At 70.9% G+C, this 54,535-nt stretch carries 57 protein-coding genes (1 of these 57 only partly in view); 23 read left to right on the top strand and 34 right to left on the bottom strand.

Going from position 1 to position 54,535, the window contains the following annotated elements:
- Positions 1–140: 140 nt before the first annotated feature.
- From ACFY8O_RS12645 to ACFY8O_RS12655, 3 genes are all read right to left on the bottom strand, one after another.
- Positions 141–482, bottom strand: a complete 342-nt coding sequence (locus ACFY8O_RS12645) for a hypothetical protein (RefSeq protein WP_387901196.1) — start codon at positions 480–482, stop codon at positions 141–143.
- Between the two features lie 36 nt (positions 483–518).
- Positions 519–2,249, bottom strand: coding sequence for an aa3-type cytochrome oxidase subunit I (ctaD, locus tag ACFY8O_RS12650; protein ID WP_145804909.1), 1,731 nt, complete (start codon positions 2,247–2,249; stop codon positions 519–521).
- Positions 2,250–2,411: 162 nt separating this feature from the next.
- The gene (locus ACFY8O_RS12655) at positions 2,412–2,963 is read right to left on the bottom strand and encodes a glycoside hydrolase family 25 protein (RefSeq protein ID WP_145806049.1); all 552 of its coding nucleotides are present in this window, start codon (positions 2,961–2,963) and stop codon (positions 2,412–2,414) included.
- Between the two features lie 185 nt (positions 2,964–3,148).
- Here ACFY8O_RS12655 and ACFY8O_RS12660 point away from each other — a divergent pair, with 185 nt between their 5' ends.
- Entirely contained in the window at positions 3,149–3,805 is a 657-nt protein-coding gene (locus ACFY8O_RS12660) for an NADPH-dependent F420 reductase (protein WP_145804911.1), read from the top strand.
- A 67-nt stretch (positions 3,806–3,872) separates the two neighbouring features.
- Here ACFY8O_RS12660 and ACFY8O_RS12665 read toward each other — a convergent pair whose 3' ends face one another.
- Positions 3,873–5,225 carry a radical SAM protein gene (locus ACFY8O_RS12665; RefSeq protein ID WP_145804913.1) on the bottom strand — a complete coding sequence of 451 codons (1,353 nt, stop codon included), beginning with the start codon at positions 5,223–5,225 and terminating at the stop codon, positions 3,873–3,875.
- A gap of 143 nt (positions 5,226–5,368) precedes the next feature.
- Here ACFY8O_RS12665 and ACFY8O_RS12670 point away from each other — a divergent pair, with 143 nt between their 5' ends.
- Both ACFY8O_RS12670 and ACFY8O_RS12675 read left to right on the top strand, forming a co-directional pair.
- Positions 5,369–5,914, top strand: a complete 546-nt coding sequence (locus ACFY8O_RS12670) for an SRPBCC family protein (protein ID WP_145804915.1) — start codon at positions 5,369–5,371, stop codon at positions 5,912–5,914.
- The gene (locus ACFY8O_RS12675; protein ID WP_387901200.1) at positions 5,907–6,443 is read left to right on the top strand and encodes a GNAT family N-acetyltransferase; all 537 of its coding nucleotides are present in this window, start codon (positions 5,907–5,909) and stop codon (positions 6,441–6,443) included. The genes ACFY8O_RS12670 and ACFY8O_RS12675 overlap by 8 nt, the downstream gene beginning before the upstream one ends.
- Before the next feature lie 10 nt (positions 6,444–6,453).
- Here the strand turns inward: ACFY8O_RS12675 and ACFY8O_RS12680 are convergent, their stop codons facing one another.
- Positions 6,454–7,314, bottom strand: coding sequence for a pentapeptide repeat-containing protein (locus ACFY8O_RS12680; protein WP_387901203.1), 861 nt, complete (start codon positions 7,312–7,314; stop codon positions 6,454–6,456).
- A gap of 181 nt (positions 7,315–7,495) precedes the next feature.
- Between ACFY8O_RS12680 and ACFY8O_RS12685 the strand changes: the two genes are divergently transcribed.
- Positions 7,496–7,975 (top strand): hypothetical protein, encoded by a 480-nt coding sequence (locus tag ACFY8O_RS12685; protein WP_387901205.1) that lies wholly within the window; start codon positions 7,496–7,498, stop codon positions 7,973–7,975.
- An 85-nt stretch (positions 7,976–8,060) separates the two neighbouring features.
- Positions 8,061–8,288: a hypothetical protein gene (locus tag ACFY8O_RS12690; protein WP_387901207.1), complete on the top strand. Its 228-nt coding sequence runs from the start codon at positions 8,061–8,063 to the stop codon at positions 8,286–8,288.
- A gap of 79 nt (positions 8,289–8,367) precedes the next feature.
- Here ACFY8O_RS12690 and ACFY8O_RS12695 read toward each other — a convergent pair whose 3' ends face one another.
- Positions 8,368–9,126, bottom strand: a complete 759-nt coding sequence (locus ACFY8O_RS12695) for an ArsR/SmtB family transcription factor (RefSeq protein WP_387901209.1) — start codon at positions 9,124–9,126, stop codon at positions 8,368–8,370.
- Between the two features lie 211 nt (positions 9,127–9,337).
- On the opposite strand from ACFY8O_RS12695, the gene rhaI reads away from it, so the two are divergent.
- The 3 genes from rhaI to ACFY8O_RS12710 all read left to right on the top strand — a co-directional run bounded on the left by rhaI (position 9,338) and on the right by ACFY8O_RS12710 (position 14,177).
- Positions 9,338–10,504: an L-rhamnose isomerase gene (rhaI, locus tag ACFY8O_RS12700; protein WP_387901212.1), complete on the top strand. Its 1,167-nt coding sequence runs from the start codon at positions 9,338–9,340 to the stop codon at positions 10,502–10,504.
- A gap of 63 nt (positions 10,505–10,567) precedes the next feature.
- Positions 10,568–12,613, top strand: coding sequence for a bifunctional aldolase/short-chain dehydrogenase (locus ACFY8O_RS12705; RefSeq protein WP_387901215.1), 2,046 nt, complete (start codon positions 10,568–10,570; stop codon positions 12,611–12,613).
- Between the two features lie 82 nt (positions 12,614–12,695).
- Positions 12,696–14,177 carry a rhamnulokinase gene (locus ACFY8O_RS12710; RefSeq protein ID WP_387901218.1) on the top strand — a complete coding sequence of 494 codons (1,482 nt, stop codon included), beginning with the start codon at positions 12,696–12,698 and terminating at the stop codon, positions 14,175–14,177.
- A 373-nt stretch (positions 14,178–14,550) separates the two neighbouring features.
- Here ACFY8O_RS12710 and ACFY8O_RS12715 read toward each other — a convergent pair whose 3' ends face one another.
- Positions 14,551–15,609, bottom strand: coding sequence for an enoyl-CoA hydratase/isomerase family protein (locus tag ACFY8O_RS12715; protein ID WP_387901220.1), 1,059 nt, complete (start codon positions 15,607–15,609; stop codon positions 14,551–14,553).
- Positions 15,610–15,789: 180 nt separating this feature from the next.
- On the opposite strand from ACFY8O_RS12715, the gene ACFY8O_RS12720 reads away from it, so the two are divergent.
- Entirely contained in the window at positions 15,790–17,883 is a 2,094-nt protein-coding gene (locus tag ACFY8O_RS12720; RefSeq protein ID WP_387901222.1) for a SpoIIE family protein phosphatase, read from the top strand.
- A gap of 228 nt (positions 17,884–18,111) precedes the next feature.
- On the opposite strand, the gene ACFY8O_RS12725 is transcribed toward ACFY8O_RS12720, so the two are convergent.
- The 9 genes from ACFY8O_RS12725 to ACFY8O_RS12765 form a co-directional block, all read right to left on the bottom strand.
- Entirely contained in the window at positions 18,112–18,744 is a 633-nt protein-coding gene (locus ACFY8O_RS12725; RefSeq protein ID WP_145804934.1) for an LAETG motif-containing sortase-dependent surface protein, read from the bottom strand.
- 216 nt (positions 18,745–18,960) lie between these two features.
- Complete coding sequence (locus tag ACFY8O_RS12730) at positions 18,961–19,449, bottom strand: GNAT family N-acetyltransferase (protein WP_387901225.1); 489 nt, start codon at positions 19,447–19,449, stop codon at positions 18,961–18,963.
- The gene (locus ACFY8O_RS12735) at positions 19,443–20,531 is read right to left on the bottom strand and encodes a DUF6397 family protein (RefSeq protein WP_387901227.1); all 1,089 of its coding nucleotides are present in this window, start codon (positions 20,529–20,531) and stop codon (positions 19,443–19,445) included. Before ACFY8O_RS12735 ends, ACFY8O_RS12730 begins: the two co-directional genes overlap by 7 nt.
- A gap of 109 nt (positions 20,532–20,640) precedes the next feature.
- Positions 20,641–21,051 (bottom strand): roadblock/LC7 domain-containing protein, encoded by a 411-nt coding sequence (locus ACFY8O_RS12740; protein ID WP_145806053.1) that lies wholly within the window; start codon positions 21,049–21,051, stop codon positions 20,641–20,643.
- A gap of 264 nt (positions 21,052–21,315) precedes the next feature.
- Positions 21,316–21,951, bottom strand: coding sequence for a GTP-binding protein (locus tag ACFY8O_RS12745; protein ID WP_387901229.1), 636 nt, complete (start codon positions 21,949–21,951; stop codon positions 21,316–21,318).
- A gap of 174 nt (positions 21,952–22,125) precedes the next feature.
- Entirely contained in the window at positions 22,126–22,470 is a 345-nt protein-coding gene (locus ACFY8O_RS12750; protein WP_387902520.1) for a DUF742 domain-containing protein, read from the bottom strand.
- A 258-nt stretch (positions 22,471–22,728) separates the two neighbouring features.
- A complete protein-coding gene (locus ACFY8O_RS12755; RefSeq protein WP_145804940.1) occupies positions 22,729–23,166 on the bottom strand; it encodes a roadblock/LC7 domain-containing protein in 438 nt (145 codons plus the stop codon).
- Positions 23,163–25,727 carry a sensor histidine kinase gene (locus tag ACFY8O_RS12760; protein ID WP_387901232.1) on the bottom strand — a complete coding sequence of 855 codons (2,565 nt, stop codon included), beginning with the start codon at positions 25,725–25,727 and terminating at the stop codon, positions 23,163–23,165. The genes ACFY8O_RS12755 and ACFY8O_RS12760 overlap by 4 nt, the downstream gene beginning before the upstream one ends.
- Positions 25,728–25,802: 75 nt before the next feature.
- Positions 25,803–26,585 carry an MHYT domain-containing protein gene (locus tag ACFY8O_RS12765; RefSeq protein ID WP_387901235.1) on the bottom strand — a complete coding sequence of 261 codons (783 nt, stop codon included), beginning with the start codon at positions 26,583–26,585 and terminating at the stop codon, positions 25,803–25,805.
- A gap of 161 nt (positions 26,586–26,746) precedes the next feature.
- Between ACFY8O_RS12765 and ACFY8O_RS12770 the strand changes: the two genes are divergently transcribed.
- Positions 26,747–27,346 carry a class I SAM-dependent methyltransferase gene (locus tag ACFY8O_RS12770; protein ID WP_387901238.1) on the top strand — a complete coding sequence of 200 codons (600 nt, stop codon included), beginning with the start codon at positions 26,747–26,749 and terminating at the stop codon, positions 27,344–27,346.
- A 28-nt stretch (positions 27,347–27,374) separates the two neighbouring features.
- Here ACFY8O_RS12770 and ACFY8O_RS12775 read toward each other — a convergent pair whose 3' ends face one another.
- Complete coding sequence (locus ACFY8O_RS12775) at positions 27,375–28,277, bottom strand: oxygenase MpaB family protein (RefSeq protein WP_387901240.1); 903 nt, start codon at positions 28,275–28,277, stop codon at positions 27,375–27,377.
- A 199-nt stretch (positions 28,278–28,476) separates the two neighbouring features.
- Between ACFY8O_RS12775 and ACFY8O_RS12780 the strand changes: the two genes are divergently transcribed.
- Positions 28,477–29,442: a hypothetical protein gene (locus ACFY8O_RS12780; RefSeq protein WP_387901241.1), complete on the top strand. Its 966-nt coding sequence runs from the start codon at positions 28,477–28,479 to the stop codon at positions 29,440–29,442.
- Between the two features lie 87 nt (positions 29,443–29,529).
- Here ACFY8O_RS12780 and ACFY8O_RS12785 read toward each other — a convergent pair whose 3' ends face one another.
- The 3 genes from ACFY8O_RS12785 to ACFY8O_RS12795 form a co-directional block, all read right to left on the bottom strand.
- Entirely contained in the window at positions 29,530–30,072 is a 543-nt protein-coding gene (locus ACFY8O_RS12785; RefSeq protein WP_387902523.1) for an MOSC domain-containing protein, read from the bottom strand.
- The gene (locus tag ACFY8O_RS12790) at positions 30,069–30,251 is read right to left on the bottom strand and encodes a hypothetical protein (protein ID WP_145804952.1); all 183 of its coding nucleotides are present in this window, start codon (positions 30,249–30,251) and stop codon (positions 30,069–30,071) included. Before ACFY8O_RS12790 ends, ACFY8O_RS12785 begins: the two co-directional genes overlap by 4 nt.
- 135 nt (positions 30,252–30,386) lie before the next feature.
- A complete protein-coding gene (locus tag ACFY8O_RS12795; RefSeq protein WP_387901245.1) occupies positions 30,387–31,451 on the bottom strand; it encodes a fatty acid desaturase family protein in 1,065 nt (354 codons plus the stop codon).
- A gap of 259 nt (positions 31,452–31,710) precedes the next feature.
- Between ACFY8O_RS12795 and ACFY8O_RS12800 the strand changes: the two genes are divergently transcribed.
- The 3 genes from ACFY8O_RS12800 to ACFY8O_RS12810 all read left to right on the top strand — a co-directional run bounded on the left by ACFY8O_RS12800 (position 31,711) and on the right by ACFY8O_RS12810 (position 36,629).
- Positions 31,711–34,590, top strand: coding sequence for a DEAD/DEAH box helicase (locus ACFY8O_RS12800; protein WP_387901248.1), 2,880 nt, complete (start codon positions 31,711–31,713; stop codon positions 34,588–34,590).
- A complete protein-coding gene (locus ACFY8O_RS12805; RefSeq protein WP_387901250.1) occupies positions 34,587–35,879 on the top strand; it encodes an SWIM zinc finger family protein in 1,293 nt (430 codons plus the stop codon). The genes ACFY8O_RS12800 and ACFY8O_RS12805 overlap by 4 nt, the downstream gene beginning before the upstream one ends.
- 168 nt (positions 35,880–36,047) lie before the next feature.
- The gene (locus tag ACFY8O_RS12810) at positions 36,048–36,629 is read left to right on the top strand and encodes an N-acetylmuramoyl-L-alanine amidase (RefSeq protein ID WP_387901253.1); all 582 of its coding nucleotides are present in this window, start codon (positions 36,048–36,050) and stop codon (positions 36,627–36,629) included.
- A 95-nt stretch (positions 36,630–36,724) separates the two neighbouring features.
- On the opposite strand, the gene ACFY8O_RS12815 is transcribed toward ACFY8O_RS12810, so the two are convergent.
- From ACFY8O_RS12815 to ACFY8O_RS12870, 12 genes are all read right to left on the bottom strand, one after another.
- On the bottom strand, positions 36,725–38,416 hold the full coding sequence (locus ACFY8O_RS12815) for an MFS transporter (protein ID WP_387901255.1): 1,692 nt from the start codon (positions 38,414–38,416) through the stop codon (positions 36,725–36,727).
- 369 nt (positions 38,417–38,785) lie between these two features.
- Entirely contained in the window at positions 38,786–38,941 is a 156-nt protein-coding gene (locus ACFY8O_RS12820) for a DUF6131 family protein (RefSeq protein WP_167526159.1), read from the bottom strand.
- Between the two features lie 140 nt (positions 38,942–39,081).
- A complete protein-coding gene (locus tag ACFY8O_RS12825; protein WP_145804962.1) occupies positions 39,082–39,360 on the bottom strand; it encodes a gas vesicle protein K in 279 nt (92 codons plus the stop codon).
- Entirely contained in the window at positions 39,357–39,584 is a 228-nt protein-coding gene (locus ACFY8O_RS12830) for a gas vesicle protein (RefSeq protein ID WP_145804964.1), read from the bottom strand. The genes ACFY8O_RS12825 and ACFY8O_RS12830 overlap by 4 nt, the downstream gene beginning before the upstream one ends.
- 2 nt (positions 39,585–39,586) lie before the next feature.
- Complete coding sequence (locus ACFY8O_RS12835) at positions 39,587–40,411, bottom strand: GvpL/GvpF family gas vesicle protein (protein ID WP_387901259.1); 825 nt, start codon at positions 40,409–40,411, stop codon at positions 39,587–39,589.
- Positions 40,412–40,433: 22 nt separating this feature from the next.
- Positions 40,434–40,766, bottom strand: a complete 333-nt coding sequence (locus ACFY8O_RS12840; RefSeq protein ID WP_145804968.1) for a gas vesicle protein — start codon at positions 40,764–40,766, stop codon at positions 40,434–40,436.
- Positions 40,763–41,875 (bottom strand): SRPBCC family protein, encoded by a 1,113-nt coding sequence (locus ACFY8O_RS12845; RefSeq protein WP_387901262.1) that lies wholly within the window; start codon positions 41,873–41,875, stop codon positions 40,763–40,765. The genes ACFY8O_RS12840 and ACFY8O_RS12845 overlap by 4 nt, the downstream gene beginning before the upstream one ends.
- 6 nt (positions 41,876–41,881) lie before the next feature.
- Positions 41,882–42,877 carry a histone protein gene (locus ACFY8O_RS12850; protein ID WP_387901264.1) on the bottom strand — a complete coding sequence of 332 codons (996 nt, stop codon included), beginning with the start codon at positions 42,875–42,877 and terminating at the stop codon, positions 41,882–41,884.
- Positions 42,878–42,884: 7 nt separating this feature from the next.
- Positions 42,885–43,139: a gas vesicle protein GvpG gene (locus ACFY8O_RS12855; protein ID WP_145804974.1), complete on the bottom strand. Its 255-nt coding sequence runs from the start codon at positions 43,137–43,139 to the stop codon at positions 42,885–42,887.
- 1 nt (position 43,140) lies between these two features.
- Positions 43,141–43,890 carry a GvpL/GvpF family gas vesicle protein gene (locus tag ACFY8O_RS12860; protein ID WP_387902526.1) on the bottom strand — a complete coding sequence of 250 codons (750 nt, stop codon included), beginning with the start codon at positions 43,888–43,890 and terminating at the stop codon, positions 43,141–43,143.
- Positions 43,891–43,892: 2 nt separating this feature from the next.
- Positions 43,893–44,351, bottom strand: a complete 459-nt coding sequence (gvpJ, locus tag ACFY8O_RS12865; protein WP_387901267.1) for a gas vesicle protein GvpJ — start codon at positions 44,349–44,351, stop codon at positions 43,893–43,895.
- A 30-nt stretch (positions 44,352–44,381) separates the two neighbouring features.
- Positions 44,382–44,702, bottom strand: coding sequence for a gas vesicle protein GvpO (locus ACFY8O_RS12870; RefSeq protein ID WP_145804978.1), 321 nt, complete (start codon positions 44,700–44,702; stop codon positions 44,382–44,384).
- Between the two features lie 123 nt (positions 44,703–44,825).
- Between ACFY8O_RS12870 and ACFY8O_RS12875 the strand changes: the two genes are divergently transcribed.
- The 5 genes from ACFY8O_RS12875 to ACFY8O_RS12895 all read left to right on the top strand — a co-directional run bounded on the left by ACFY8O_RS12875 (position 44,826) and on the right by ACFY8O_RS12895 (position 48,288).
- A complete protein-coding gene (locus tag ACFY8O_RS12875) occupies positions 44,826–45,269 on the top strand; it encodes a hypothetical protein (protein ID WP_387901270.1) in 444 nt (147 codons plus the stop codon).
- Positions 45,270–45,271: 2 nt separating this feature from the next.
- On the top strand, positions 45,272–46,291 hold the full coding sequence (locus ACFY8O_RS12880) for a PHP domain-containing protein (RefSeq protein WP_387902529.1): 1,020 nt from the start codon (positions 45,272–45,274) through the stop codon (positions 46,289–46,291).
- Between the two features lie 112 nt (positions 46,292–46,403).
- Complete coding sequence (locus ACFY8O_RS12885; protein ID WP_387901272.1) at positions 46,404–47,366, top strand: iron-containing redox enzyme family protein; 963 nt, start codon at positions 46,404–46,406, stop codon at positions 47,364–47,366.
- A 39-nt stretch (positions 47,367–47,405) separates the two neighbouring features.
- Positions 47,406–48,089: a HemK2/MTQ2 family protein methyltransferase gene (locus ACFY8O_RS12890; RefSeq protein WP_387901275.1), complete on the top strand. Its 684-nt coding sequence runs from the start codon at positions 47,406–47,408 to the stop codon at positions 48,087–48,089.
- Complete coding sequence (locus ACFY8O_RS12895; RefSeq protein WP_387901277.1) at positions 48,073–48,288, top strand: CDGSH iron-sulfur domain-containing protein; 216 nt, start codon at positions 48,073–48,075, stop codon at positions 48,286–48,288. The genes ACFY8O_RS12890 and ACFY8O_RS12895 overlap by 17 nt, the downstream gene beginning before the upstream one ends.
- Before the next feature lie 5 nt (positions 48,289–48,293).
- Here ACFY8O_RS12895 and ACFY8O_RS12900 read toward each other — a convergent pair whose 3' ends face one another.
- The gene (locus ACFY8O_RS12900; RefSeq protein WP_145804988.1) at positions 48,294–49,532 is read right to left on the bottom strand and encodes an FUSC family protein; all 1,239 of its coding nucleotides are present in this window, start codon (positions 49,530–49,532) and stop codon (positions 48,294–48,296) included.
- A gap of 71 nt (positions 49,533–49,603) precedes the next feature.
- Here ACFY8O_RS12900 and ACFY8O_RS12905 point away from each other — a divergent pair, with 71 nt between their 5' ends.
- Positions 49,604–49,843, top strand: coding sequence for a DUF6480 family protein (locus ACFY8O_RS12905; RefSeq protein WP_387901280.1), 240 nt, complete (start codon positions 49,604–49,606; stop codon positions 49,841–49,843).
- Between the two features lie 37 nt (positions 49,844–49,880).
- Here ACFY8O_RS12905 and ACFY8O_RS12910 read toward each other — a convergent pair whose 3' ends face one another.
- The gene (locus tag ACFY8O_RS12910) at positions 49,881–50,630 is read right to left on the bottom strand and encodes a TetR/AcrR family transcriptional regulator (protein ID WP_387901283.1); all 750 of its coding nucleotides are present in this window, start codon (positions 50,628–50,630) and stop codon (positions 49,881–49,883) included.
- A 155-nt stretch (positions 50,631–50,785) separates the two neighbouring features.
- Between ACFY8O_RS12910 and ACFY8O_RS12915 the strand changes: the two genes are divergently transcribed.
- The 3 genes in view from ACFY8O_RS12915 to ACFY8O_RS12925 are tightly spaced (at most 50 nt apart) and all read left to right on the top strand, a layout consistent with a single transcriptional unit that may run on beyond the window.
- Positions 50,786–52,615, top strand: a complete 1,830-nt coding sequence (locus ACFY8O_RS12915; RefSeq protein WP_387901285.1) for a glycosyltransferase family 2 protein — start codon at positions 50,786–50,788, stop codon at positions 52,613–52,615.
- A 50-nt stretch (positions 52,616–52,665) separates the two neighbouring features.
- Positions 52,666–53,724, top strand: coding sequence for a UDP-glucose 4-epimerase GalE (gene galE, locus ACFY8O_RS12920; RefSeq protein WP_387901287.1), 1,059 nt, complete (start codon positions 52,666–52,668; stop codon positions 53,722–53,724).
- Positions 53,725–53,728: 4 nt separating this feature from the next.
- On the top strand, positions 53,729–54,535 hold the 5' portion of the coding sequence (locus ACFY8O_RS12925) for a UDP-glucose dehydrogenase family protein (protein WP_387901289.1). It continues 570 nt past the right edge of the window; only the first 807 of its 1,377 coding nucleotides appear in the window; it begins with the start codon at positions 53,729–53,731; the stop codon falls past the right edge of the window.

Genomic DNA, 54,535 nt, shown 5'->3' on the forward strand with positions numbered 1-54,535 from the left:
GGGCCGGGGGGGCCGGGCCCCGGCCGCCCGCGGGGCGGGGGGGGGGGGGGGGGGGGGCCCCCCCCCCGGCGGCCGGGGGGGCGCGGGGGGGGGGGGGGGGGGGGGCCCCCCGCCCCCGGGGCGGGCCCCCCGACGTGGTGTCAGCGGCCGACGAGGGTGAGCGCGGCGCAGGTTCCGCACAAGGCCCCCACGGTCAGCACGGACACGGCCACACAGCGAGCGCGGAGCCGGTCGTAGCGCGCGCTGTACTCCTCCCGGAGCTCCACCGCCCTGGCGGCGATCCGCGTGAGCATCTCCTTGGAGAGGGCCACCCTGTCCGTGACGTACACGCGCTCGACCTCCTCACGCTGGGCGGTGGTGAGCCAGGGCATCGCGTCGGTGAAGAGCCGGGCGTGCCGACGGGCCTCCGCCACCTCGGCGTTCCAGAGCAGATAGCCCTCCACCTGGGCCAGTCCCCGGGCGCTCTCCTTTTCCGGCTCCACCAGCTCCTCCTCTCCTGGGGCCGTCGTCCCGGATTCCTATTCCTGCTTGTCCCCGGGCGCCACCGTGACGGATTCGTGGGGCCGGTTGACGGATTCCTCGAGTGCGCGGATCGAGGGATAGTGCAGGTCGAACGCAGGCGATTCGGAGCGGATCCGCGGAAGGGTCAGGAAGTTGTGCCGCGGGGGCGGGCACGAGGTCGCCCATTCGAGCGAGCGGCCGAACCCCCACGGGTCGTCGACCACGACCGGCTTTCCGTACTTCGCGGTCTTCCAGACGTTGTAGAGGAACGGGAGCATCGACAGTCCCAGGAGGAACGAGGAGATCGTCGAGATCGAGTTCAGGGCGGTGAAGCCGTCGGCCGCGAGGTAGTCCGCGTAGCGACGTGGCATGCCCTCGGCGCCGAGCCAGTGCTGCACCAGGAAGGTGCCGTGGAAGCCGATGAACAGCGTCCAGAACGTCATCTTCCCGAGCCGTTCGTCCAGCATCTTGCCGGTGAACTTCGGCCACCAGAAGTGGAATCCGGCGAACATGGCGAAGACGACCGTGCCGAAGACGACGTAGTGGAAGTGCGCGACCACAAAGTACGAGTCGGACACATGGAAGTCCAGCGGTGGTGAGGCCAGGAGTACGCCGGTGAGTCCGCCGAAGAGGAAGGTGACCAGGAAGCCGATCGACCAGAGCATGGGCGTTTCCATGGACAGCGATCCCTTCCACATCGTGCCGATCCAGTTGAAGAACTTCACACCGGTCGGCACGGCGATGAGGAATGTCATGAAGGAGAAGAACGGCAGCAGCACACCGCCGGTGACGTACATGTGGTGGGCCCACACCGTCGCAGAGAGACCGGCGATGGCGATCGTCGCGCTGATCAGGCCGACGTAACCGAAGATCGGCTTCCGGCTGAAGACCGGGATGATCTCGGAGACGATGCCGAAGAACGGCAGGGCGATGATGTACACCTCGGGATGCCCGAAGAACCAGAAGAGGTGCTGCCAGAGCAGTGCGCCTCCGTTGGCCGGGTTGAAGATCTGTGCGCCGAACTTGCGGTCGGCCTCCAGGGCCAGCAGTGCGGCGGCGAGGACCGGGAAGGCCAGCAGGACCAGGACACCGGTCAGCAGGACGTTCCAGGTGAAGATCGGCATGCGGAACATCGTCATGCCGGGTGCGCGCATGCAGATGATCGTGGTGATGAAGTTGACCGAACCGAGGATCGTGCCGAAGCCGGAGAAGGCCAGACCCATGATCCACAGGTCCGCTCCGACGCCGGGCGTGCGGATCGAGTCGGTGAGCGGGGTGTAGGCGAACCATCCGAAGTCGGCGGCGCCCTGCGGGGTGAGGAAGCCGGCCACCGCGATCAGCGAGCCGAAGAGGTACAGCCAGTACGCGAGCATGTTCAGCCGCGGGAACGCCACGTCGGGCGCGCCGATCTGCAGCGGCATGATCCAGTTCGCGAATCCGGCGAACAGCGGCGTCGCGAACATCAGCAGCATGATCGTGCCGTGCATCGTGAACGCCTGGTTGTACTGCTCGTTCGACATGATCTGCGTACCCGGACGGGCCAGCTCGGCGCGCATGACGAGGGCCAGCACACCACCGATGATGAAGAAGGCGAACGAGGTGGTCAGGTAGAGAGTGCCGATCGTCTTGTGGTCGGTGGTGGTGAGCCACCTGATGACCACGTTCCCCGGCTGCCGACGCCGCACAGGCAGTTCGTCCTGGTAGGCGGCATCGGCTTCCACCGATGCTGAGGGACCCCTCGTCGTCACTGCGGCACTCCTTCGGTCGACGGCCGATTGCTGACTCGGCGACCAGAATGGACTCCCTGCGGCGGTGCCGCAGGTCATCGGCGTGCGCACTGCACCAGTGGCTGGGAAAGGGCACTCCATTGGCCGATGGCCGGGATGCCGTGGTTGACGGCCGGGCCGCCCTCAGACCTCGGCCCAGGCCCGCATCGCCTCCCGGGTGGGAAAGTCGGCCACGTCCTTGTCGAGCGGGTCGTCGGTGTACTGGTGAATGCGCCAGTCCGCCTCGATGCGCGGTTTCCCGGCCGTGCCGTAGTCGGCGATCCACAGTCCGTCACCGGCGTAGGAGGTCGTGTCGTGGTCGAGCCAGAAGGTGCGGTTGCAGTACAGCAGGACACGGTGACCCGGCCTCAGCCGTTTCACCTCACGGATGAAGCGGTCCTTGTCCGCGCTCGTCGCGTGGGTCCCGTCACCGGTCCGCTCCCAGTCGACGGCCAGGAGATCCCCCGCACGCTCAGGGGTCCTGTCGACGAAATGAGCCGCCTGTTCCTTGGCATGACCCGGCCACAGGAAATGGTAGAAACCGATGACACACCCTGCGTCCCTGGCGCGTTTCACCTGGCCTTTCAGTTTCGGATTGACATAGGAACGGCCTTCGGTGGACTTGACGAAGACGAAATCCAGTCCGTCCGTGTCGAATTCGGTCTGATAGGAGCTGACATCGACACCGTGCAGCACGGGCATCGCCTCCACATGGGGCACCGAGGTTCCGCTTTCTCACTCCATGGGTTCCCACCCGGGGCGGTCCCATCCCCTGCCCGGCTGCGGAACCGATTCGGCACAGCGGAATAGCGCCCGCCCTCCGAGGGTTGGTGACCCGGCGAGAGCTCTTTCCCGGACACTCTGCAGCGAAAGGTCTGATCATGAAGATCGGCATCATCGGAGCGGGCAACATCGGCGGCAACCTGACCCGGCGTCTCACCGAACTCGGCCACGAGGTGTCCGTCGCCAACTCCCGTGGCCCCGAGACCCTCGAGGCGCTCGCGAAGGAGACGGGAGCGACGCCCGTCACCTCGGCGGAGGCGGCACGCGGGGCTCAGGTCGTCGTGGTGACCGTACCGCTCAAGGCGGTCCCCGCCCTGCCCTCGGGACTCCTCGACGGGGCGGCGGAGGGCGTCGCCGTCATCGACACGGGCAACTACTACCCGCAGCGGGACGGGCGCATCGCCGCGATCGAGGACGGCCTGCCGGAGAGCCGGTGGGCCGAGCAGCAGATCGGTCATCCGGTGATCAAGGCGTTCAACGGCACCTACGCGCAGGACATCCTCGACAAGGGTCTCCCCCGCGGCACAGCCGGCCGGCAGGCCCTGCCCGTCGCCGGCGACGACGCGTCGGCCAAGCAGGTGGTCCGCGACCTGATCGACGAGCTCGGCTTCGACACCGTCGACGCGGGCGGCATCGACGACTCCTGGCGTCAGCAGCCCGGCACACCGGTCTACGGCAATCGCGGTGACGCCGCCGCCATCGAGCAGGCCCTCGCCGAGGCGTCCCCGGAGCGCACCGCCGAGTGGCGCGCCTGACCCCGCGGGAGTGCCCCGGCCCTCGTGCCGCACCCTCCGGGCGCACGGTGCGAGGGCCGGGCCGGCGTCAGTTCCCGGCCGGAAGGCTGTCCATGAACGAACTGACGGAGAACACGGCGCGGCCCGCACCCGCGGGGCCGTATCCGGGGGGTGAGGAGAGGCCGTACTCCTCCATGGTGGCCCGGTAGGCCTCGAGCAGTCTGATGTGGTACTCCAGCGGCGCGCCGTCCGGGTTGGTCCTGCCCAGGGGGGTGGTCGGCTCGGGGCACCAGGTGGTGAAGCGCGGCGTGATGCCGTTCGACATGAAGAAGCGCAGGCCCTCGGTGGTCGAGGCGATGGCCTCGTCGACGGTCGTGAATCCGTGGGGTGCGGCCATCTCCACGCCGGCGACGAAATTGGGGATCACGTTGCGGGCGCCGAAGACGTCCGCCGAGTCGAGAATGCGCCGGTGCCACTCGTCGCGTCCGACGTAGCGTTCCTTGCCCGGGCAGTAGAGCTCGAAGAGCCGGCGGTCCCACACCTCGTAGTTGGGGTGGTAGATCTGCACGCCGTAGTCGTGGAAGCGCTGGACGTCGGCCTTGGGGAGGGCCTGGGCCACGACCTTCCCGGTCCATCGGCCGGGGAACCGCTCCTCGATGGCCTTGGCGTACCGCCCGTAGAAGTCGGCCTCGTCCATACCCTGGATGTGGGAGGTGATGGCGCCGCCGGTGAGCGTGTACGCCGTAGTCGTCCGCGCCGTGTCGTGGCGGTCGATGATCTCCAGGGCCTCCAGGACCTCGTCGACGTCCTTGACGCCCGTGTAGGGACGGCCCGCCGCCTTGTGCTGGCGCCAGTTGTGGTTGATGTCGCAGTACTGGCACTCCTCCTTGGCACCGAAGTACTGGCAGACCCGGAAGACCGTCAGGTAGATCAGATAGCCCCACTGGATGGTGGGGGCCACCTCCATGACGGACTTGCCGTTCTCCAGGGTGTGGCGGTAGTAGTCCGGCATCGGGGGCAGGCCCACGTCGGAGATGCGGGCGCCGTCGAGATAGAGGCCCAGCACGCCGTCGGGACCGGCGGCCACGCGGTAGGGGGAGGCCGGATTGACCCGCACCGACACCACCGTGCGGCGCAGGTCGTAGGCGCCGCCCGTGAGCACGATCTCCTCGGGGGGCCTGCGCAGGGCGGCGGCCCCGAGCTCGGGCAGGGTCCCGTGGTCGAAGGAGAAGATGAAGTACGACTTCGGTTTGACGTCTCCGTGTTCGTTGTCACTCAGCGCGGACTCGTCGAACGCCATGCCGCCACGCAGCAGGTCCTCCTTGATCACCGCCTCTCTCGGCACATGGGGGAACCGCTCCATGAGCCGCTCCACCAGACGCGTCCGCGCACCGGGAGGCTCGGCGGTGCGGGTGGTTCCGAGCTGGATGGGGCTTGGCATGTGCGGGCTCCTCGGTCCGGTTTCCTGACTGCGACTGCGTGTACGACACACTGTCCAACGAACCAGCATCGCCGACCGTTCGCACGTGATCCGCCCGGGTTCCCCTCAGGCGCCCCGGCGGCAGAGGAGGAGGAGTACCGCTCATGCCCCGCACCATGTCCGTGTCGGACAGCGTTCTGATCAGGGTGACCCCGTCGACCGTGTACGAGCAGGTGAGCGACCCCACCGCCATGGGGCGCTGGAGTCCGGAGAACCTGGGCGCGCGGGTTCTCGGTGAACACCGGGGTACCCACGTCGGCATGGTCTTCGAGGGCCGCAACAAGCGCGGGCCCTTCCGCTGGACCACGAGGTGCACGGTGACGGCCGCCGATCCGGGGCAGCGGTTTGCCTTTCGCGTCCACGCGATAGGGGCCCGTCGTCCCCTGCTTCCCGGGCCCATCGCCCTGTGGGAGTACCGCTTCGAGGCGGTCGACGGTGGTACCCGGGTCACCGAGACCTGGACGGACGACCGGCGGGCATGGCCCGACCTGCTCGCCAACGCCTTCGACCGCGTCGCGACGCGGGGCCAGACGTTCGCGGAGTTCCAGCGGGTGAACATCCGCACGACCCTGGATCGGCTCAGGGACGCGCTGGAGCAGAAGGGCGCCGGGGCGTCCGGCGGTGTGGAGGGTGGTCCCGGTCATGGCTGAGGCGTGGGTCAGGATGGAACTGGACGTCGGCACGTTCGACGCGGACCGCTGGGCGCCGTACGCCGAGCGCTGCCGGGCCGCCGGGGTACGGCTGACCACGCTCGCGGAGCTCGGCGACGGCCCTGCGCAGCGACGCCTGCTGTACGAACTCAACAAGGAGTGCGCCGCGGACATCCCCGGGCGGGGGCCGTTCTATTCGTACGAGGAGTACCTGCGCGAACGCGTCGACGTGCCGTCGTTCGATCCGCGCGGCGTCGTCCTGGCGCTCGCGGGTGACGAGTGGGTCGGGATGGCCGCCACCTCCGACCGCCGCGGGTCCGGCTGTGTGTTCAACGAGATGACCGGCGTGCGGCGGGCGTTCCGGGGAGCGGGTGTGGCCGTCGCCATGAAGGTGCACGGGATGGGCTTCGCGGATCTGTGCGGGGTGCGCCTCGTCCGCACCGTGCACCATCCCACGAACGCGAAGGTGATCGCCATGAACCGCATGCTCGGCTACGTGGAGGCCGACTGGGACGAACTCACGTCCTGAGCCGTGGTGTTCACGCTCCTCCTGACCCGGCCTCGGCCCAGTGCCCCGGCCGGGTCAGGGAGGGCGGCAGCCGTGTGGCGGCGTTGCCCTTCGCCGCGTTGAGCTGGGCCTGGGTGAGGTAGATGGCTCCGGTGAGGTCGGCGTCGGACAGGTCGGCGTCACGGAGATCGGCGCCGATGAGTTCGGCGCACCGCAGATCGGCTCCGCGCAGGTCGGCGGCGATCAGGTAGGCCCCACGGAGTTCGGCTCCGCGCAGATCGGCGCCGGAGAGCCGGGCGCCGATGAGATCGGCGCCCCGGTGGCTGCGCTTCGTGCGCCGGGGAAGGGTGGCGCGCTGCAGTTCGGCGGCGCGCAGCAGCAGGGGCGCCACCTCGCCGCGGTGTGCGGACACGTCGAACTCCGCGAGTTCCCCGGCAGGTCGGCGGGTGAGGCGTTCCGTGGCGGCCAGCGCTTCCCGGAGCTCGGCGGCGACGGGGGACGCGGCCGGGAGGGCGAGCGCCTCGGTCAAATACCACAGCAGTTCGTGGAGCTGGCGCATCACTGGGAAGACCTGGAACATCTCCTGGGCGGCCTGTGCGTCGGAACGCCAGTCCCTGCCGGAACAGGTGTCCTGGGAGACCTTCTGACCCGCGCCGAAGCAGTCGTACACCGTGCAGCCGGAGAACCCCGCCGAGCGCAGTCGGGTGTGTATGCCGCAGCGGAAGTCGTCCGCGAGGTGAGGGCAGGGAGTTCCCGCGTCCTTGTCCATCGCGAAGTCCGCGGACGCGGTGAGCGTCAGGGCCACACAGCACAGCCCGAAGCAGTTCGCACAGTCCGCCCTCAGGTCGGCCCGGTCGGTGAAGTGCGGTGTGGTCGGGTGGTTGTCGGGCACGTGCGCGGTTCCTCCGTCGTGTCGGTCGCCTCAGAGTTTAGGGGTGGGCCGGGCCCACCGGCAGGAGTGGCCCTCGGTGGCGGGGCCTGCCGGTGCGGCCGCCGCGCGTGAGGAGGGCTCCGCTGTCGGTGGGCGGGCGCACACTTGACCCCAGGACTCGGTACCGGTGAGGGGACAGGACGTGAACGCTGCGCAGGGAGGGGGGTTCGAGCCCGCCACCGGCGACGGTCCGGCGGCCACCGCGCCGCCGGGCGTGCGGGCCGGGGAGGTGCGGACCGCGTTCGAGGGGATGCTCCAGATCAGGCGGCTGACCCGTGCGGGGAGCGCGGATCCCGAGGGTGCGCCTGCCGCGTGGGAACTGCACCGGCCGGTGCGGGCCGTGGCGCTCGCGCTGGAGGCAGCGGGGATCTCCCCCTCCGCCGTGGGCCGTTCCGGGGAGCGAACTGCCACCGGCTACCGGGTCTGCGCGGGCGAGGCGTCCGGCTCGGTGCGGGTCGAGTGGACGGGTCCGCCGGGCAGCGGGGCGGCTCACGGCGAGGAGGAGGCGCTGCACGGCTGCGTGACGGTGTTGCGTCGGCTGGGCTGGACGGCTCTGCTGTACCGCGGGCCACGGCGGCGGCGGTACGTCGAGGTCGAGGCGCCGTCCACAGGGCGTTCCTGAGCATCCGTCGGCATCGGCTGCGGTGCGTTGTCAGACCCATGAGGGATGCTTGACGGTCCGACACCTCTGACGGGGAGATGCTGAGATGCACCAAGCAGAAATCGCCGCGGCCCAGGCGTACGTCCGTCTGCTGGCGGCCACACGCGCCGCGCTGGCCGACCCGGCGGATGCCCCGCTCTACATGCCTCTGCTCACCTCCCCGATCGAGGAGGCGGACGAGGCTCTGCGGGATGCGGGCCTGTCGGGTAACGAGGACCGGTTCTTCGCTCTTGTCAGGCAGTTGCAGCCGAGCCTGAGCGGGTCGGATCGCTGAAACCCGCGCGTGGTGGGCGCGCCGCGTCCGGGGCCGGTCGCCCCGGCGGGGCGCCCACCGTGGCGGGCCACCGGCGCGGCTACCGGTCGGTGTACATGAGCGAGCCAGGCGTGGCGAGGAGCTCGCCCGTCTCGAGCCATGTCTTCAGGCCGGAGAGGATCATCGGCCAACCGCCGTACAGCTCCTCGCTGGCGCCGTCGCGCAGTTCGTCGTGGGTGACGGTGAGCCGGCAGGAGTCGCCGACGGGCTCGATCTCCCAGGTGACGCGGCTGGTCCCCTCGCTGCGCACCTCGTCACTCCAGAGGGCGACCATGCTCTGCACGAGTCTGCGCGGGGGGTCCACCTCCAGATTCCGGCCCTCTCCGAGCGGCCCAGGAGCGCCTGGTGCTGCCATCTCGAAGCGTGAACCCTCGGTCCAGTCGGAGGTGACGCGGGCGCCGAAGTTGTACTTGCTTCTGATCTCGGGATCGGTGATCGCCTCCCAGAGTCGCTCGGGGGTCGTGCGGATGTAGATCTCGAAGACCTTCTCCATGACGTTCTCCAGTCGGCTCTTGAGCTCGCTGAGCCCGGCGGCCCAGGGCTCCGCGTACTTGCTCACCCACCGGTCGTGGACGAGCCGGATGGGCACCGGGTTCAGGAAGTGGAGCTTCTCCCGCCCCTGGCGTCGCGTGACGACGAGCCCCGCGGCCTCCAGCAGCTTGAGGTGCTTCATCACCGCGAACCGCGTGATGTCGAAACGGGCCTCCAACGCACTCAGTGTCTGCCCGTCCTCGCGGAAGAGCTCGTCGAGCAGACTGCGCCGCGTCGGGTCGGCCAGGGCTTTGAAGACCACGTCCATCCCTCCAAAATAGGTGACCTTTTGGTCACATGTCAATGCCGACAAGACCACAGGAAGCCCTTCATCAGGGGTGATGAATTGATTCAAGTCCAGAAGAAACTTGACTGGCTGCTTGACTGGCAGCATGGGCCAAACCTAGCGTACGTTCCGGATGAAACGATTCACATCCCGATCTGACCGGTCGCCGGATGACTCTGCTTACGAGGTGTTCATGTCTGATGTGTCGGCCGTCAAGGCAGCTCTGAAGTCCCAGGTCATCGAGACGCCGTCCTGGGGTTACGGCAACTCCGGGACCCGCTTCAAGGTCTTCGCCCAGCCCGGTGTCCCTCGTGACCCGTTCGAGAAACTGGCGGACGCGGCGCAGGTGAACACGTACACCGGGGTCGCACCGAAGGTGTCCTTGCACATCCCGTGGGACCGGGTCGAGGACTACACGGCACTGACCCGCCGGGCGGAGGAGCTCGGACTGCGCATCGGCGCGATCAACTCCAACGTGTTCCAGGACGACGACTTCAAGCTGGGCTCGGTCACCCACCCGGACCCGAAGGTCCGCCGCAAGGCCGTCGACCATCTGCTCGAGTGCGTCGACATCATGGACGCCACCGGCTCGCCCGACCTGAAGCTCTGGTTCTCGGACGGGACCAATTACCCGGGCCAGGACGACATCGCCGGCCGCCAGGACCGGCTGGCCGAGGCTCTGGCCGAAGTGTACGAGCGCCTCGGTGACGACCAGCGCATGCTGCTGGAGTACAAGCTCTTCGAGCCCGCGTTCTACGCGACCGACGTCCCGGACTGGGGCACCGCCTACGCCCACTGCCTCAAGCTCGGCCCGAAGGCAAAGGTCGTCGTGGACACCGGTCACCACGCCCCGGGCACGAACATCGAGTTCATCGTCGCGTTCCTGCTGCGCGAGGGGAAGCTCGGCGCGTTCGACTTCAACTCCCGTTTCTACGCGGACGACGACCTCATGGCGGGCGCCGCCGACCCGTTCCAGCTCTTCCGGATCATGCACGAGGTGGCCGTCAACGGAGGTCTGGAGCCCGAGACCGACGTCAACTTCATGCTCGACCAGTGCCACAACATCGAGGCCAAGATCCCGGCCGTCATCCGCTCGGTGACCAACGTCCAGGAAGCGACCGCGAAGGCGCTGCTGATCGATGCCTCGGCACTGGCCGCCGCGCAGCGCTCCGGCGACGTCCTCGCCGCCAACGGTGTGCTGATGGACGCGTTCAACACGGACGTACGCCCGCTGCTCGCCGAGGTGCGCGAGGAGCTCGGTCTGGCCCGGGACCCCTTCGCGGCCTACCTCGCCTCCGGCAACCAGGAGCGCATCGCCTCCGAACGCGTCGGCGGGGAGCAGGCGGGCTGGGGCGCCTGAGCGTCGCTCCCCCGCCGTACGTCCCCACCCGCCCGTCCCCGTCCTCTTCCCGAAGGAACTGTCATGACGTCCGCGACGCACGCCGAAGTCGCCGCGCTCCTGGAGCGCGCCCACCGGATCGGCTCCGACCCCCGCAACACCAACTATGCCGGTGGCAACACGTCGGCCAAGGCCACGGAGACCGATCCGGTCACCGGCGGCGAGGCCGAGCTGCTCTGGGTCAAGGGCTCGGGCGGCGATCTCGGCACCCTGACCGAGGCCGGGCTCGCCGTGCTCCGGCTCGACCGGGTCCGCGCGCTCAAGGACGTGTATCCGGGGGTGGAGCGCGAGGACGAGATGGTCTCGGCGTTCGACTACTGCCTCCATGGCAAGGGGGGTGCCGCCCCCTCCATCGACACCGCGATGCACGCGCTGGTCGAGGCCGCGCACGTCGACCATCTGCACCCGGATTCCGGCATCGCGCTGGCGTGCGCGGCCGACGGCGAGAAGCTGACCGCCGAGTGCTTCGGCGACAAGGTGGCCTGGGTGGGCTGGCGCCGGCCCGGATTCCAGCTCGGCCTCGACATCGCGGCGGTCAAGGAGGCCAACCCCCAGGCCGTCGGCGTGATCCTGGGCGGTCACGGCATCACGGCCTGGGGGGACACGTCCGAGGAGTGCGAGCGCAACGCCCTCTGGATGATCCGGACCGCCGAGACGTTCCTGGAGGAACGCGGCAAGGCGGAGCCGTTCGGTCCGGTGCTCCCCGGCCGCGAGGCCCTGGACCCCGAGGCGCGACGGGAACGGGCGGCGGCCCTCGCGCCGGTGATCCGGGGGCTCGCGTCCACGGACCGGCCTCAGGTGGGGCACTTCACCGACGCGGCGCACGTGCTGGACTTCCTCTCGCGTGCGGAGCACCCGCGCCTCGCCGCCCTCGGCACGTCCTGTCCCGACCACTTCCTCCGTACGAAGGTCAGCCCGCTGGTCCTCGACCTGCCGGCCGACGCGCCGCTGGAGGAAGCGGTGGCCCGGCTGCAGGAGCTCCACGAGGAGTACCGGGACGCCTACCGCGCCTACTACGAGCGGCACGCCATCCCCGGCTCCCCCGCGATGCGCGGGGCGGACCCGGCGATCGTGCTGGTGCCCGGCGTGGGCATGTTCTCCTTCGGCAAGGACAAGCAGACCGCCCGGGTCGCGGCGGAGTTCTATCTGAACGCCGTCAACGTGATGCGGGGCGCCGAGGCGGTCTCCTCGTACGCGCCGATCGACGAAGCGGAGAAGTTCCGCATCGAGTACTGGGAGCTGGAGGAGGCCAAGCTCCGCCGGATGCCGGAACCGAAGGCACTGGCTACCCGGGTCGCGCTGGTCACCGGCGCGGGGTCGGGCATCGGCAAGGCGATCGCGCACCGGCTCGTCGCGGAGGGCGCCTGTGTCGTCGTCGCCGACCTCGACACCGCGAACGCCCAGGCCGTGGCCGAGGATCTCGGCGGGCCGGACAAGGCCGTCGCCGTGACCGTCGACGTCACGTCCGAGGAGCAGATCGCCGAGGCGTTCAAGGCCGCGGCCCTCGCCTTCGGCGGCGTGGATCTGGTCGTGAACAACGCCGGGATCTCGATCTCCAAGCCGCTCCTGGAGACCACGGCCCGGGACTGGGACCTCCAGCACGACATCATGGCGCGCGGATCGTTCCTGGTGTCCAGGGAGGCCGCGCGGGTGATGCGTGCGCAGGGCCTCGGCGGGGACATCGTCTACATCGCGTCGAAGAACGCCGTGTTCGCGGGCCCGAACAACATCGCGTACTCGGCCACGAAGGCAGACCAGGCGCACCAGGTGCGGCTGCTGGCCGCCGAGCTCGGCGAACACGGTATCCGGGTCAACGGGGTCAACCCCGACGGCGTGGTCCGTGGCTCCGGGATCTTCGCGGCGGGGTGGGGGGCGCAGCGCGCGGCGACGTACGGCATCGAGGAGGAGAAGCTCGGCGAGTTCTACGCCCAGCGCACGATCCTCAAGCGGGAGGTGCTCCCCGAGCATGTCGCCAACGCGGTCTTCGCCCTGACCGGTGGAGACCTCACCCACACCACCGGCCTCCACATCCCCGTCGACGCCGGGGTGGCGGCGGCCTTCCTCCGCTGACCACGTGTCACCGAGCCGCGCCCCGGACGCTGTTCCTCGAACGCGCCGGGGCGCGGCTCCGTCCTGATCGGATGAGAGTTCCATGCCTGCGACTTCACGACACGCCCCGGTCTTCGCCGCCGTGGACCTGGGCGCCACCAGCGGCCGGGTCATCACCGGCACGGTCGGCCGGGACGAACTGGTGCTGCACGAGACGCACCGCTTCGCCAACACCCCGGTCCGGATCCCCGACGGGCTGCGCTGGGACGTGCTGGCCCTGTTCCAGGGGATGCTGGACGGGCTGCGCGCCGCGGCGCTCCGTGGTCCCGTCACCTCCGTGGGCATCGACACCTGGGCCGTGGACTACGGCCTCCTCGACGCCGGAGGGTCGCTCCTCGGGGTGCCGTTCCACTACCGCGACGGCCGCAACGGCGCCGCCGCCGAAGAGGTGCTCGCCCAGGTCTCCGCGAAGGAGCTGTACGAGGTCAACGGACTGCAGCACCTGCCGTTCAACACGGTCTTCCAGCTGGCCGCCCAGCGTTCCACGGAACAGTGGGCGGCGGCCCGGACGCTCCTGCTCATGCCCGACCTGCTGGTGTACTGGCTGACCGGGGCGAGGGGCGCGGAGGTGACCAACGCGTCGACGACCGGCCTCTTCGACGCCCGTACCGGCACCTGGTCCGACACCTTGATCGAGCGACTGGGCCTGGAGCGTCAGCTCTTCCCCGCGCTGCGCGAGCCGGGCACGCGCGCGGGCACCTTGTTTCCGCACGTCGCCGAGTACACAGGCCTGCCCGCCGGAACTCCGGTGACGACCGTCGCCTCACACGACACCGCGTCCGCCGTGGCCGCGGTTCCCACGTCGGAGCCGGGCTTCGCATATGTCTCCTGCGGCACCTGGTCGCTGGCCGGTCTCGAACTGGACGCGCCCGTGCTGTCGGAGGAGTCCAGGGCGGCGAACTTCACCAACGAGCGCGGCGTCGACGGCACCGTGCGCTACCTGCGCAACATCATGGGGATGTGGCTGCTCGAGGAATGCCGGCGTACGTGGGACCGCGACGGTACGCCGACGAGCCTGCCGGGCCTGCTGGCGGAGGCCGCGCGGGCCAGGCCGTTCGGAGCGGTCATCGACCCGGACGATCCCGTGTTCCTGGCGCCGGGGGACATGCCCGCGCGTATCGACACCGCTCTCGCCAGAACCGGGCAGGCCCCGCCGGACGGTCGTGGCGGATACGTGCGGTGTGTCCTGGAGAGCCTGGCGCTGGCGCATCGCGGGACGCTGCGCGAGGCGGCACGGCTGGCCGGGCGTGAGGTCACGCGCATCCACCTCGTCGGAGGGGGCTCGCGCAACGAACTGCTCTGCCAGTGGACCGCGGACGCGACCGGTCTGCCGGTCACCGCGGGGCCGGCGGAGGCCACCGCGCTGGGCAATGTGCTGATCCAGGCCCGGGCCCACGGTCTGGTAGGCGGACTCGCGGACATGCGGCGGCTCGTCGCCCGCACCCAGGACGTGCGTCACTACACCCCGCAGGGCGACGTGGGGCCCTGGGACAGGGCCGCGGACCGGCTGGGCATCCGCGGGTGACCTCCGGCTGTCCGGGCGGGGCCGCCACGTGCCGGAGCGCATGCCCGGAGGGCGCGCGGGCCGGAGCGCATGTCCCGAGGGCACGCGGGCCGGAGCGCATGCACGGAGGGCGCGCGGGCCGGCCCGTGAGGGCTGGCGCGCGCGGGCGGGCGGGCGCGGGGTGACCGATTCGGCCTGAGTCCGGTAGGCCGGGGGAAGCGTCAGCCCTCGGTGGCCCGGGGCGGTGAGGCGCGCGGGTCGGCTGGCAGGTCGACCCGTGGTGGTCCCAGCCGGCGCGCCGGCCCGCGCGCGCTGACAGCGCAGGCCGGCCGAAGGGCGCGCGCCGACCCTCACGGCCCGGACAACAGCGCGTCCCCGGCGGCGGGGTCCCCTCTCAGCGGGAGGCCAGCCCGAGCTCCTCGTCGCCGAGCGGCTCGAAGTGACGGGCGACGTCGGCGGCGGTGACGTCATCGAGGTCGGCAGGGCTCCATCGCGGGCTGCGGTCCTTGTCGATGATCCGTGCGCGGACGCCCTCCACCAGATCAGGTCCGGCGAAGGCCCGGCAGGAGACACGGAACTCCTGGTCGAGTACTTCCTCGAGACCGCCGAGCCGCCGGGCCCCGCGTACGGCGGCCAGCGTGACCTTGAGCGCCGTGGGTGAGACGGCCAGAAGTGCGGCGGCTGTCTCCTCGGCCGCTGCCACGCCGCTCTTCAGCAACCGTTCGACGATCTCCTCGACGGTGTCGGCCGCGTAACAGTCGTCGATCCACGCGCGCTGCTCGGCGAGCTCCCCTCCGGGGGCCTCCGTCGCGTGACGCTGTACCGTGTCCGCCACCTCCGCGGCGCCCGTGCTCCGGGACAGGTCGCGGACAAGCTCGGCGAGCGCGTGCGCCGGGACGAAGTGGTCGGCCAGGCCGCACAGGATGGCGTCCGCCGCACCCACGGCACGGCCGGTCAGGGCCAGGTGCACGCCGAGCTCGCCGGGCGCCGAGGCGAGGAGATGGGTACCGCCCACGTCCGGGACGAAGCCGATGCCGGTCTCGGGCATCGCGACGCGTGAACGCTCCGTGACGATCCGGACGTCCCCGTGTGCGGAAACCCCTACGCCACCGCCCATCACGATGCCGTCCATGAGCGCGACGTACGGCTTCGGGAAACGGGCGATCCGGGCGTTGAGCCGGTACTCGTCGCGCCAGAAACCGACGGACGCGCGGCGGCCGGCGCGCGCGTCCTCGTAGATCGAACGGATGTCCCCGCCCGCGCAGAGGCCTCGGTCGCCGGCTCCCCTGATCAGGACGGCCGTGACCGATTCGTCGGCGGCGGCCTCGATGAGCGCTTCCTCGATGCCCAGGACCATGGTGTGGGTGAGCGCGTTCAGCGCCCGCGGACGGTTGAGGACGATGTGGCGGACGTGGCCCTCGGTGTGCAGCAGGACGGGCTCGTCGACGTTCATGGGTGCGCTCCGGTCAGCCGTGGACGATCTCTGCGGGCCATTCTGCGACGCCCGTCCTGGGCCGTTCGCGCCGGGTCCGCCGGCGCGACCGCTGTGGCACTCCCGCACCACGGGCTCGACAATTGGAATCTATGGGCCGCGACGTCCAGCAGCCCCCGCCGGACGATCTCCGGAGCAGGCATGAGCGACACTTCACGGCGAGCAGACGGCGACGCGGATGCGCGGCTCCGGTTCGACCGGCGCTGCGCCGGTGAAACGGCCCCTGCTGAGCGCCTGGCCCTGAACCGCACCGGCAGCTTCGAGTGGGATCTGGACTCCAGGACCCTGGACGTCGACGAGGCGGGTCTGGAGGTCTTCGGTCTCGATCCCGCGACCTTCGACGCGCGGCCGTCGGCCGTGGTCGAGCGGCTGGACGCCAAGGAGCGGGCTCGCCTCGACGGCGCCATCGACGAGGCGATCTCCGGCGGGAGCCACTCCTACAGCGTCCACTTCCAGGTGCCGCTGGAGGACGGAACCCACCAGTGGACCCACGTCCAGGCGCGGATCCTGCGGTCCGAGGACGGACGGGCACACCGGGTCATCGGCGTGGTACGGGACGCGACGGCCGAGGTCACCCATTCGGCCTTCGTCCTGGACCTGGAAAAGCGGCGCCGCCGCCAGTCGAGCATCGTCGAGCGCACCACGACGGCGATGTCACGTGCGGTGACCGTCGACGACGTCACGGCGGCCCTCACGGGACCAGGTGGCCTGGTGGGGATCGGCGCCGACGGACTGGCACTCGGCCTGGTGGAGGATTCCGCGCTCAACATCATCGCGCTGAGCGGCGAGTCCGTGGACGTCCTCGAAGACCTGGGTTCGGGTCGGCTCGACCCGACACGGCCTCTCGGGGACACGATCCTGAGCGGGCGCCCGCTGTTCATCACCTCGCTCGCTTCGCTGATCAGGCGCTATCCGGTGCTCGAACCCCATATCGGCCGCCTGAAGTTCCGCGCCGTGGCCTACCTGCCCCTGATCGCCCAGGCACGCTCACTGGGCGGTCTCGCCCTCTTCTACCGTGATCGCACCGTCTTCAACGCGGACGAGCGCATCCTCTGCCTGGGGCTGGCCGCCATCGTGGCGCAGTCGCTGCAACGGGCGATCCTCTTCGACGAGGAACGCGAATTCGCGACCGGCCTCCAGTCGGCGATGCTCCCCCGGCGCATCCAGGAGATCGAGGGCGGCGAGATCGCCGTCCGGTACCACGCGGCCTGGAGCGGACGCGAGGTCGGCGGCGACTGGTACGACGTGATCACGCTGCCGAGGAACCGCATCGGCGTGGTGGTGGGGGACGTTCAGGGCCACGACACCCACGCTGCCGCGATCATGGGGCAGTTGCGGATCGCCCTGCGTGCGTACGCATCGGAGGGGCACCCCCCCGCCACCGTCATGGCGCGCGCCTCCCGCTTCCTCGCCGAGTTGGACACCGACCGCTTCGCGACGTGTACGTACGCCCAGGTCGACCTCGCCATGGGCGAGGTGCGCGTCTGCCGTGCCGGACACTTCGGTCCGCTGATCAGGCACACCGACGGGAGGGTCGGGGTCCCCCAGGTGCGGGGAGGCCTGCCCCTGGGGATCTCCACGGACTTCCGGGACGAGGAGTTCCCCGAGACCCGTCTCGACCTGGTACCCGGCGAGACGATGGTCCTCTACACCGACGGTCTGGTGGAGGAGCCGGGAGCCGACGTCGACACGGGTGTCGCCGCCCTCATCCACGAGGTGAGTGGCGGGCCGGACGGCGCCGAGGCGCTCGCCGACCACCTGTCCGACCGGCTGTGGGAGCGGTGGGGATCGGGCGACGACGTCGCCCTGCTGGTCGTACGGCGCAGTCCTGATGTCGGGTCACCCCGTGCGCCACGACTGCACCAGTACATCCACCAGGCGGATCCGCAAGGGCTGTCGGAGGCCCGTTCGATCGTGCGCCAGGCGCTGCAGGACTGGGATCTCAGCGGTCTGGCTGACGACGCGGTGCTGGTCACCGGAGAGTTGCTGGTCAACGTGCTGCTGCACACGGAGGGTGGCGCGGTGCTGACCTTGGAGGTCCTCCCGGAGCCCGTGCGGCGCGTCAGGCTCTCGGTCCAGGACCGCTCCAGTGTCTGGCCGAGGCGCCGCACTCCGGGGGAGACGTCGACCTCCGGACGCGGCCTGCTGCTCCTCGACGCGGTGGCCCAGCGCTGGGGGATCGAGCCGCGGGGCGAAGGGAAAGCGGTCTGGTGCGAGATCGGCCCGGTCTCGTAGGCACAGGGCCGACGGGGACGGCGCCGCCGCACCGGCGCCCGCCGGTGCCTGTGCGGCTGCCGCGGTGTTCGGCGCGTCCGGCATCCCGTTGCCTCTGGGGTCACGCGAACATGCCCGCAACCCGCTCCTGGACGCGCCAAAGGCGCACCGCACCGGGAACCGGCACGGCGCGCCCTGTCTCCGGGCCGTAGGTGGACGACCACCTACGGCCCGGACTGCCTGGGTACGTCAGTGCTGCACGCTGCGGCGCTTACGGACGGACCACAGGATGCCGCCACCGGCGAGCAGAACCGCGAGCGCTGCTCCACCGATCACGGGCGTCGCGGACGACGAACCGGTCTCGGCCAGGTCGGGGGCGCTGCTGCTCGGCTCCGCCGGGGCGGGCGCGGCCTCCGTGGCGGTCTCGCTCGGCGCGGGAGCCTCGGGCTTCGCCGGCTCGGTGCTCGGGGTCGCCGAAGGCTTCTCCACGGGGGGAGTGGGCTCCGGGGTGGTTCCCTCGCACACCGGGGCCGTCTTCGTCTGGTCGACCGAGTACTTGTCGTCGTCACCGGCCTTGACGACCAGGCGGACCGTCAGCTCCTTGTCGTGCTTCGGGAGCTGGAGCGGCGTCGTGGTGCTGTACTCCCTGCCGAACTCGGTCGTGGGGAGCAGCACGTCGCCACCCTCCACGGAGACGGTCACCTGGTTGGTGGCGTCGGCCGAGTACTGGGTCAGATTGAGCGTCACTTCGGAGCAGGTCACGGCCCAGGTGGGGGTGTGAGCTGCGGCCGGACCGGCGGAGAGCACTCCGCCTGCCAGGCCGACCACCGCAGCGGCCGCGAATGCTCCCGCGCCACGCCACGATCTCCTGGGTATGGTCATGGATTCTTCCTCCATATGAGTTCACCGCCGGAGAGGCGGTGGGGCGCACAGTACTGCCCCCGCTCACACGAAGTGCAGCCGCCCCCCACACACCGCCCACACATCGCCGAGCCACCAACCACACCCACATCAGCGCTACTTGTGACATGACGGACACACGCAGGATGGCCGGAATACGCCCCGCCGCCAGACCTCCCGGCCGGCTGCGGGGCGCCGTCAGAGCCGCTTGTGCATGATGTGCAGACCCACATAGCCCTCGGTGGGGTGGTTGAACCCCTCGGGCAGGGTTCCGACGATCTCGAAGCCGAGGGACCGGTACAGCTTCACCGCGTGGGTGTTCGTCTCCACCACGGCGTTGAACTGCATGGCGCGGTAACCGGCCGTACGCGCCCAGTCCAGCGTGTATGCGCACAGGGCCCGTCCGACGCCCCTCCCGGAGTGCTCCGGGGCGACCATGTAGCTGGCACTGGCGATGTGCGAGCCGTTGCCCATGTGGTTCCGGTTCATCTTGGCCGTGCCGAGGACCGTGCCGGCCTCGTCGACCGCGACCACCGAACGGCTGGGCTTCGTCAGGATCCACCAGCCCTGGGCCTCCTCGCGGCCGAGGTCCAGTGGAAACGTGAACGTCTCACCCGAGGCGACGATCTCGTGGAAGAACGGCCAGATGGCGGGCCAGTCCTCGGCGGTGGCTTCTCTGATCAACATGGGGGCAAGGATGGCGGTACCGGCCGCACGATGCAATTGGATGAGTGATCCCTGCCCGTGGGCCTGCGCAGACCGATGCGGGCGAGCAGGCCCCGCCCCGGATCCTGGCGCCGCGTCCCCGGCCGGCGGAGGGCTCGGCCGCTCGTCCTGTTCGGCGCCGCCACGGTCGGGGGAGCGGACGCGCGGGTATGCCCGGGGACGGATGCGTACCCCGGTCGGGGTGCGGGGCGCGCCTCACGCGCCCGGTCCAGCTCCAGCGTCAGATTCACCCTGCGCCAGAGGATTTCGTCGGGGTCGTCCGCGAGCATCAGCTTCGCCATGGCCTCCTTCCCCGCCAGGGACCCCGGCCGGCCGTACACGAGGTCCGGCCGCGTCCGCGTGAGGTGGGCGCGCTCGTACGGGTCGTCCACGACCTCCGCGAGCTGCACCGCATCCAGCCCGGAGGCGTGCAGGGCAGCACGCGCCCATGGGTCCTCCGTGCGGCTCAGCAGTCTCTCGACCCTGCGTGAACGCCAGTTACGCGCTCGCCGGTCCGTTCCGGCGTCCAGCAAGGCGCGCATCCCCGCCGGGCCCTTCCCGCCGACCAGGTCGGGTTCTCCCGCGGCGAAGGCGCGGAGTTCCTCCACGCGGTAGAGCCAGACGACCGCGCGGTAGCGGTTCAGATAGAACGCCACCGGCGTGATGCACCCGATGCGTGCGAGGCCGGTGAAGCGCGCAGGGCTCACGCCGAGCAGGGCCGCCCCTTCCGCCGTACCCGCGGTGCGCACACGGACCCGAAGCGACTCGGGAAAGCCCGGCAGTGCGCGCAACCGGTCGATCTCCTGGCGGCGGACCCTCGGCGCCGCCCCGCCCGTGGCGTGCTCCGTCGCGACCAGCCCCAGATGAACGGCGAGGTCGAACTCACCGCGCTGCAGGCCCAGTTCCTGGAAAGCTCGCGCCACGGACACCGTCGTCGAAGCCGTGGCGTGCGTAGCTTCCTCAGCCTCGGTGACGCCAGCCTCCGTGACGTCCACCCTCGCGATGTCCACCCCCACGCCCGTCCCCGTGACGTTCGCGGCTTCCCTGGCTCCCGTACTGGTCATGACCGTCCTCCCCCGTGAGGTCGAATACTCTCCGTGACCACGGTAGCCCGGGGGCGGTGTTCCTGTGCGAGCCTGTGGACAACTTCGGTCTGCCCACCTCACACGCAGGTCAGAGGCGGTCCAGCGGGTCGGCTCCCTGTCGTGCCGTCACCCCGAGGTGCTCGCCGACCCGGTTGACCAGGAGTGTCATCTCGTAGGCGACCTGGCCGACGTCGGCCTCGGCCTCACTCAGTACACAGAGGCAACTCCCGTCGCCCGCAGCGGTCACGAAGAGCAGTGCCTCGTCGAACTCCACCATGGTCTGGCGTGCTCTTCCCGCCCCGAAGTGACGCCCGGACCCCCGCGCGAGGCTCTGGAGCCCGGACGAGACCGCCGCCAGGTGCTCCGCGTCCTCCCGGGCCAGGCTGGTGCTGGCTCCGGTCACCAACCCGTCGTTCGACAGCACGAGCGCGTGCTGGATCTGCTTCACCCGGCTGGTGAGATCGTCGAGAAGCCAGTCGAGTCCCCGGTCCAGCGCCATGTGCTCGTCCTCCCCGTTCATATGTTCCCCGCATTTCGCGCAAGCCTTGCGCACGCCTCCCATGCGGGCAAGCTCCCCTCCACCCGGGGGGCGTTGCTTCTCGCCACCTCCAGGCGATCGTCCTCGGGCGTGCGTCCGGCGCCGTTCCCCGGGTCGGACGGCCGCAGTGCCGCCGCGTGCCGGCCTCCTTCCGAACCCGGCGGGGTCCCGTTTCCGCGCCCCGCTCCACCCCCGGTTCCGCGTCGCGGACCCCGGTCCCGTCCCTCACTCCGTCCCCGTCGCCCGGCCGACCCTGTCGAGGAGCCGGGCCGTGTGCATGCGGCCCGCGTACTCGACCATCCGGATCAGGACCTCCTTCCCCGAGGCACGGTCGCGGGCGTCGCACAGGACCACCGGCGTACCGCTGTCCAGGTCGAGTGCGCGGGAGACGTCGTCCTCGGCGTAGGTGCGGGCACCGCTGAAGCAGTTGACGGCGACGACGAAGGGGATACGGCGGTGCTCGAAGTAGTCCACGGCCGGGAAGCAGTCCTCCAGCCTGCGGGTGTCCGCGAGCACGACGGCTCCGAGGGCGCCCTGTGACAACTCGTCCCACAGGAACCAGAACCGGTCCTGACCCGGCGTGCCGAACAGGTACAGCGAGAGGCCGGACCTGATGGTGATCCGCCCGAAGTCCATCGCGACGGTCGTGGTGGTCTTCTGGTCCACTCCCCCGGTGTCGTCGACGGACTGCCCCGCCTCGCTGAGGAGTTCCTCGGTCCGCAGGGGGCGGATCTCGCTCACCGCGCCCACCAGGGTGGTCTTGCCGACGCCGAAGCCGCCGGCCACCAATATCTTCAGGGCCAGGGACGTGGAGTCTCCCGACTCTTCCCCGCCTGCGCCGTCCACGTGCTCGGAGGACATCGATCACTTCTCTCGCGAGTGCCATCAGTAAGGGGCGACAGCATGGCAAGCAGGGGCGGTCGCCGAGGAAGGTGAACAGTTTTTGATGGACATGCCCGGACTGCTTCGTTCATGGCCCGGACGCCGTCGATATTCGTCGTGAGTGGGAGGTGCACATGACGGTTACGGAAACTCTCAGAGCGCCCTGAGGCCGTCGATGACCTCCCGGAGGATGCGCGCGTCGGGGAGCTGCGCGGGAGGAACGGGCCTGCTGACGCGGACGCATCCCGCTTCGAGCAGGTCGCCGAGGAGCACCCGCACCACTCCCACCGGGAGATCGGCCTCCGCCGAGAGCTCGGCGACCGACTGGGTCTCGTCCCTGCACAGAGCGAGCAGCGCCCGGTGCTCGGGGCCCAGCAGCGCCTCGCCGGGTCCGTCCGGGCCACCGTCGTCGGCAGCCACCAGGGCGATCAGGTCGAAGCGCACGCCGCTGGGTCCCGGCTTCGTGCGTCCCCCGGTGACCGCGTAGGGGCGGACCAGAGGGCCGGCGTCGGCGTCGTACCACTGACTGCCCGGAAGCTCCCCGTCCTCGCTGACCGGCGGCGCGCCGCTCCTCGCCGGTGCCCCGTGTCCGGCTCCGCGCGACACGTCGAGACCGGCCCCGGGCGATACACCGAACGAATCCTGGGCCGGCGCGCCGGACCGGCCGGTGGGCGACACGTCGTGGTCGGCTCCGGGTGGCATGCCGTACCCACCGCCCTGCGGCAGTCCGCCCTCGCTCATCCGCACCCGCCGTCCTCAGCCCGTCGCCTGCGGTCCGGCGGGTCTCACGGGGGTGGCGAGATGTTCGCCCACCCGTTTCACCAGACGCGCCATCTCGTAGGCCACCAGCCCGATGTCGGCGAAGGCCGTGGTCAGGACGGTGAGGCAGGAGCCGTCACCGGCTGCGGCGACGAACAGGAATCCGTCGTCCATCTCGACCATCGTCCGGCGTACGGCTCCGGCGCCGAAATGGCGCCCCGTCCCCTTGGCCAGGCTGTTGAAGCCCGAGGCCACGGCGGCGAGATGTTCCGCGTCCTCGCGGCTCAGCGCCTGGGACGCGCCGACGGCCAGTCCGTCGTTGCTCAGGACGACCACGTGGCGGATCTCGGCGACCCGGCCGACCATGTCGTCCAGCAGCCAGTCGAGTTCCCCGGAGCGCCGTGGTGCCCTCCCCGGCCTCTCGTTCACGATCATGCGTGCTCTCCTTCGGTGTGCTGCCGGAACGGGGACACGGATCCGGGTGCGCCGCGGCCGGGGGCGTCCGCCCCCGGTGCGCTCCCGCCTCCGCGGATCCAGCCGGTGCGATACGCCGTCATGCGGTCCCGTACCTGCTCGGGTGTGCGGTCCGCCGTGGGCCCGGTGCCGTGCTCGTGGCTCTCCGCCTTCGGCTGTGCACGCAGTTGGGGCACCAGGCTGGCCTGCCGGACGCGGCGCGGCAGTTCACCGTCCTCGTCCGTGGCACGCGCCCGCCGGTGCAGGGTGGTCACCGGGGCCGGCGCGGGGCCAGGATCCGGCCGAGTCGCCGAGGGCCCCCGTGGTTCGAGGGCCGGCACGGCCACCGGGGCGTGAAAGGCGGTGGGGCGCCGGGCCGCCGGCCCTGTCCGGCCGGAGTCCTCCCGCTCCACCGTCGTCGAGGGTGTCCCCGACTCGTCCCGGCCCGCCGGTGAACCTTCCGGCAGGCTGCTCTGGAGCAGCGCCGTCGGCAGCAGGACGACCGCGGTGGTGCCCCCGTAGGCGGACGTGCGCAGCTGGACCTTGATGTGATGGCGGGCGGAGAGCCTGCTGACCACGAAGAGCCCGAGCCGGTCGCTGTCGAAGAGGTCGAGGGTCTCGGACTGCTCGATGCGCCGGTTGGCCTCACGGAGCAGTTCCGGGCCCATGCCGAGCCCTCGGTCCTCGATCTCCAGGGCGTAGCCGTTCCCCACAGGTTCGCCGCTGATTCGCACCTTGGTGTGGGGCGGCGAGAACTGCGCCGCGTTCTCGACCAGTTCGGCCAGCAGATGGGTGAGGTCGGCGACCGCCGCGCCCTTCACACCGGCGTCGGGCAGCGCCCGTACCTCCACGCGTGCGTAGTCCTCGATCTCGGAGACCGCGGCGCGTACGACGTTGGTGAGCGGTACGGGCATGCGCCAGGCACGGCCGGGGGCTGCGCCGGAGAGGATGATCAGGCTCTCCGCGTGACGCCTCATTCGGGTGGTGAGGTGGTCGAGCCGGAACAGGTCGCCGAGCTCGCCGGGGTCCTCGGCCCGGCGTTCCATCCCGTCGAGGAGGGCGAGCTGACGGTGGACCAGCACCTGGCTGCGCCGGGCCAGGTTGACGAAGACGCCGGAAATACCGCTGGCCAGTTCGGCTCGCTCCACGGCGGCGTCGAGCGCTGCTCTGTGCACGGTGTCCAGGGCTTCGCCCACCTGGCCGATCTCGTCGGAGGAGTGACGGCCGGCGGGCGCCTCCGCCGCGACGTCGATCTCCTCGCCCGCGCGCAGACGCCGCATGGCGTGCGGCAGCTTGCGCCGGGCGATCTCCAGCGCGCTGTCGCGCAGGCTGACCAGCTCGACGACGAGCGCGCGGCCGATCCGTACGGAGATCACCAGCGACGCGGCCACGGCGAGGAACCCCAGCACGACGGCCGCTCCGGCCGGGCTGAGCAGCGCGCGTACGAAGGGGTTCGCACGGTCGGCGGCGCGGTCGCCGGCGGCCTTCTCGACCGTACGCAGTCCGGTACGCACCTCGGCCGCGTCGCGCTCCCAGGCCGTGGTGGACACCGCCTTCGCGGCGCGGCGGCCGGGCGGCGCGGCGAGCACGGCGTCCTCCGCCGCTGTGATCCTGCGGTAGGCCCCTCGGTCGGTGAGGGACCGCCAGGACTGCCGCGCACCGGCCGGCAGATCGGCTCCGGCCGCTGCCGCCAGGCTCCGTCGGGTCGCCACGGCGCCGGTGAAGAGCCGTAGCTGTTCGCCGCTGAGGGTGCCGGTCAGGGAGGCGGAGGCGAGCAGAGCCTCCTCGCGGGACAGCATCTCTCCGCTGCGGGCAAGTTCGAGGAGTACCCGGGCATCGGAGCCGCTCCCGGAGTCCTGATCGCCGGTCAGGGCGCCGGATACCCCGAAGGCCGCGGCGACGGTCTCGGTGTAGCGCGCGTAGGCGTCGTCCGCCTCGCCGGAAGGCGCGGCCCCGCGCTCGGGAGGGCTCAGGAGACGGGTGCGGAGGGCACGGAGTCCCTGGGCCCGGTCGAGGAAGCCGCCGAGGCGGGCGGCGGCCCCGGCGGGGAGGATGCCGGCGTCGGCGATGGTGTGACCGTCGCCCAGGCGCAGCGCGCCCAGTGCCGCGTCCGTACGCTCCGCCTGCTGCCTCAGCGCCGCGGCGTGCCCTGTGCCGGGGGCGGCCAGCTGACGCAGGGCGGCCGTGCGTTCGCTCTGCAGCGCGGCGACGGCGGAGGTGACCGGGGCCCGGACGGTGCTGTTCACGCGCTCGACCTCCCGCAGGCGCGCCACGTCCTGGGCCGTGGTGACGGTGGCGAGGCCCCAGAGGGCGAGGAGAGAGACCACCGGCACCATCAGCAGCGAGATGATCTTCGCCCGTACGGTACGGGGCCGCAGGGAGCCGCGCTCCGGCGGGCGCTGATGCGGAGTCGGCGGTTCCGCCGCCGGATCAGGACGTTCGTCCGCCGGCGGCCCGGCGTGCGCGCGTCGGCCGCGCGGCGGGGGCACGGACCGGCCGGTGTGCGCACCGGGGTCCGGGGTCGTCGTGCGGGGTGTGCGCATGGCCTCCTCGTTCCGGGTGGGGAGCTCTGTGCCCCGAGTGCTGTGTACGGCAGGTGAGCCGCGATCTTTCGGCGGTCAAGGGGCCGGGGCCGGGGCGGGCCGTTCGGTACGGCCGGCCGTCCGCCCCGCGGGGTGTTCCCGGGCGGGAGGCGAGAGGGCGACGAACGCCGACGTGAGGAACAGGTAGGACCCCAGTCCGACGGCGAGGGGGAAGATGAACTGCATGACCGTGGCCCCGGAGAGCGCGGATCCCGAGGGCACGACCTCGACGCCGACGGCCAGCATGCCGGTGTAGTGCATGCTGCTCACCGCCGCGCCCATGACGAGCGAGGCGAGCGCGACCGCCCCCGGTGACTTGATGTTCAGAGCGGCCCAGAGGGCGGCGGTGGCGGCGACGACGGCGATGACGACGGAGACCGTCACCAGCAGCGGGTCGTAGGCGACGGTGCCGTGGAGGCGCAGGGCGGCCATGCCCAGGTAGTGCATGCTGGCGACGCCGAGCCCTGTGGTGAGGCCTCCGACGAGGAGGGCTCGGGAGCGGTCCCGGCTGTAGCCGACGGTGAAGACGCCTGCTCCCACCACCAGCATGGCGACCAGCAGGCTGAGCAGGGTGAGCGGCACGTCGTAGCGGATGTCGGTGCCGGTGACTCCGAAGCCGAGCATGGCGACGAAGTGCATCGTCCAGATGCCCGTACCGATGGCGGATGCGGCCGTGAACAGCCAGTTGCGGCGTGACCGGCCGCTGGTGCCGAGTGCGCGCACGGTGCACCGCAGGCCGAGCGCGGCGCCGATCGATGCCATCGCGTACGACAGCACGGGGGTAAGCCAGCCGAAGGTGGCGTGGTCCAGGTGTCCCATGGGTCCGGGACGCTAGCCCTCCCCGGGGCGCACTCCAGGGGCGCGTTTCGAAAGCTGCTGGAATATGACAGAGAGATGTCCCCGCACGATCGGGGCACGTTCGAACGAGTGCACCGCCTCGCGTCGTTTCGTTCGGGTGCAGGCTGCGCGATCATGTCCGTATGGCTGAGGACCACACACACGTCCAGGAATTCTTCTCCCCGCGGGCGGCCGGCTGGGACAGCCGGTTTCCCGATGACGGGCCCGCTTACGCCGCTGCCGTCGGCGAGCTCGGCCTGCGTCCCGGCGACACGGTCCTCGACGCCGGCTGCGGTACGGCACGCGCACTGCCGGCCCTGCGCGACGCGGTCGGACGGGAGGGCACGGTGCTGGGGGCCGATCTGACGTCCGCGATGCTGGACGCGGCACTGCGGGCGGGGCGGGGGACGAGCGGAGCGCTGCTCCTGGCGGACGCCGAGCGGCTGCCGCTGCGCGACGGCTCCCTGGACGCGGTGTTCGCCGCCGGGCTCATCTCGCATCTGCGGCACCCCGGCCGCGGGCTCATGGAGCTGGCTCGGGTCGTGCGGCCCGGCGGCAGGCTCGCGTTGTTCCACCCCGTGGGGCGGGCCGCACTGGCCGCACGTCACGGCCGCGCCCTCTCGGAGGACGACCTCAGGGCCGAACCCCGCCTCGCGCCCCTGCTGGCGGAGGCCGGGTGGCGACTGGAGTCGTACACGGACGAGGACGACCGCTTCCTGGCTCTGTCCGTACGGAGCGCCTGAGAGCCGGCGGCAGGGCCGGCGTTCGTCCTCAGTCGGCGGGCGTATCCGAGGGCCTGCCGTGCGGTACGGGACAGCCGCGCACACCCGGAGTGGGGAAGGTGCCGAGCGCTGACACGTCGTAGCCCTCCGGGTAGCCCTTGATCTCCGGGTTCTGGCGGGCGTAGTGCGGCGTCGAGCGCGGCGGGAGCAGGCGGACGGCCCGCGCCCTCAGCCGCAGCGCCCCCCGGGTCATCCCCCGGGCCACGGGCCCCGGCGGCTCGTACCGGAACGTGCGGATCAGCGAGTCGTCCAGCAGGGCGAGGCTGGCCTTGCGGACGAGGGGCGCGAGCGGGCGGGGGTACCAGGAGCCCATGAGGGAGAGGGTGGCGTCGGAGACCGAGCGTGCCCCCGGGTCCCAGCCGAAGTGCTCCTCCTCGTAGTCGTCGAGGGTGCGCTCGAAGTCCTCGAAGGTCTGCGGGAGGTCCTGGATTCCCATGCGTGCGCCGAGTGCGCGGTAGTACGCGGCGAAGGCGCGCCGTTCGTGGCCGGACAGCCTGCGCCAGCCGTAGAGGTCGAGCCAGCGCTTGGGAATCACGACGAACGTGCAGAGCACGTAGCGCATGTCGTCGTTGCTGATGTCGTAACTGCGGTGCATCCGGTTGATCCGGCGGAGGGCCGTGCGGCCCTCCTCGCTGTCGAAGCCGTGCTCCACCACGGCGTCCAGCAGGAGCGCGGTGTCGTCGTACCTCTTCTGGGAGCGCTCGGTCAGTTCGCCTGTCTCCGCCAGGAGCCGGCCGATGCTGGGAACCGCGTACGTGCGGTAGAGGGCGAGTTCGAGCGCGCGCGTGACGTCCCAGGGGAATTCGTACGTCACGGTGAGCCGGTAGATCTCCAGAAAGTCCCGCTCAGGGTCCAGACGCCGGATCTCCTTGAGCCGCTCGAACCGCTGCACCCTGCTCTCCCCCTCGTCGGCCGGAGTCACCACCCTACGGGGGCGCGGGGGGCCGGCACCACGGTGCGAGGGGCCCGCGTGGCTCGTCCGCACCTCTGTGCGGGGTGGACGTCATCCCTTGTCAGGGCCTCGACGACAGGGTTACCGAGTAGTTAAGGTGCGCCGACGGATGAAGCGACCAGGGATGAGGGTGGGTGCTGTGGCAGGGACGGACGACACGGTCGCCGATGACGACGCACTGTTCGTGCTGACCGCGGTGCTGCTGACACCCGCGCAGTTCCCGAGCGTGCTCGGCGACGACTACGTGGCGGCGTGCGGCGCACTGGGTCTGGAGCCGTACGCCGAGGGATACGGCCTGGTGCTCGGCCAGGACAGCGGCGGCTCCCGCTGGACGGTGGTCGTCGACGACGTCTCGCTGGTGGCGGTGGCCATCGCCTCCTGGGACTGCGGGATGGAGTACGACCTCTCCCCCGACGACCGCTCGGTGGTGTGCGCACTGCCGGGGTGGCCGCTGGCGCTGGCCGTCGCGGCGCCCGGGGTGCCCGCGCCGCACGACCCGTTGCCCGACCCGGAGGTGGAGGGCGAGCCCTTGACGCCTCTGACCCCGCCGGACACCGAGGTCTGGGGGCCTGCCCAGCGCCGGCTCGGGGCCGACGAGATCGCCCTGCAATGGGCTGCCTGGCGGGAGCAGATCGACGACGAGACGGCGTTCGGCGCCTCGGCCGCGGATGGGCGGGGCGAGGCCGCGCCGGACGGGAGCGGTACGGGCCGGAAGTCCCCGGCTCGCGAGGCCGGCACCGGGGATGAACCCGCGGGTGAGGACGCGGCAGGCGGGAGGACGGCTGAGGACGGCCCCGCCGGGAACGGCCTCTCCGAGACCGGCGAGGCCTCCGGGCAGCACCCGGGTGTCCGCCGGGCACTCGAAGCGGCCCGGGCGTACGTGACCTCGCCGCCTCCGCCCGGAAGGATTCGCTCCGCCTTCGCCCCCGGCGGGGCCCGCACCCTGCGGGTGGACGGGCCCGGCTGGTCGCTGGTGGCCCGGACCGACGACATCGCGTTCATCCTGCTGGACGACGAGCCGGGCGAGATCATGACGGTCGGCCGTGGACCCGAGCTGCCCGGGCTGCTGAAGTCGCTCGACGAACTGGCCGTCCGGCCGTCCTGACCGGGAGGGACGGAAGGCCGAGTGGGGAGCAGGGAAGACCGACGGGCCTCTCAGGACCTCGACGGCCGCGCTACTCCCGGGGCGGTCCTAGACGCGCTCCAGTGGCCGGTGCGGCTCGGCGGGCAGCACGGCCCGGATCGGGTCGCCCGGCCGTACGACTCCGCCCGTCCTGACGACGCCCATGATTCCGGCCTTGCGGACGATGCTGCCGTCGTCCGCGCGGCCGACGACCCGCTTGAGCAGCCCGTCCTGGAAGGTGTCGATCTGCCGGCAGGGGTTGCGCAGTCCGGTCACCTCGACCACGGCGTCGCCGCCCAGGTGCAGCAGCGTGCCCGTGGGGAGGGCGAGAAGGTCGATCCCGGCGGTGGTGACGTTCTCGCCGAGGCCGCCGGGAGCGACCTCGAAGCCGGCTTCCCTCAGCTCGTCGAAGAGCTCCTGGTGGATGAGGTGGACCTGACGCAGATTGGGCTGCGTCGGGTCCTGGGCCATGCGCGAGCGGTGCTTGACCGTGACACCGGCGTGGACGTCACCGTCCACACCGAGTCCGGCGAGGAGGGTGATGCTGTCCTTGTTCGGCTTGGTGAACGAGTACACCCCGTTGCTGCTCACTGCCGCGACTGTGCTGTTCAGCGCCCTATCTCCTTGCGACTGATCCTGCGGAGCCTGCGTCGCTGCGAGGGGTCGAGCATGAGGTACCCCAGGGTGGGCACCCCGATCAGAACCAGCAGCGACCACCAGAATCCGATGAACGGAATCAGGACGACTGCCGCGACGACTCCCCCGATGGCGATCTTTGCACCGTTCGACATGATCCGTGCCTCCTTCGCGGCCGGAACCGCTCCTGTGAAAAGAACGCCTGTGCGCGCCCGTCGGTTCCGCCTCCGCGGAACGGGTTCCCGGGAAGGAGTGAACGGTGGACAGGGGCCGCGAGCAGGTACCGAGGGCTACCTGAGCGGCTCTCCGACCTCGTGCATGTGGCGCAGCGCCTGCCGGTAGGACTCCACGAGCCCGGTCTCCGCGTACGGCATGCCGATGGACGCGCAGTGCGCCTTCACCAGCGGCTGCGCCAGCCGCAGATGGGGCCTCGGCATGCTCGGGAAGAGGTGGTGCTCGATCTGGTAGTTCAGGCCGCCGAGGAACCAGTCGGTGAGGAAGGCGCCGCGGACGTTGCGCGAGGTGAGGACCTGGCGCTGGAGGTGACCCCAGCGGTCGCCGTCGGGGTCGGGCATCTCCATGCCCTTGTGGTTCGGGGCGAACGCCATCCCCAGGTGGAGGCCGAACAGCGCGTGGTGCACCAGCGCGAAGACGACGGCCTTGCCCGGCGACATGGTCGTCAGCAGCAGCGTCGCGTACAGCGCGAGGTGGGCGACCAGCAGACCGCCGGCCAGGGCCCGTTCACGGACGGGCATGCGGCGCAGGAACTGAAAGCCGTAGGTCTTGAGGGCGATGCCTTCGAGGAGCAGCATCGGGAAGAACAGCCTGGCCTGGTTGCGGGTGAGCCAGCGCGCGAAGCCCTCGCGCTGGGCCGCCTGCTTCTGGGTCCACACGAGGGCGCCGACGCCGACGTCCGGGTCCTTGTCGACGTGGTTGGGGTTGGCGTGGTGACGGACGTGCTTGTCGTTCCACCAGGCCTCGTTCATGCCGAGGAGCAGGTTGGCGTGCACGAGTCCGGTCATCCGGCTCGCCGTGCGGTCGCCGGATATCTGGGCGTGGCCGGCGTCGTGCCCGAAGAAGGCCGTACGCGTCCACAGGACGGCCAGCGGCAGGGTGAGGAGCAGGTTCCACCAGGTGTCGCCGATCAGGACGATGCCGGCGACCACCGCCCCGAGGGCGACCAGGTTGGCGGTGATGCCCAGCGCGTACCAGCCGGTGCGCCGTTCGAGCAGCCCCTGTCCTTTGACGGTCTTCAGGAGCGGGGCGAAATCACTGCCGGTGGTACGGGACCCGGCCGGACTCTCCGGTCCGTCGCTCTGGGGTGGCGCAACGGTGGCTTCAACCGCCTGGGGCATGACGTCTCCGGTTTCTGGGCAACTGCTCTGACCTCGTCAAACGTACGGAGAGCGGGCCTCGGACAGCTATGGCGCCATCACCCCGGCCGTGCGGGGGGAATCCCCCGTGTCCGGTGGTGGGGCAGGCTGTACCCCAGGCTTCAGAAGGCAGAAATGAGTGCGGGGGGCTCCCTGCGCATTTCTCCCGGGACGGGCCGTGGGTGAGGTACCCTCGGCGACCCCGAGCTCACTAGTCAAATTTGAGGAATCTGACATCGCTGTGCACAGGCTCCCTGCGGCAACACCCGACGAGAATTCCGAACTGTCCCGCTGCTCCGCAGTCTTCCTCCCCGCGGACCCGGCCCGTACCGGCCTGATCGCGTTCTGGAACCCGGACGGTAGCACCCCTCCCGGCGATCACGGGAGTCCGGAGGAGCTGACGGTCCTCGGAGGCGACGTACGCCCTTGCACCGTACCGGCGTTGTTCGTGCCCGTGGCTACCGCACTGCCCCTCCTGACACGGACACGGGCGGACACCCGGGCCTCCTCCTCGGCCGCGTTCTGGGGGGCGGCCGGGGTGCTCGCGCTCCAACTCGTCGCACGGGGACTGATCCTGCCGGGACTGAGCCCCGGCTCCCACGACGCGTGGCGCGCCGGGCCGCTGACCGCGGACGACCTCGAACGGATCCGGACCCTGGCCGCCTCCATGCCTCCCGACGCCCACGCGGTTCCCCTCGACGCCTCGGCCGAGCCTCTGATGCTCGCCGATCCCGAGACACTGCTGCGCTCGTTCGTCGACGCGGTGGTGGACGGGCTCCCGCGTACGCCGGGGGCCGCGTTCGCCACGGGGTCGGCGGCGTTCGCCGCTGCCGCCCCGCAGCACCTGCCCGGACTGCGGCCGTGGGCGGCCGATGTGGCGGCGGGCCACGATGCGGGGGTGCGGCTCTCGCTGCGCGTCGAGGTGCAGGGCCTCGCGGGCGCACGGGGCGCGGACCACGACGTGGACGGCGCCCCCTCGTTCCGTGTGGTCCTGCAGATCCACAGCGTCCAGGACCCCTCCCTGGTGGCCGACGCCGCGGATGTGTGGGCCGACCTGTCCCCCGCAGCCTCGCTGTTCGGCCCGCGTGCCCGGATGGACGCGCTGCTGGCGCTGCGCCGCGCCGCTCGCGCCTGGCCGCCGCTCGCCCCCCTGCTCTCGGCGGCGGTGCCGGAGGCGGTCGAGCCCGCCGACGAGGAGATCGCCGAGCTGCTCGGTCCCGCGTCGGGCGCTCTCGCGGCGACGGGTGTGCAGGTCCACTGGCCCAGGGAACTGGCACGGAAGCTCACCGCGCGCGCGGTGATCGGTCCGGAGGACGAGGAGTCCGCCACGCCTGCCCGGGCGGCGTCGACGGCGGCCTCGTCCTTCCTCTCCGCCGACGCCCTGCTCGCGTTCGACTGGCGGTTCTCGCTGGGCGACCGGAAGCTGAGCCGGGCCGAGATCGACCGGCTCGCCGAGGCGGGCCGGCCCCTCGTCAGGCTGCACGACCAGTGGGTGCTCATCGACCCCGAGAGCGCGCGGCGCGTCCGTGACACCCGGGACCGCAAGGTCACGGCGATCGACGCGCTGGGCGCGGTCCTGACGGGGACCGCCGAGGTCGACGGGCGCCGGGTCGAAGTGGCCGCGACGGGCTGGCTCGAGCGGCTGCGTGAGCGGATCGCCGATCCGGATTCGCCGGCGCACACCCCTGTCCCCCAGCCGGCGGCGCTCGACGCCCACCTGCGCGACTACCAGCTGCGGGGCCTGAACTGGCTGCACACGATGACCTCGCTCGGCCTCGGCTGCTGCCTGGCCGACGACATGGGGCTCGGCAAGACCATCACGCTGATCGCTCTCCATCTGCACCGGCAGGGTGAGGAACCGACGGCGGGCCCCACGCTCGTGGTGTGCCCGACCTCCCTGATGGGCAACTGGCAGCGGGAGATCGAGCGGTTCGCCCCCGGCACACCGGTACGCCGCTTCCACGGCGCGTCACGCTCGCTGGACGGCCTGGCCGACGGCGAGTTCGTCCTCACCACGTACGGCACCATGCGTCTGGACGCGCCACGGCTGGCCGCGGCGTCGTGGGGCATGGTCGTCGCCGACGAGGCACAGCACGTCAAGAACCCGGCTTCGGCGACCGCCCGGCAGCTGCGCACCATCGGCGCGCGGGCCCGTGTCGCGCTCACCGGTACCCCGGTGGAGAACAACCTCTCCGAGCTGTGGGCGATCCTCGACTGGACGACACCCGGTCTCCTCGGACGGCTCGGCACGTTCCGTACGCGGTACGCGAGCGCGGTCGAGGGCGGCAAGGATCCCGGGGCCGCCGAGCGGCTCTCCGCGCTGGTCCGCCCGTTCCTGCTGCGTCGGCGCAAGTCGGATCCTGGCATCGCCCCGGAGCTGCCGCCCAAGACGGAGACGGACCGCGCGGTGTCCCTCACCCCGGAACAGGCCGGACTGTACGAGGCGGTGGTGCGCGAGACGCTCGCCGAGATCTCAGGATCGGACGGTTTCGAGCGGCGCGGACTGGTCGTGAAACTGCTGACGGCGCTCAAGCAGATCTGCAACCACCCGGCCCAGTACCTGAAGGAGGACCACCCGCGGATCGTGGACCGCTCGGGGAAGGTGGAACTGCTGGACGAACTGCTGGACACGATCCTCGCCGAGGACGCGAGCGTGCTGGTGTTCACCCAGTACGTGCGGATGGCACGGTTGCTGGAAGGCCATCTGGCCGCGCGCGGGATCCGCACCCAGTTCCTGCACGGCGGGACCCCCGTGGCGGAGCGTGAGGCCATGGTGAACCGCTTCCAGGCGGGCGAGGCACCGGTGTTCCTGCTGTCGCTCAAGGCCGCGGGTACGGGGCTCAACCTGACCCGGGCCGGCCATGTGGTGCACTTCGACCGCTGGTGGAACCCGGCCGTGGAGGCCCAGGCCACCGACCGGGCGTACCGCATCGGGCAGACACAGCCGGTACAGGTGCACCGGCTGATCGCCGAGGGCACCGTGGAGGACCGCATCGCGGCCATGCTGACCCGCAAGCAGGGGCTCGCGGACGCCGTGCTCGGTGGCGGCGAGGCCGCTCTGACGGAACTGACCGATGCCGAACTGGCCGAACTGGTCGAACTGCGAGGGGGCGCACGATGAGCGGAACCAACGAGCCGGAGCGCACGTTCGCCGCCCTGCCGCCCGCGCGGGGCCGCGGCTTCGCCGCGTCGTGGTGGGGGCAGGCGTGGCTGAAGGCGCTGGAGGACACGGCACTCGACGGGGCGCAGCTCAAGCGTGGGCGCACGCTCGCTCGGGAGGGCAGGGTCGGCGCGGTGTCCGTCCGGCCGGGCAGGCTCACCGCGGTCGTGCAGCACGGCGACGCGACGGCGTACCGCAGTGATGTGCTGCTCCAGGAGCTGAGTGAGGAGGAGTGGGACCGCTTCCTCGACATGGCGTCCGAACGGTCCGGGCACATCGCGGCGCTGCTGGACCGCGAGATGCCCCCTCATCTGGTGGAGGACGCGGCCGCTGCGGGGGTCGAGCTGCTGCCGGGGATCGGCGACCTGGAACCGGAGTGCGGCTGCGAGGCGTGGGACCACTGTCCCCACTCGGCGGCGCTCTGCTATCAGGTGGCCCGGCTGCTGGACCAGGACCCTTTCGTGCTGCTGCTGTTGCGGGGGCGCGACGAACGGCGGCTGCTCGACGAACTCCAGGTCCGCAGCGCCGCACGGGCCGTCGGAGGGGCGGGCGCGGAGCAGGCCGAGGAACCGGACGGCCTGCCCGCCACGCACGCCGTCCGGGCCGACGAGGCCTTCGCGGCGCGGGACATCCTTCCGCCGCTCCCTCCTCCCCCGCCGATGCCGGCCGAGCCCGGGAGCCCGCCGTCGCTGGACGTGGACATGGATCCGAGGGACGGCATCGTGCCCGAGGCGCTGGAGTTGCTGGCGGCGGACAGTGCCGTACGCGCCTTCGCGATGCTCGCGGACGCGCTGGCCGCGGGGCACGAGGGGCAGCCCTTGCCGGCCGTGCTGACGCCGGAGCAGGACGCGGTGCGGCTGGCGGCCGGGGGCCGGGCGGACGCGCGGACGGCGGCGCGTCTCGCTGCGGCGGTGGGGCGGCACCCCGCCGAGCTCGATGCCGCGGTGCGCGCCTGGCGCTACGGCGGGGCCACCGCGCTGGCGGTGAACGACGAGGAGTGGTCCCCGGGCCCCGAGGAGCTCGCCCGGGCCGGGGCGCGGCTCGCCGCGGCCTGGGAGGAGGGTGAGGGCCCACGGCTGCGGGTCACCGGCAACCGCTGGACCGTGGCCGGGTCGGGCGTGCAGTTGCGGCTCGGCCGGGAGGGACGCTGGTGGCCCTACCGCAAGGAAGGCGGCGGCCGGTGGGTCCCCGCCGGGCCCGCCGACGACGACCCCGCCGCGGCCCTGGCGGTCGTACTGTCCGGCTCCTAGTCACCCGGCGCCCGCTCGCCCTCACCGGTCCGGGACCGCGCGCTCCGCTCGCCTTCACCGGCCGGGGCCGTGTGGTCCGCTCGCACCCGCTCACCGTACGGAACCGTGCGGTGAGCGGGTGCGTGTACTGCTGTGCACCGGACGATGCCCCCACGGACAGGAGTGCTGATGCAGCGCAGACGGATTCTTCAGGGTGCCGCGGTCACGGCGGCGGCGGCGATGTTCCCCGCCTCGGTCCGCGCCGTCGCCTCCCCGGCGGCCGGCACGGACTACGCCGAGGCTCAGTGGTTCGGGGCGTCCGCCTCCAACTACACGGTGTCGAGCCGCCCTTCGGCCTATCCGGTCGAACGCGTCGTCATCCATGTCGCCCAGCAGACGTTCACGGAGACGATCGGCATCTTCCGTGATCCGGCGAAACAAGTGTCCGCGCACTACGTGGTGCGGTCGGGGGACGGTCTCGTCGGCCAGTGCGTGCGGGAGAAGGACATAGCCTGGCACGCCGGGAACTGGGACTACAACACCCGCAGCATCGGCATCGAGCACGAGGGGTGGGTCGATCAGCCCGCGTACTTCACGCACACGATGTACGAACGGTCGGCCAGGCTCACCGCCGACCTCTGCGACCGGTACGGCCTGACCAAGGATCGCGCGCACATCATCGGCCACCACGAGGTCCCGGGCAGCGACCACACGGACCCCGGGGTCAACTGGGACTGGGTGCGCTACATCCGCCTCGTGAACCTCACCTGACACGGTCGCGGGCGCGGGGCGGACGTCGATCACGGGAGGGAGCACCGCGGGCGGACGGCACGCGCGGCCGGAAGAGCGCCTTCGCGCGCGGCGCCTCACCCAAGGGGAGCGGAGCCGTCGCCTCTCTCTCGCTTCCGCGCCCTCGCGCCGAGGTCCCGCGTACGCTCCGCGCGGTCCGGACCGACGTGCCCGCCCACGGCTCGGGGCTCGGCCGCACGCTCCGCCATGTCCTCGCCACCCGCCGGAGGCGCCATGGCACCTCCGCCCCGCAGGCGTTCCAGGTCGGAGGCGCGGACCTGGATGACCAGGAGGGCGATGAGCGCGGCGACGACGGCGAAGACTGCCGCGGCGACGAAGGCGCTGGACACGCCGGATGCCAGGACCTGGTCACCCCACGGGGACGGCAGCTCACCCGTCCTGCGGAATTCCAGCTGCTGGGCGGGCGTGGCCTCGGCAAGGAAGCGAGGCACCTGGTCGGTCGCCTCGTTGCGGCTCGCCGTGCCGAACACCGTGACCAGGATGGAGAGTCCGAGCGAACCACCGACCTGCTGGGTGGCGTTGAGGACCCCGGACGCGGCACCCGCTTCCCTGGGCGCCACGCCGGAGACCGCCATCAGCGTCAGTGACACGAACTGCATGCCCATGCCGAAGCCGAAGACCAGGATGGGTCCGAGGATGCTGCCCAGATAGGTGCTGTTCACATCGGTCTGGGTGAGCCAGCCGAGCCCGGCAGCGGCGAACACAGCGCCCACCACCATGAAAGGCTTCGGCCCCCACCGCGGCAGGAACTGCGAGGCGATCCCCGCACTCACCGCGATGATCGCGCTCACCGGAAGGAAGGCGAGCCCTGCCCGCAGCGGGCTGAAGCCGAGGATGTTCTGCACGAAGAGGGTCAGGAAGAAGAACATCCCGAACATCGCGGCGGCCAGGCTCAGCATCATGCCGTAGGCCCCGGCACGGTTGCGGTCGCGGAACATGCGCAGGGGCGTGATGGGCTGCCTCGACCGGCGCTCGATGCCGAGGAACACGGCGAGGCAGACGACGGCCGCGATGAAGGACCCGATCGTCAGGATGTCGCTCCAGCCGTCCTTGGAGGCCCGGATGAAGCCGTAGACGAGCAGCACCATGCCCAGTGTGGAGGTGAGGGCGCCGAGGACGTCGAAGTGCCCCGCGTGGCGCTCGGATTCCTTGATGAACCGGGGCGTGGCAAAGGCGATCAGCAGGCCGATGGGCACATTGACGAACAGCACCCACCGCCAGTCGAGCCACTCCACCAGAATCCCGCCGGCCAGCAGTCCGATCGCGCTTCCCCCGGCGGACACGGCGGCGAACACACCGAACGCACGGTTCCGGGCCGGCCCCTCGTCGAAGGTCGTGGTGATGAGCGAGAGGGCCGTGGGCGAGGCGATGGCACCACCGACACCCTGCAGCGCACGGGCGGCCAGCAGTTGCCAGGACTCCTGCGAGAGACCACCGAGCAGGGAGGCGAGGACGAAGAGCAGGACTCCGAAGATGAAGACTCTGCGGCGCCCGAGGATGTCACCCAGCCGCCCTCCGAGGAGCAGCAGTCCGCCGAAGGTCAGGGTGTAGGCGTTGATCACCCACGACAGGCTCTCGGTCGAGAAGCCGAGGGAGGTCTGGATGTGGGGCAGGGCGATGTTCACGATGGTGATGTCGAGGACCACCATCAGCTGGCACGACGCGATGATGAGCAGCGCTATCCCGTTGCCGTGGCCCCGCTCCGGGGTTCCGGCAATCGGCGCGGACTTCGCTCGGGATGCTGTCATGGCGTCACGTGCAGTACGGACCGGTGGTGAACAGAAACAACCACTCATCGACGGTAGGTCGGAGCGGACGGGTCCGCCAATCGAGCGCGAGCCGCGCGGGCGGTACCACCCCGGAAAGGCGCAGAAGCCCCGCCGGACGGGGTCCGGCAGGGCCAGGGGCGTGCGAGCGGCGGTGGAGGTCAGGCGAAATGCACGTCGCTGCACCAGAAGTACGTCTGGTCCAGGTGCGAAGCCGGCTCTGGACGTCGTCGCCCCAGCGGAGCCGGAAGCCGTAGTTGCGGGAGGGCGGGGATCAACTGGCGTGGGAGCGCTCCCACACCAATTGATCCCCGCCCCGTCACGCCCACCTCAATCACGCCCGCCGACACGTCACCAGTAGTGGCGGCGACCTCCGACCGCGTGCCCCACAGCCCCGAGGAGCCACAGGACGACGCCGATCACGAGGAGGATGATCCCGATGGTCCACAGAAAGCCGAGACCCGTCACCAGGCCGATGACGAGAAGGATGGCGCCGATAATGATCATGACTGCCTCCGGTGGCCGCGCCCTCAGGTGAAGAGCTGGAAAAGCTGGCACATATCGAGAATATGCCCTATTCGGCGGCATGTGCAGATTCCGCGCCTACGCCTGCCTCCGCGCACCGGCCCCCGGCGACCACCGCGGCCTCAGTCGCGGGGCAACAGGCTTCCCAGCGGGCCCAGGTCCAGGTTGAGGTCCTCGGGACGTACGCCGTGCTGCTCGCAGAGTTCCGCCATCCGCTGGTCGAGCATCATGAGCGTGGTCCCGATCTCGTCCACCTGGCTGTCGGTGAGATCACCCTGATCGATACGGCGGATGGCCTGGCGTTCCATGAGCTGGCGGAGCAGTTCCACCACCGTCAGCACGAGGGCCACCAGATCCCTGCCCAGCTGATCGGAGTCGACGTCGAGTCGGGAGGTCGTCACAGCGCACCCCCGTCCGCCCAGGGTGCCGGCACACGTTCGTTGACAGAGGAGAGCAGAGCGTGCAGGGACAGCCGCACGAGCGGTACGTCCGCGATGGCGATCACGAGGTCACCGCTGATCACCACACCCGTGGCCAGCACCCGGTCCAGCAGGTCGACGAGCGGTACGCCGATGGGGCCGCTCAAGGGCTCGGCGTTGTCCCAGGGGACCACTTCACGGTCCATGTCTACACCTCGCCGACGAAGGAGTACGGCACCCAGGGGCCGGAGATCTCGATCTGCGCGCCGGTCTCGGCCCGCAGCGTCCGGGCCAGCTCCTCGAGCTCGGCCGACCGGCTCTCCCCCACCAGATAGGTGGCGTTGAGCACTTGGAGGCGCCCCTTGCCCGGGGACTCGGCAGCTTGCAGACGCAGTCGGCGTCCGGCGGCGGCGACCTTCCGGAAGGCTGCGTCGACCGTCTCGGCGGACCGGAGAGCGTCCTCCTGCCGCCGCTCGCGACGCGCCTGCACCCCGCGCTTACGCTCCAGGTAGGCGAGTCCGGCCCCTGGGGCCGGACGGGCGCCACCGGCAGCCACGCCCTGCCCCTCCGGAGGACGGGGGGATGCATCCGGGTCCGGCGCCGGCGGCTCGCCCGCGTAGACCTTCACCCCCCATTCGCAGCGGCCCGCCGTGCGCTCCAGGGCGGCTCGGAATCGCCCGGTCTCGGCGAGCAGCGCCCGCCGGGCCCGTTCCTCGCCGTGGTAGAGCGTGGCGAGCGGCAGGGGCACCGTGGGGCAGGATGCGGCGGCTTCCGACACGACGTGGTGGTGCGCGCGCGCGTACCGTTCGAGCTCACTCCGGTCGGCCATGCGGGCCTGCCACGCCTCGTCCGTGAAGTCCGCCGCCCTGACGGTCTGGACGATCGCCGTCAGCTCCGCGAACCCCAGGGGCCGCAGGGGTTCACCCATGGCGACGCCCCGAAGGTCCGCGATCACCGCCGGGTCCGGTTCCTTGCACACCGCGAAGACGTAGAGAGCCTCGGCATCCGAAAGTCCGCGTCCGCACTCCGTCATGTGGCTCGGTTCTCCTTGTCGGTCAGTCGTCCGATGTCTCGTCCGTCTTCGCCTCGAGCGCCTCCAGGCGCTCGCGCAGGTCACGGTTCTCGTCCTGGAGGGCGTGGCGGGCAGCGCGCGAACTCAGCGCGGGGTCCGTCTCCCACCAGTCGATCCCGGCCTTCTTCGCCGTGTCCACGGAGGCCACGAACAGGCGGAGGCGGATGGTCAGAAGCTCGATGTCGAGAAGATCGATCTTGATGTCACCCGCGATGACGATGCCCTTGTCGAGGACGCGTTCGAGGATGTCCGCGAGGTTCGTGTTCTGCGGCCCAGGGATGGGGTAGGCCTCCCGGCCGAGGTCGAGATCGGTCACCTCGATGCCTTCCGTCCTCGCCGCTTCCTGGGTGCGGCTTCCTCTTCTTCCTCTTCTTCTTCCTCGGGCTCGCCGTCCTCCTCTTCCTCGTCCTCCTCGTACTCGGGTTCGTCCTCGTCCTCGTACTCCGGTTCGTCCTCGTCCTCGTCCTCTTCCTCGTCCTCCGGTTCCTCCTCGTCCTCACCCTCTTCCTCGTCCTCGTACTCTTCCTCGCCCTCCGGTTCCTCCTCGTCCTCCGGTTCCTCCTCGCCCTCTTCCTCCTCGTCGGGCTCCTCGCCCTCGGATTCCTCCCGCTCCATGGCCTCCTCGTGCGTCACGACGACTTCGCCGTCGCGGATCTCGCCGCGCCAGCCCTCGGCGTCCTCGTCGGTGAGGGTCACGAAGCGCTGGAAGAGCTTGAAGTCGAGGCGCATGCGACGGCCCTGCACGCGCCACAGGTTTCCCGTCTTCTCGAAGAATCCCGACGGGTAGTACTCGATCACCAGGACGATCCGGGTCAGGCTCGGCGCGAGTTCGTGGAAGCTGACGCAACCGCGCGTGGAGCCTTTGGACCCTTCGGAGGTCCAGACGATGCGGTCGTCCGGCACCTGCTCCTGGACCGTGGCCTTGAAGCCGCGGGACGAAGGCCCGATCTTGACCTTCCAGTCGCTCGACATCTCCTCGTCCATGGAGACGCTCTGCACACCCTTGGCGAAACTCCCGAACTTGTCGTAGCGCGTCCAGTGGTCGTAGGCCTCGCGCAGGGGCACTCCCACATCGAGCACCTCGATGATGTTCATGGATTTGCCGCCGCCGGACTTGCTCTTGCCCTTTCCGCCCCCGAACGTCTCCTTGGCCTTGTCCACGATGTTGTCCTTCACGCTCCCGGCCTTGTCCGCGACGAAGGCCTTCACAGGGGATTCGCCCTGAAGGACACGGGAGGCGACCGACGGCAGCGAGCCGCCGTTGTCGGCGATGTCGGTGAGCTGGCCGGTCAGCCCGGTCAGCTTGTCGCCGGCCTTCTGTGCGAGCTTCTCCGTCTTCGCACCGAGAAAGTTCGTGAGTTCCCCGCGGAGACGGTCGATACCCGACTCGCCCGTCTCCGGTGCGTCACTGTCGCTCCTGGACATGGCTGCCTACCTCCGCCGTTCGCCGCGTCCTGACGCGGCTCGCTTCGATGACGTCGTCTTCTTGGACGAGGCGCTCTTCCGGGACGACGACTTCTTCGCCGGAGCCGACTTCTTGGCGGGCGCCTTGCGGGCGGCCGACTTCTTCGCCGGAGCCGACTTCTTCGCCGCGGCCTTCTTCGCAGGGGTGGCCTTCTTCGCCGCCGCCTTCTTGGCGGGCGCGGCCTTCTTCCCTGCCGGAGCGGCCTTCTTGGCCGGGCTCTTCTTGGCCGGGCTCTTCTTGGCCGGGGTCTTCTTGGCCGCAGTCTTCTTGGCCGGCGCCTTCTTCGCGGCCGGCTGCTTCTTCGCCGGGGCTGCCTTCTTGCCGGGCTCGCGCCCCGCAGTGTCGGAGGGCTTACGGCGAGCACTCGGTCGCGGCTCCTCCGGCTCTTCTTCCTCTTCTTCCTCTTCCGGCTCTTCTTCCTCTTCTTCCTCCGGCTCTTCCTCCGGTTCCTCTTCCTCTTCCTCCGGTTCCTCTTCCTCTTCCTCCGGTTCCTCGTCCTCTTCCTCTTCCTCCGGTTCCTCGTCCTCTTCCTCGTCCTCCGGTTCCTCGTCCTCGAATTCCTCTTCCTCCTCCTCGGGCTCTTCCTCCGGCTCCTCCTCGTCCTCGTAGTCGCCCTCGTCCTCGTCCTCCTCCGGCTCCTGCTCGTCCGGCTTCCCCAGACGAGCCGTCCGCTCACTGAGGGCGTCGGCCAGGGAGTTCATGCCCCGGTCGGCAGCCGCCGTCAGGGCCTTTCGGCCGGAGTCGAGGACTTCGCCCTTCAACTGGTCCTGCAGTTCGGCGATCTGCGGCATCTCGCCCAGTCGGCGCATGCCTTCCGCGGCGAGCTGGCGCGGTTCGAGGCCGAATCGTCTGCCCGCCAGGTAGGTGGCGACGGAGAGCGCCAGACGGCCCTTCTTCGTACGGCCGAGCACGTATCCGCCCACCACAGCCGCTGCGAGCGTCGCCTTTGTCTGATCTTCCATGAGTGAGTCACCTTCGATGGTTCGGTGCGGGGCGGACTCGCGCGGCGTGGAGCCGGTCGAGCAGCCGCTCCTCTTCCCGTTCGAACTCCTCCAGGCTGATGTGGCCGTCCTCGAGCTCCTGGTTCAGGGCAAGCAGCTGGGCCCGGACCACACCCGGGTCGTGGAGTTCGCGGTCGGCCGCCTCGTCGACCTTCTCCGCGACCCAGATCACGCCTCGCACCGGCGCGAGGGGCAGCATGAGCAGGCCGGTGAGCAGTCCCATGTCAGACCCCCGCGACCGAGGCTCGGCGTCCGTGCGAGGGGACGAAGCTGTAGCAGGGCAGCGGCCCCGCGACGCGGAGATCGACATGCTCGCGGTGCCCGTCGGCGAAGCTGCGCACCACCGCGCGGAAGGCGTCGCTCCCGCTCCGGTCGACGAGGAACGACACGTTCAGCGCGCAGCCGTGAACCTCGGGTCCGGCGGCTGCCGCCCGGGCCAGGGGGGTGAGCCGGTGGAGCAGCTTCTTCCCCGCCTCGGCAGCACGGCGGGACAGCGCGGCGGCGACGGCCTCGCCGAGGCGGACGTTCGCCTCGTAGTCGGGGCGCCTGCGGACCGCTTCACGCAGGCGCCGTACGTTCTTCTCCTCGGCGACGACCGCGGCGAGCGCGTCCTGGGCCGGAAACGCCTTGAGGTTGATCTCGACGGCGCCGTCCAAGTTCCGCAGCGTGGCGAGGTGTTCCGACTGCGATCCGGCCAGTTGCGCGCGTACCGACTCCTCGTCCGGGGCGACCGCCCCGAACCGCATGGGCAGCACGGGCCCGCCGTCCGAGAGGCGCAGCAGGACGTCCTGGTGTGCCAGCAGGTCACGTCGTCTGGCGCGAAGTTGTCCTGGCGCGTCGCTCACGACGGCGGTGAGCTTCCCGTCCCGCACCGGCCGCAGCGGGGCCGGGGGGCTGCCCACTCCGGTCGTGCCGGACGGGATCGCCGCTCCCGCCGGGACGATCGCATAGACGTACACACCGCTCCCGGTCACGCTCACGCCTCCACGCGTCGGCGCCGGTTCGACCCGTCACGTGCGGGTGCCCGGCGCTTCCTGGGCCGCTCTTCCTTGTCGCTGTCGTCGTCGTCGTTGTCGTCCTCACCGCTGCCGACCGCCTTGCGCACGGTGTCGCCGACGGACTCCGCCGCGTTGCGCACCTTCCGCTTGCCGACCGACTTGGCGGCACGTCCCCCGAGCAGCTCCGGGATGGTGGTGCTGCCGGAGTCACGTTCCAGGTCGAGACGGTTGCAGGCCTCGGCGAAGCGCAGGTAGGTGTCCACGCTCGCGACCACGATGCGCGCGTCTATCTTGAGGATCTCGATGCCGACCAGGGACACCCTGACGAACACGTCGATGACCATTCCCCGGTCCAGGATGAGTTCCAGGACGTCGTAGAGCGTGCCGGCCCTGGGCGGGCAGGGGGCGACTTCGTCGGCGTACATGGTCGTGGTCATGGAGCGTCCTTCCGGGTGGGGGCGAAGCGGTCACTCGTCGGCGGAGCCACGCCGGTAGCGGCGGACCCTGCTGTACTCCATGAGTTCGCCCTGGTCGTCGATCTGGACCTCGTAGGAGGCCAGCAGGCTCGTCGTGTCGGGGATGCGGGGAACTTCGAGGACGTCGACGACGACGCACCATCCGTCGTCCTTCCGCCTGACGGCCGACACCCCCTCCGCGGGATGGCAGATCAGCCGTTCGAGGCTCTCGCAGGCAGCACGAGCAGCGTGCTCAGGACCTCGTCGGGACGAGGTGCGGGGTGACGCTGTCTTCGTGGTGTGCCCGGACCGGGCGCGACGATTCTCTGCCATGAGATCCAGTCTGGTCAGGATCGGGTCGGGCGCATCTCGGCAGCGGCCGGGGCGGGCTGCGGGCGTCACCCTTTCGCCGTCCCCGCCGGTCGTCCCGTGCGGGCCGCGTGCACAGTCGTAGGTATGAGTGAGACCCGTGAACCCCCTGGGCCGGACGACGCGCACGTACGGCCGTCCGGGGTCGGCGACACGACCGTGGAAGCTCTCGGCGCGCTGACGGAGGCGCTGGAGAAGGTGGAGCGGGCCCGAGGGCAGCTCTACGGGTTCCACCAGCTCACGGGCGGTGCCGACCTGACGCTCGACCGCGCGGTGGAACTGCTCCGGATGGGTGGCCACCCGGAGCACGCCGACCTCGTGGAGCGGGAGATCCTGGGCCGCAACGTCGTCCCCGACTGCTGGACCTTCCAGCTCGTCGAGGCGTACGACGACACCTACTACCGGCCGTTCGTCGAAGTGGAGAAGAAGGTGCGCCAGGAACTCGTGGGAGGGCGGCGCCACCTGTTCGAGGCGGAGATGAAAGAGGCCCGGCGCACGCACGGGCACCCCGAGCACACCGCGCGGCCGTGACCATGGAACCGGCGCAGGCCCTGAGGCGGATCGCGTTCCTGCTGGAGCGGTCGCAGGCGGCGACGTACCGGGTGAAGGCCTTCCGCACCGCGGCCGAGGCGATCGGCGCCATGGACGGGCAGGAGCTCGCCGATCGGGTGAAGCACGGATCGCTGGAGGCGGTGCGCGGGATCGGCCCGAGGACGGCCCAGGTGATCCGCGAGGCGGTGGAGGGTGCGACGCCCGGCTATCTCGAACGGCTGGAGGAGGAGGCGTCGGCACCGCTGGCCGCGGGCGGTGAGGCGCTTCTCGCCGCGCTGCGCGGTGACTGCCATCTGCACTCCGACTGGTCGGACGGGGGCAGCCCCATCGACGAGATGGGCCTTACGGCGGCAGAGCTCGGGCACGAGTGGGCGGTGCTCACCGACCACTCCCCCAGGCTGACCGTCGCCAACGGGCTGTCGACCGAGCGGCTGTTGCGGCAGTTGTCCGTCGTGGCGGAACTCAACGAGCGGTGGGCGCCGTTCCGGCTGCTCACCGGCATCGAGTGCGACATCCTCGACGACGGCTCGCTCGACCAGGACGACGAGGTGCTGGAGCGTCTGGACGTGGTGGTCGTCTCGGTGCACTCGAAGCTGCGCATGGACTCGGCGGCGATGACGCGCAGGATGGTCGCGGCCGTGCGCCATCCGCACGCCGACATCCTGGGGCACTGCACGGGACGGCTCCTCGGCGGGAAGAAGCGGCCCGAATCGGCGTTCGACGCCGAACAGGTCTTCGCGGCGTGTGCGGAGTCGGGTACGGCGGTCGAGATCAACTGCCGGCCCGAGCGCCTCGACCCCCCGCGAGGCCTGCTGCGGCAGGCGGTCGCCTCGGGGGCGCTGTTCTCGATCGACACCGACGCACATGCTCCGGGCCAGCTGGACTGGCAGCCCTACGGCTGCGCACGGGCGGAGGAGTGCGAGGTGCCGGCCGAGCGGGTCGTCACCACCTGGCCGGTGGAGCGGCTTCTGGACTGGACGAGGCACGGGGAGCGCCGGTAGGCCACCGCTGTGCGGTGCGACGGGCGAGGACGAGCCGGTCCCGGCCGTTCGGCGTAGAGTCGATCACGGTTGTCCATGTGGCTCCGGCGCAGGCCGGGGCAGGAGGAACCACATGTCCAGTCAACGCAAAGGTCCTCACCTTCCGCAGACACGCGGTGCGCTCTCCTCAGGCGTGATCGGTTTCCTGAGGGGCGACGGCGTGCTTCCCGATCCCGCCGCCGCCCGTTCCGCCGAGCCGTACGGCGACGATCTGCAGCTCGCCCTCTACGTCTGTTACGAGCTGCACTACCGGGGGTTCGCCGGCGTGGACGCCGATCTGGAGTGGGATCCGGCGCTGCTCGGTGTGCGTGCAGCGCTGGAGGACCGCTTCCTGACGGCTCTGCGACGCGATGCCACGGAGACGGCGAGCCTGGACGACATCCTGGCCGGTCTCCTGGTGGAGCCGGTGCGCGGGACCGGTCTCTCCTGGTTCCTGCGGGACGAGGGCGAACTGCGCCATCTGCGCGACTACGCGGTCCAGCGCTCCCTGTACCACCTCAAGGAGGCGGATCCGCACGCCTGGGTGCTGCCGCGCCTCAGCGGGCGGGCCAAGGCGGGCATGGCGGCGGTCGAGTACGACGAGTTCGGAGCGGGCCGCGCGGACCGCGTCCACGCGCAGCTGTTCGCGGATCTCATGACCGATCTGGGTCTGGACACCACGTACGGCCGTTATCTGGACGAGGGCTGCGCGCCCATGCTGGCGCTGGTCAACCTGATGTCGCTGTTCGGTCTGCACCGGGCGCTGCGCGGAGCGCTGGTGGGCCATTTCGCGGCGGTCGAGATCACGTCCTCCCCCGCCTCACGGCGCCTCGCCGGTGCCATGAAGCGCACCGGCGCCGGCCCCGCGGCCGAGTTCTTCTACACCGAGCACGTCGAGGCGGACGCGGTGCACGAGCAGGTGGTGCGCCGGGACGTGATCGGCGGACTGCTCGACGACGAACCTGATCTCTCAGCCGACATCGCGTTCGGCATCACCGCCACCTCGTATCTCGAGGACAGGCTCGGGGACCACCTGCTGGCGCACTGGCAGGTCTGACCGACTCCGCTTTGCCGCGTTCCTCGAAGGGAGCCGCAGATGTACGCAGACATGGCCGAGGAAACCCCTCCCGCCCGGTTGATGACTCTCCCGGGGGTGTACGCGCCTCAGTACGACACCCGCCTGCTCATGACCGCCCTGGACCGGGAGGACCTGGGCGCGGGCGCCGATGTCCTGGATCTGGGAACCGGCAGCGGCGCGCTCGCCCTGCACGCCGCCCGGCGCGGAGCGCGGGTGACCGCCGTGGACATCGCGTGGCGGGCCGTGGTGACGGCCCGGCTGAACGCGCTGCTGTCCCGACGGCGCATCACCGTGCAGCGCAGCGATCTCCTCTCCGCGCTGCCCGGCCGGTCCTACGACCTGGTGATCTGCAACCCGCCCTACGTGCCCTCGCCCGTGGGCCGACTGCCGGCGCGCGGCGCGGCGCGCGCCTGGGACGCCGGGCGGGACGGGCGCGCGATCCTCGACCGGGTCTGCGAGGCCGCCCCGGCGGCCCTGCGCCCGGGAGGGCGTCTCCTGATGGTGCATTCCGGCCTCTGTGACAGCGACGTGACGCTCCAGCGGCTCTCCGACGCCGGTCTGCGGGCCCGTGTGAGCGACCGGGCGCTGGTGCCCCTGGGGCCCGTGCTGCGGTCGAGACTTCGGTGGCTGAGGGACACGGGGCTGATGGACCGGGGGGAGACGACGGAGGAGCTGGTGGTGATCCGTGCCGAACATCCCTGAACGTCCCTGCCGGATAACCCTCGGTGAAGAGGGTCCGCTGCTGGTCGAGGGGCCGGTCGAGATCACCTGCGCGGACGGCAGTGTGGCCGCCTCCGACCGGTTCCTCGTGGCCGTCTGCACGTGCCGGCGCAGCCGGATGTACCCGTGGTGCGACACGAGCCACCGGCGGCGCACGCAGCCCGGGCGCGACACGGACTGACCGGCTCACTCCTCGGGCCGCCGTCGCGCGGGCGTCGCGCCACGCAGGCGGCGTGACATCGCGCGCAGGCGGGGGTGGCGCTCGTGCACCTCCGCCGACCGGCGGTCGAGCTCTTCGGCAAGGCGCTCCGTGCGCTTGTCGATGTCGAGTTCGTCCAGGATGCGGTCGATCTCCGCGAGCAGGGCGCCGTGCAGCTGCCACTGCCGCGGGTGTTCCTGGACCCCGGCGAGCAGCAGGTCCGCCACCCGGTCGCGCGTCTCCCGGCTGCGCGCGAGGGCGTCGGCGAGGCGCTCCTCGGCCTCCTCGCCGCTCTCGGCCATCGGAGTGGTGATCATGACCGCGAATCCCTCGATGGCCTCGGACATGTTCCGGAACAGCTCCCTGAGGCCCCTGGCGACGTCGTCGGGGAAGAGCGCCTCTCCGGTGCGCGCCTTGGCCAGGTCGGTCAGTGAACGGGTCAGGACGCGCAGCACCACCGCGCAGATCTCCAGGGTGTCGAGGCCGGTCCGCAGGACGACGCGGTGCAGCATTCCCTGGCGCACCCGAGGGTTGAGCATCGTGCTCTCCTCGGCCTGCCGCAGCGAGGCGTCGACCTCCACGATGTCGTGGTCCAGCCGCCGGGCTTCGTGCAGGCGCGCTGCCGCCTCCCGTACGGGGTGGGTGCCGCCGATCTCGTCGCCCAGGGCGCGGAACATCGTTCCCATCCGCTCGCCCAGGCCGCCGATGGAGGCGCCCGCCGACTCGACCCAGACGGGGGGCGCGAACAGGAGGTTGAAGAGCAGGCCGACTCCCGCGCCGATCAGCGTCTCCAGCACGCGCTCCCAGGCCGTGTCGGCGACCTGCGAGACCCCGAGGACCAGCATCGCGCTGATCGCCACCTCGGGGACGAACTCGTTGACGCGGACGACGCGCCCGATGAGCAGGGAGGTGAAGATGGTGAGCCCGAGGCTCCACCAGTTCAGGCCGACCAGGGCGCTGAATCCGCCGGCGATCAGGACACCGACGACGACGGCGTTGACGCGCCGGATGCCCGTGGTGAGCGTGGCGTAGAGCGTCACCTGCACCACGAGCAGTGCGGTCAGCGGGGCGGTGAGCGGCGCGGGGTGCGGGGCCGGCAGGACCAGCTGCGCCACCGCGAAGGCGATGACGGCGGCCGCGGTCGAACGCAGGGTCTGCACCGCGGCCGGCTCGGTGGTGCGCTGGACGAGTTTGATGACGGGCGCGGGCGTGGAAACTGCAGGCATTCCTTCACGGTGCCCCGAATCACCCCTTCGCATCGCTTCACGGGCCGGGCGGACTCCGTACGGGCGCACGTGTGCACCCGTCGGCCCCCGACCGCGCGGACCGGAGCGGACGGAGAGATGGTGGAGGCATGGCTATCTCACTGACGCCCCCGGGAGAGACACCCCCCGCCGAGGGCTCCATAAGCGAGGCACACGTCGAGCGTCCCGACGGCGGTATCTGGGAGCACCCCGCCCTGTGGGCGGCCGTGGTGCTGCTGGGCTCAGCCGTTGTCGCGGGCTACTTCATCGCACGTATCTTCGGCTTCACCTGAGCGCGGCGGCACTTCGCGCGCCTGACCGGCGGCGGTGTCAGCTCCCCGGTGGCAGCGGCCCCCGCCCGTCGCCGTCGGCGGGGGCCACCACGAACCTGTCCAGCAACGCGTCCAGCCCTGAAGCCAGCCCTTCGGGCCCGCCTCGGTCCGCCATCGCGGGTGCTGTCGCACGCAACCGCGCGAACTCCTGCGCCGAAAGGCGGTGCAGTCCGAGCCGGAAGCCGGGATCGCTCTCCTCGGGGGCGTCGTCCATGGCGCGCAGTTCCACCAGCAGGTAGCCGAGCAGCCACGCGGTGAAGACCCGGTGCAGTGACACCACCGTGGGTTCGGCGATGCCCGCGCGGTGCAGCAGGTCCAGGACGCGCTCGTCGCTGCGCAGCACGGCTGCCGGGCGGCGGGCCAGAGGTGTGGACAGGAGCCGGGTCGCCAGCAGCGGCACGACGTTGGGGTGCCGCATCGCCACCTCGTAGGCGGCCCGTGCGTGACGGCGCAGCTCTTCCCGCCATGCCGTGCGAGCAGGACCGTCGGCTGCCAGGACCTCCTCCAGCTCCTGGTGAAAGGCCTCCACCAGGCCGTCCAGCAGGGCGTCCTTGCTGGACGCGTACCGGTAGAGAGCCATCGCCTCGACGCCCAGTTCGGCGCCGAGGCTGCGCATGCTGAGGCCGGACAGCCCTTCCCGGTCCACCATCTCCATGGCGCTGGCGAGGACCCGTTCCCTGCTCAGCCGTCCGTATCTGCCCCGGTCGGCGGCTCTGCGCCCGGGTCTGTCGCCCTCTGCGTCCGGCATGCCGCGTGCCCACCTCGCTCTCGCCTGCTCCGATCGTCCCGCATGACGCCTCTTGGTTCCCCTTGACCACACCGGACAATCGGGTCAATAGTGTACATATACGTCGTAAACGTAAGCCGTCAGCTTACGTTCCGACCTACTCAGGGGCGTCGATCGTGACGCACAGCGAGACGAAATCAGCGGACCGGACCCTGGTCGAGCGCCATCTGGCGCGGATCTCGGGGGGCAACGTCATCCGGATCACCACGGGCGGGCCCGTCTTCGGGCACCCGTACCGCCACCGGAAACCCCGTCCCTCCACCTTCGTACCGGTCCTTCCACGGCCCGACCGGTCCTTCCTGCTGGCCGTGACCGCGGGGTGGATCCTCTCCTTCCTGTGGTTCTGGTCGTGGTGGCTCCGGCCGGAGCACCGAGCGGGCTGGGCCGGTCTGATCGTCAACAGCATCCTGCTGCTCTACCTCACCGGGCTGCCCAGCTACTTCTTCGTCACCGTGCTACGGCTGCGCCGGGTCGACCCGGCGCTCGGCGTCCCGCGTCTCCCGGTGGCGTTCGCGGTGACCCGCGCGCCTTCCGAACCCTGGCCGACCGTGCGCCGGACTCTGGAGGCCATGCGCCACCAGGACTTCCCGTACCCGTACGACGTGTGGCTGTGCGACGAGGATCCGACCGACGAGATCCGGGACTGGTGCGGCCGGCACGGTGTCCTGGTCTCCTGCCGCCGTGACGCCGAGACCTACCACCGCGCGGACTGGCCCCGCCGGACCCGCTGCAAAGAGGGCAACTTCAGCTACTTCTACGACCACTGGGGCTACAGCCGCTACGCCGTCGTCGCCCAGCTCGACTGCGACCACGTCCCCTCCGCGGGCTATCTGACCGAGATGGTCCGGCCGTTCACCGACCCGGCCATCGGCTATGTCGCGGCTCCGAGCATGTGCGACGCCAACGACGCGCGCTCCTGGTCCGCCAGGGGGCGGCTCCACCGTGAAGCGGTCTGGCACGGCGCCATCCAGCTGGGTCACAGCGACGGGCTCGCTCCGATGTGCATCGGCTCCCACTACGCGGTGCGCACCCAGGCACTGAGGGACATCGGCGGTCTGGGGCCCGAACTCGCCGAGGACTTCTCCACGACCTTCCTGCTCAACTCGGCCGGATGGCACGGCGCCTTCGCCGTGGATGCCGAGGCCCACGGCGACGGGCCGCTCACCTTCGCGGACATGATCACGCAGGAGTACCAGTGGTCGCGGAGCCTCACCACCATGATGCTCGACCTGCTCCCGCGGCACCTGGGACGGCTGCCGCTCCTGTTGCGCCTGCGCTTCGGTTACGCCCTCGCGTACTACCCGCTCATGGGCTCCATGATCGTCGCGGGACTGGTGCTTCCGCCCGTCGCGGTCATCAGCGGCCTGCCCTGGATGAACGTGGACTACTTCGACTTCCTCCTCCACTTCTGGGCGCTGCCCGTATGGCTGTTGCTGGCCCTGTGGCTGATGCGCCGTCGTGGCCTGTTGCGCCCGCGCGGTGCACCCCTGCTGAGCTGGGAGACCTGGCTGTTCGCACTGTCACGGTGGCCGTTCGTGATCCTGGGTGTGGTGGGCGCGGTCGTCCAGCGGGTGCGCCCCCGGCCCCTGACGTTCAAGGTCACCCCCAAGAGCGACTCGGGGCCGCAGCCGCTGCTCGCCCGGCTGACCCTTCCGTTCGCCGCTCTCGCCGCGGCCCTCTCGTCGGTCGCCGTCTTCGGTGAGCTCACCGGCCCGTCGGTGGGCTACGTCTTCCTCTGCGTCCTCGCGGCGACCACGTACGCCACCGTGGCGCTCGCCGTTCCGCTGCTCCACGTGAGCGAGAGCGCCAGGGCGGCCGGTGTCACCTTCCGGTCGGCCCTGCCCACCGCCTGGCTGTCCCTCACGGTCGGTGTGCTGGCGGCGCTGCCCGTGGCCACCTCCCTCGTCCTCTATCCGGCCTATGCCGCCGCCGTACTGGGCCGGTGAGTGCGGTGCGGACGACCGGAATCCCCCACCCATCGGAAGGAACCGCGCTCATGCCTCCACCGACGACCGTTCTCGTCACCGGCGGGGCGGGCTTCATAGGCAGTCACACCTGCGTCGAACTCCTCGAACACGGCTACAAACTGATCGTGATCGACAACTACTCCAACAGCTCGGCCGAGGTGTTCGAGCGGATCGAGAGGATCACCGACCGTTTCGTCGGTGCCGTGTACGAGTTGGACATCCGCGATCCACGCGCGCTGTCAGCCGTATTCGACCGCCACCCCATCGACGCCGTCGTGCACTTTGCCGCGCACAAGGCTGTGGGTGAGTCGACGCGGATGCCCATCGAGTACTACGACACGAACGTCGCCGGAACGACGTCCCTGCTGCGGGCGATGCACGAACACGGGGTGCACCAGCTGGTCTTCTCCTCGTCCTGCTCGGTCTACGGCGACGCCGGACGCGGCCCGCTGGACGAGTCGACCCCCGCACGCCCGACGAACCCCTACGCGGCGTCCAAGCTGATCTGCGAGCAGATCCTGTCCGACGTCTGCGCTCGGCGCCCGGAGTTCGCGGTGCTGTGTCTGCGTTACTTCAACCCGGTCGGCGCCCATCCGAGCGGACTCCTCGGCGAGGACCCGAGCGGGCCCCCCGACAATCTGCTGCCCGCGGTGGCCCAGGTGGCCATCGGCAGGCTCCCACGGCTCCGGATCTTCGGAGACGACTACGCCACACCGGACGGCACGGCGATCCGCGACTACCTCCACGTCCTGGACACGGCCGAGGCCCACCGCATCGCGCTGGACAGGCTGGGCGACAGGTCCGGGATGCGGGTGTTCAACCTCGGCACCGGCAAGGGGCATTCCGTGTTCGAGGTCGTCTCCGCCTTCCGTACGGCGTGCGGCAGCCCCATCCCGTTCCGGATCGTGCCCCGTCGCGCCGGCGACGTCACCGAACTCGTCGCCGACGCCGGCGCCGTGGCGCGCGCCTGGGGATGGCGGCCCCGCCGCGACCTGGCGGACATGTGCCGGGACTCCTGGCGTTTCCAGCAGCACAACCCCTTCGGCTACGCCACCACGGGCGGCGGACCGACGAGCAGTGAGGAGTGACATCATGCGCATGACCGTCATCGGTACCGGATACGTGGGAACGGTGCACGCCGCCTGCATGGCCGACATCGGCCACGAGGTCCTCGGCATCGACATCGACGCCGCCCGTGTCGCCACCCTGGCAGCCGGCCGCGCACCGATGTGCGAAGCCGGGCTGGACGACCTGCTCACCCGCGCCCTCGCCTCCGGCCGCCTGCACTTCACCACCTCCATGGACGAGGGCGCGGCCTTCGCCCGCACCCACTTCCTGTGCGTCGGCACCCCTCAGTGCCGCGACGGAGCGGCCGCGGACCTGCGGTACGTCGACGCCGTGGTGGAATCACTGGCGCCCCGGCTGCGGCCCGGCAGTCTCCTCGTGGGCAAATCCACCGTGCCGGTCGGAACGGCGGCCCGGATCGGCCGCACACTGGCCGCGGTCTCGCCGGGCAGCGAGGTCGCGTGGAACCCCGAATTCCTGCGGGAAGGGTCCGCCGTCGCAGACACCATGCGGCCGGACAGGCTCGTCGTGGGGGTCGGCTCGGCGGACGCGGAAACCACGCTGCGCACGATCTACGCGCCCATGATCCGGGCCGGGGTGCCGTTCTTCGTCACCGACCCGGCCACCGCGGAGCTCGTCAAGGTGGCGGCGAACTCCTTCCTCGCGACGAAGATCTCCTTCATCAACGCGATGTCCGAGGTCTGCGCCGTCGCGAACGCCGACGCCACCGTCCTGGCCCGGGCCGTGGGCGCGGACTCCCGTATCGGTGACCGCTTCCTGGAGCCGGGGCTCGGGTTCGGCGGAAGCTGCTTCCCCAAGGACATCCGGGCGTTC

The organism is Streptomyces argenteolus (assembly GCF_042902585.1).
Lineage (GTDB): Bacteria > Actinomycetota > Actinomycetes > Streptomycetales > Streptomycetaceae > Streptomyces > Streptomyces argenteolus.

What these genes read in the sequence shown, in the direction of transcription:
- ACFY8O_RS12665 (WP_145804913.1), bottom strand. Translation starts at nt 5,225, where the DNA reads ATGCCAAGCCCCATCCAGCTCGGAACCACCCGCACCGCCGAGCCTCCC.
- ACFY8O_RS12660 (WP_145804911.1), top strand. Translation starts at nt 3,149, where the DNA reads ATGAAGATCGGCATCATCGGAGCGGGCAACATCGGCGGCAACCTGACC.
- ACFY8O_RS12910 (WP_387901283.1), bottom strand. Translation starts at nt 50,630, where the DNA reads ATGCCGGACGCAGAGGGCGACAGACCCGGGCGCAGAGCCGCCGACCGG.
- ACFY8O_RS12855 (WP_145804974.1), bottom strand. Translation starts at nt 43,139, where the DNA reads ATGGGACTGCTCACCGGCCTGCTCATGCTGCCCCTCGCGCCGGTGCGA.
- galE (WP_387901287.1), top strand. Translation starts at nt 52,666, where the DNA reads ATGCCTCCACCGACGACCGTTCTCGTCACCGGCGGGGCGGGCTTCATA.
- ACFY8O_RS12730 (WP_387901225.1), bottom strand. Translation starts at nt 19,449, where the DNA reads ATGTTGATCAGAGAAGCCACCGCCGAGGACTGGCCCGCCATCTGGCCG.
- ACFY8O_RS12720 (WP_387901222.1), top strand. Translation starts at nt 15,790, where the DNA reads ATGAGCGACACTTCACGGCGAGCAGACGGCGACGCGGATGCGCGGCTC.
- ACFY8O_RS12715 (WP_387901220.1), bottom strand. Translation starts at nt 15,609, where the DNA reads ATGAACGTCGACGAGCCCGTCCTGCTGCACACCGAGGGCCACGTCCGC.
- ACFY8O_RS12830 (WP_145804964.1), bottom strand. Translation starts at nt 39,584, where the DNA reads ATGGACCGTGAAGTGGTCCCCTGGGACAACGCCGAGCCCTTGAGCGGC.
- ACFY8O_RS12690 (WP_387901207.1), top strand. Translation starts at nt 8,061, where the DNA reads ATGCACCAAGCAGAAATCGCCGCGGCCCAGGCGTACGTCCGTCTGCTG.
- ACFY8O_RS12745 (WP_387901229.1), bottom strand. Translation starts at nt 21,951, where the DNA reads ATGTCCTCCGAGCACGTGGACGGCGCAGGCGGGGAAGAGTCGGGAGAC.
- ACFY8O_RS12805 (WP_387901250.1), top strand. Translation starts at nt 34,587, where the DNA reads ATGAGCGGAACCAACGAGCCGGAGCGCACGTTCGCCGCCCTGCCGCCC.
- ACFY8O_RS12875 (WP_387901270.1), top strand. Translation starts at nt 44,826, where the DNA reads ATGAGTGAGACCCGTGAACCCCCTGGGCCGGACGACGCGCACGTACGG.
- ACFY8O_RS12755 (WP_145804940.1), bottom strand. Translation starts at nt 23,166, where the DNA reads ATGATCGTGAACGAGAGGCCGGGGAGGGCACCACGGCGCTCCGGGGAA.
- ACFY8O_RS12815 (WP_387901255.1), bottom strand. Translation starts at nt 38,416, where the DNA reads ATGACAGCATCCCGAGCGAAGTCCGCGCCGATTGCCGGAACCCCGGAG.
- ACFY8O_RS12820 (WP_167526159.1), bottom strand. Translation starts at nt 38,941, where the DNA reads ATGATCATTATCGGCGCCATCCTTCTCGTCATCGGCCTGGTGACGGGT.
- ACFY8O_RS12885 (WP_387901272.1), top strand. Translation starts at nt 46,404, where the DNA reads ATGTCCAGTCAACGCAAAGGTCCTCACCTTCCGCAGACACGCGGTGCG.
- ACFY8O_RS12900 (WP_145804988.1), bottom strand. Translation starts at nt 49,532, where the DNA reads ATGCCTGCAGTTTCCACGCCCGCGCCCGTCATCAAACTCGTCCAGCGC.
- ACFY8O_RS12770 (WP_387901238.1), top strand. Translation starts at nt 26,747, where the DNA reads ATGGCTGAGGACCACACACACGTCCAGGAATTCTTCTCCCCGCGGGCG.
- ACFY8O_RS12705 (WP_387901215.1), top strand. Translation starts at nt 10,568, where the DNA reads ATGACGTCCGCGACGCACGCCGAAGTCGCCGCGCTCCTGGAGCGCGCC.
- ACFY8O_RS12735 (WP_387901227.1), bottom strand. Translation starts at nt 20,531, where the DNA reads ATGACCAGTACGGGAGCCAGGGAAGCCGCGAACGTCACGGGGACGGGC.
- ACFY8O_RS12890 (WP_387901275.1), top strand. Translation starts at nt 47,406, where the DNA reads ATGTACGCAGACATGGCCGAGGAAACCCCTCCCGCCCGGTTGATGACT.
- ACFY8O_RS12695 (WP_387901209.1), bottom strand. Translation starts at nt 9,126, where the DNA reads ATGGACGTGGTCTTCAAAGCCCTGGCCGACCCGACGCGGCGCAGTCTG.
- gvpJ (WP_387901267.1), bottom strand. Translation starts at nt 44,351, where the DNA reads ATGACCACGACCATGTACGCCGACGAAGTCGCCCCCTGCCCGCCCAGG.
- ACFY8O_RS12880 (WP_387902529.1), top strand. Translation starts at nt 45,272, where the DNA reads ATGGAACCGGCGCAGGCCCTGAGGCGGATCGCGTTCCTGCTGGAGCGG.
- ACFY8O_RS12760 (WP_387901232.1), bottom strand. Translation starts at nt 25,727, where the DNA reads ATGCGCACACCCCGCACGACGACCCCGGACCCCGGTGCGCACACCGGC.
- rhaI (WP_387901212.1), top strand. Translation starts at nt 9,338, where the DNA reads ATGTCTGATGTGTCGGCCGTCAAGGCAGCTCTGAAGTCCCAGGTCATC.
- ACFY8O_RS12740 (WP_145806053.1), bottom strand. Translation starts at nt 21,051, where the DNA reads ATGGCGCTGGACCGGGGACTCGACTGGCTTCTCGACGATCTCACCAGC.
- ACFY8O_RS12845 (WP_387901262.1), bottom strand. Translation starts at nt 41,875, where the DNA reads ATGTCCAGGAGCGACAGTGACGCACCGGAGACGGGCGAGTCGGGTATC.
- ACFY8O_RS12850 (WP_387901264.1), bottom strand. Translation starts at nt 42,877, where the DNA reads ATGGAAGATCAGACAAAGGCGACGCTCGCAGCGGCTGTGGTGGGCGGA.
- ACFY8O_RS12765 (WP_387901235.1), bottom strand. Translation starts at nt 26,585, where the DNA reads ATGGGACACCTGGACCACGCCACCTTCGGCTGGCTTACCCCCGTGCTG.
- ACFY8O_RS12710 (WP_387901218.1), top strand. Translation starts at nt 12,696, where the DNA reads ATGCCTGCGACTTCACGACACGCCCCGGTCTTCGCCGCCGTGGACCTG.
- ACFY8O_RS12675 (WP_387901200.1), top strand. Translation starts at nt 5,907, where the DNA reads ATGGCTGAGGCGTGGGTCAGGATGGAACTGGACGTCGGCACGTTCGAC.
- ACFY8O_RS12870 (WP_145804978.1), bottom strand. Translation starts at nt 44,702, where the DNA reads ATGGCAGAGAATCGTCGCGCCCGGTCCGGGCACACCACGAAGACAGCG.
- ACFY8O_RS12670 (WP_145804915.1), top strand. Translation starts at nt 5,369, where the DNA reads ATGCCCCGCACCATGTCCGTGTCGGACAGCGTTCTGATCAGGGTGACC.
- ACFY8O_RS12725 (WP_145804934.1), bottom strand. Translation starts at nt 18,744, where the DNA reads ATGACCATACCCAGGAGATCGTGGCGTGGCGCGGGAGCATTCGCGGCC.
- ACFY8O_RS12835 (WP_387901259.1), bottom strand. Translation starts at nt 40,411, where the DNA reads ATGACGGAGTGCGGACGCGGACTTTCGGATGCCGAGGCTCTCTACGTC.
- ACFY8O_RS12795 (WP_387901245.1), bottom strand. Translation starts at nt 31,451, where the DNA reads ATGCCCCAGGCGGTTGAAGCCACCGTTGCGCCACCCCAGAGCGACGGA.
- ACFY8O_RS12790 (WP_145804952.1), bottom strand. Translation starts at nt 30,251, where the DNA reads ATGTCGAACGGTGCAAAGATCGCCATCGGGGGAGTCGTCGCGGCAGTC.
- ACFY8O_RS12810 (WP_387901253.1), top strand. Translation starts at nt 36,048, where the DNA reads ATGCAGCGCAGACGGATTCTTCAGGGTGCCGCGGTCACGGCGGCGGCG.